The following is a 57,671-nucleotide window of genomic DNA, read 5'->3' as shown; positions in this document are numbered from 1 at the left end:
CCCGGGCCACCCTCGCGCTTCGTGCAGAGGGAGGGCTGGTGGATTTTGTGTGGCAGTTCCAGCCCGCTGCTACCCCCCGGCCGCTGGTCCACGCGGATATCCCCACGCAATCCGTCGAATCCATTGCACTGTCCAAGGCCCTGAGGAAGAAGGGTTTCTCCTTCGTTGGCCCCACCAGCATGTTTGCCCTGATGGAAGCCATAGGCATGGTGGACACCCATCTGTTGGGAAGCCACCGCAGGGGGTCCTCCGGCATCTGGCAAGACCCCGCCCAGTCATCATCGGATACGGGCCAGCCATGAGCTACTGCCCGGTAGGCCAATCCGCTTTTCCCCAGCTGTTGGGAAAGTTATCCACAGTGTGGATAAGCTGCGGATACCTGTTTGGGGCGCAGCACCAGCGCGGGGGCGCGGGCACTGGAGTCTGAATTTGCGCGCCGCATACAGTTATTAACAATGTGGAATACCTGTGGATAAGCATCCCGCCGGAGCTTCGATCTAACGTTGTTGGCGGACCGGGTGGTGGCTGGTTATCGAAATGCGGTTGAAGGCGTTCATGGTAACGACGAGCCAGCTGACCACTGAGAACTCTTCCTCGGACAGGTGTTGCCGTGCGTAAGCCTCCTCTTGCTCCTGGGACAGGTGGCCCGGCAATGCCGTGATGCTCTCCGCCATGGCCAGGGCAGCACGCTCTTTATCTGTGAACAGCGCAGTGTCACGCCACGCGGGCAGGACAGCCAGCCGTTGCTGGGTCTCTCCCTCCTGGAGGGCTTCCTTCATGTGCAGGTCCAGGCAGTAGGCGCAGCCGTTCAACTGGGAAATCCGTACGTTAAGGAGTTCCATCATCCTCCGGTCAATGCCCGCGTCCCTGGCCGCATCCTTGACCTTGAGCCCCAAGCCGTTGAGGGACCTCCACAGGGCTGGATGCTGCTTATCAAGGAAGATGTGCTTGGTAGTAGCTGTCATGGACTCTCCTGGGAAGGCGCGATTACAGGGTTCGGCACCTGAAGCTTATCCACTTACCAACATGGGGATACCCACAACTTATCCACAGGTGTGGAAAGCGGCCGGGTACAGGAAGGCGGGAACGGCGCGCACGCTGTGATGCAGGCTCCCGGCCCGCAGAAAACTACACACCTGTTCTTTATTAACAGTGTGCATAACCCTGTTGAAAGATCCTTAGGGTGCCGGGCGGAATGTGCTTTGCTGCCCCAGCAGCCCTCAGTTATCCACAACGGCACGTTTTATCCATGGTTTGTCCACTTAAGAACAGGACTATCCCCAAGACTTATCCACAGGTGTGGAGAAAAGCGGGCGGATCTGGGGAAACTTGCCGGGATCTGGCGGTTGTTGGACCCTGGGGAAAAGAACTACAGGCGTGTAAGTTACCAACACTGTGGATAAGAGCTGTGGAAAAAGAAAGACACCGCTGTCCCAAGGACAACGGTGTTTCCCTCTCCCTCTGCGGGCCCGGTCCGAAGCCCTCAAACTGGAGTTAGATCGAGACCCGTATCCAGCTCACTGCGATCAGCAGCGCAAGCACGGCCAGCAGGCCGGCGGCCTGCAGGAGCCCCTGGCGAGGGCCACGTGGGGTGTAGGCGAGGACTGCTGCGCACAGCCCGCCGGTGATGAGTCCGCCCAGGTGGGCCTGCCAGGCAATTTGGGGAATCAGGAAGCCGATGACCCCGTTGATCGCTATCAGGACCCATAGCTGCCGGGTTTCGCCGCCGCGTTGGCGCTGGACCAGCAGCATGGCACCAAAGAGCCCGAAGATCGCTCCGGAGGCACCCACCACTCCCACCAGTCCCTGGCCGGGCACCAGCACGGGGTTCAGCAGCAGGTAGCCCACAGAGCCGCCCATGGCGGACAGCAGGTACAGCGCCAAAAAGCGGACCCTGCCGAGGAGCGGCTCGAGGGCCTGGCCGAAAATCCACAGCGTGTACATGTTCAGCAGTATGTGCAGCAGGGAATCCGGCGAGTGCAGGAAGGCTGCGGTGAGCATGCGCCAGGGTTCGAAAACGCCGTACTGCGGGGTGGCAAAGATGTTGTTGTAAGCAAACTGTTCGTACACGGCCTGGCCTGGGATGAGCCATTGCAGCGCGTATACCACCAAACATGCGGCGATGATCCCAAACGTCACCACAGGTTTGCCGCTGGCTACGGCGCCGCCGTAGACCGTCCGGACTTCCGGCGTCGAACGTTTTGTTTCGTTGACGCAGTCAACGCATTGGAATCCGACGGCGGCCGCCCGCTGGCAGTCGGGGCACGCGGGACGTCCACAACGCTGGCAGCGCACATAGGAGGGCCGGTCCGGGTGCCGCGGGCAGACCGGAACCTGCGCGGACGGCTCAGCCGACGGAATTCCGTAACTCATGGACGGGCGTTACAGCTGTTCAATGTCGATGCTGTTGATGGTGACGTCCTCAACGGGGCGGTCACCCATGCCGGTGCGGACACCCTCGATGGCGTCGACAACCTTCTTGGAGTCCTCGTCAGCCACTTCACCGAAGATGGTGTGCTTGCCCTGGAGCCAGTCCGTGGGGATGGTGGTGATGAAGAACTGGGAGCCGTTGGTTCCCTTGCCCATCTGGATGCCGGCGTTGGCCATGGCCAGCTTGTAGGGCTGGTTGAAGCTCAGCTCCGGGTGGATTTCGTCGTCGAAGCGGTAGCCGGGTCCCCCCGTTCCGCGGCCCAGCGGATCGCCCGCCTGGATCATGAAGTCCTTGATGATGCGGTGGAAGATGGTCCCGTTGTACAGCGGGGTGCCGGTCTTGTCCTCGCCCGTTTCCGGGTGGGTCCACGCCTGCTCGCCCGTGGCAAGGCCAACAAAGTTTTTGACAGTCTTCGGCGCGTGGTTGCCAAAGAGGTTGACGACAATGTCGCCGAGGCTTGTGTGGATGGTTGCTTTTGCAGTTGCGATGGCAGTCATAACGCCATTCTTTCACGGCGCCCACAGGCAGAAAGGACTGCGGCGGGAGTTCCGCGCTCGGTGAAATCCCCCTAAAAACCGCAGAGAGAATAGCCGGTGAACAGCAAGCCACGTAGGCTAACCACAGAACCGTCACATTAATTGGGAGGTAGTTGTGAAGAAATCGGATCGTATTGCCCGTGACCTTGAGTTGTCTGTCATCGGCGCTGTAGAAAACGCCAAGGATTGGGCTGCCCCCCGTGTGGAAGCAGCCGTGGACCTCCTGCAGCACAGCTTGGACACGGCATCCCCCAGGATCCAGGAGGGCCTCAAGAGCGCCGCACACAACCTGGCTGACGGCGTTGCCACTGTGACTCCCCGCATCCAGGATGGACTGGCTCAGCTTGCCCCGAAGATCAACGACGCTGTGGAAGGTGCCTCCCCACGGCTCCACGAGGCGCTGGACAGGGCTACGCCCGTTGTCCTCAATGCCCGTGACCGTGTGGTGGTTGAGTACCTGCCCCGGCTTTCGGACCAGATCGGTCTCGCGTCGGATGCAGTCCACCGCACACTTGAAAGCACCCCGGCCCGGGTGGATGCCGTAGCCCAGAAGCTTGGCGATGTGGGCATCATCCATGCCATCCAGGAGCAGGCGCAGGCGCAGGCGCAGGCAACAGGCACGCAGCTGAAGGCGGCTGCCTCCGAAGCTGGACGCACAGTGGGCATCCAGCTCGCTCAGCCTGAACCGCCGAAGAAGCAGCGTGGATGGCTGATCTTCGGCGTCGTCGCCGCGGCTGTGGCTGCAGGTGTTGCCGCCTGGAAGGCCTCCAAGCCGGTTGAAGACCCGTGGAAGACGCCGTCACCGGTCACCCCTGCCCCTGTCCCGGCAACCACCGTGAACGAGGTGCAGGAAGCAACGGCCGAGGCTGTGGAAAAGGCAGGAGCGGCAGCGGCTTCTGTTGCCGATACCGCCGCCGGCAAGGTGGAGGAGTCCGGCGACAAGGCAAAGCACGTGGCTGAGGACGTTGCGGACAGCACGGCATCGGCCGGCGAGGAAGCAAAGACCGCCAGCGGGAACGTCGCTTCAAACATCGGCAACAGCGGCAAGGGTACTGCCCAGTCGTGATGCAGAGGTAAACCGTATTCGTATTGGTGTTGCCCGTCCTGCTGGGCGGGCAACACCGGCAGGAAATGGCTCCGTCCACGGACGGGGCCATTTCCTTTCCCGGCCTTCTCTGGCCCCTCCCCTACAGGCGGTCCCGCGTCCGGGGGCGAAAGCTGTTGGATGCTAGATTTGAACTGATGTCAGCCGAACGATCCTCTGGGGATGCCTTGAACGACGCAGCAAACCTGCCCCGCGTTTCCATTGTTATCCCGGCCTATAACGAGGAGAGCGTCATCCGGCAGTGCCTCATTGCTGCCATCTACCAGTCCGTGCCCGCCCACGAGATCGTGGTGGTGGACAATTTGTCCAAGGACCGGACCGCCCGGATCGTGCGCCAGATGCAGCTCGAATACCCGGAAAGTCCCCTGGTCCTGCTCAGCCAGGACAAGGAGCAGGGGCTTATCCCTACCCGTAACTTTGGCCTGGACCATGCCACGGGGGACATCCTGGGCAGGATCGATGCCGACTCCGTTGTGGAGCCGGACTGGGTGGAGCAGGTCCAGCGGGCTTTTCTCGACCAGTCCGTCCAGGCGGCCACGGGACCGGTGGTCTACTACGACATGCCGATGCGCCGTTTCGGCCTTAAAGCTGATGACAAGATGCGCCAGCTCATGCTGAAGCTTGCCAAGCACCAGTACCATTTCCTCTTCGGCTCCAACATGGCCCTGAGATCGTCCGCGTGGGACATTATCAGGGCCGAGACATGCCGGGACGAAAAGGACGAGATGCACGAGGACATCGACCTGTCCCTGCATCTGGCCGAGCATGACCTGAAGATCCAGTACTGCCCGCAGATGGTTTCGGGCATGTCGGCAAGGCGGCTTGAAGACTCACCCCGGGACTACCGCTATTACGTCACCCGGTTCGACCGTACGTACAAGGCGCACAACGTCAAGAAGATGGCCTTGAAGGCTCCGATGGTGGTCTTCTTCTCAGTGTATTTTCCCGCCAAGCTCCTCCGGGCCATCCATACCGTCAATACAGCCCAGCCGGTGCGCCGCGGCGGCCAGTAACAGCTAGTCCGTTCCCAGCTCCGCAAGCGGCCGGTCCGACGGCGGTTCATGCCCGTCATCCTTTCCCCGTCTCCCGGCCCTGCCTGCCCTTTGGCCGGTGACGACGACGGCGAGTCCCGCCAGGATCAGGGCCAGCCCGGCGTAGGTGCCGGCAGGGAGGGTCTCCTGCAGGAAGACTGCGGCAAGAATTGCCGCGCCAGGGATTTCCAGGAGGATAATCATGGAGACCAGGAGCGGGCTCATGGTGGCCAGCAGGTGATTGAACGCGGTGTGGCCCACCAGTTGCGCACAGACCGTAATGGCCAGGATGCCCAGCCACCCCGCCGCCTCGAATCCTGCCAGCGGTTGACCGCCCAGCACCGCCATGACGGCGACGGCCGCGGCGCACATCCCGTAGCAGAGCGCGGTGTACGTTCCCGTCGTCATGCTCTGCCGTGCCTTTCCTCCCGCCAGTGTGTAGAGGCCGGCCAGCAGTCCGCCAGCCAGTGCCAGCAGGTCGCCCAGCAGGGCCTGGGGTGAGGAACCCATGTCGAACCCGGTGATGGCAGCGACGCCGCCAAAAGCGATGCCAAGGCCCACCAGCACCTGCCAGCGGTGGCGTGTCCCCCGGAAAAGCTGGAACACCGCGATCCAGGCGGACTGCAGGCACACCAAGGCGGTCGCGGCTGCCACCGAGGTCAGCTGCAGCGACGTGATGAAGCAGGCGAAGTGCAGCGCCAGTGCGACGCCGGCCAGCAGGCACCAGCGGAACTCCCCTTGCGTGATCCTGCCGAACTGCCGCGGCTCCCGGACCAGGGTGGGAGAGGCCATGACAACAGCACCGATGGCGTTGCGCCAGAAGGCTATGGCGAGTGCGCTCACGGTTGTGGCGCCGAGGGTGGCAGCAATCAGTGGTCCGGAGGAGGCCACACCCAGGACACCGATCGCTGCAAGAAAGAAGTTCACTGGACAACCCTAATGGGCGTTCCGCCGGGTCGCCTGCCGGCACTTGGCCGACTCGTGGGTATGGAAGCTGGGGAAAGCAAAAGTCCCGGCCCGCGTTTCCGCTGACCGGGACTTTCCCATGGTGGAGGCACGGGGACTCGAACCCCGAACCCCCTGCTTGCAAAGCAGGTGCGCTACCAATTGCGCCATGCCCCCATAAGAAGCAACCCATCCATCATACCCTAGAACCCGGGAGCCTTTGACCAGCTCCGGTCCAGGGCGCCTGCGCTAGTCCACCGTGTCGGTTGACTTGCTCCAGACATCTTTCTGGGCCTCAGACTCCTGTGCTTTCCGGTAGACCAGGACGCCTGCGATCGCCGCTGCCAGTACAAGCAACTTCTTCACATGCTCCCCGTTCCGGTCCGGCTGCACATTGTGCGAACCAGACCTCCACTTGAACCTGCACAGGTTCCGTGGGCGTACCAGGACTTGAACCTGGGACCTCTTCGTTATCAGCGAAGCGCTCTAACCGCCTGAGCTATACGCCCCGATGCCTCATCGGGCCGAGACATGACTTTACAGCACATCCCGGCCCGATCTCAAATCGGGCAGTTTCCCCGGCATACGCCGGTGAAACCGGGACCTAGTCGTCCGTGAGGGTGACGCCGACGCCGCCCACCAGGGTGGCGGAGATGTTGTAAAGCACAGCGGAGAGCATGGACAGTGCGGTCAGCAGGACCACGTTGACCACAGCGATGATGGTGGCGAAGGATGCCACCTGTCCCAGGGAAGCCACCTTCTTCAGCTCAAAGCCGCCGCCTTCGGTGCCGGCCAGGGTACCCAGCAGGCTGTCCACCTGATCGAAGATCCCCGTGAGGTCCAGAACCGTCCACAGAACGATGGCAGCAACCACCGTGACAATGCCCAGGGCGACGGACAGCAGGAATGCCATCTTCAGGACGGACCACGGGTCCACCTTGCTGATCAGCAGGCGGGCACGGCGGACTTTGGCCTTGGGAGCAGGCTTGACCAGGCCGGGAGTGCCCTGTCCCGGCGCCCCGGCGGCAGGCCGTTGGCCGGGCTGGCCCGCGGGGCGCTGCCCTGGTTGAGCCGCGGCCGGACGCTGGCCCTGCTGTCCTTGTTGCCCCGGCTGGCCCGACTGGCCGCTGGGACGGTCACCCTGGAGGGGCCGCTGGCCGGGAACTGCAGGGCGCTGGCCCGGGGCAGCCGCGGGCGCGGACGGCCGCTGCTGCGGACGGACGGGGGCATTCACGCGTGGTGCGGCCGCGGGCCGGTTGCCGTCGGGAACAGTGCTGTTCGACTTGGGAAATGAGTCGGGATTACTCACTCGTTACCTCCGTGTAGTCTTCGTTCGGCTCAGCGTCGCCCGAGGCGTCCTCTGACTCAACGGCCGGTGATCCTTCTGCCAGTGCTGGGTTGGCAGATTCCCCGGGGGTTCCGCCATCTTCAGCCAACGTTACGTCATCCTCCGGCGATTCCTCGCCCACAAGACCGCGTTCACTGTTGCGTGCCACTTCGATGATGCGGTCGTTCTTATCCGGCTTGGCAAAGATCACGCCCATGGTGTCGCGCCCCTTTGCGGGTACGCCGGCAACGGAGGAGCGAACCACTTTGCCGCCCTCCATGACCACCAGAACCTCATCCTCCTCCTGGACGATGAGAGCTCCCACCAGGTCACCGCGTTCCTCCGCGAGCTTGGCCACCTTGATGCCCAGCCCGCCGCGCCCCTGGAGGCGGTACTCCTCAACGGCGGTGCGCTTGGCATAGCCGCCCTCGGTCACGATGAACACGTAGGAACCGTCAGTCACCACGTTTGCCGCGAGCAGTTCATCGTCCTCGCGGAACTTCATCCCGGTGACGCCGGAGGTGGCCCGGCCCATTGGACGCAGTGCGTCTTCGGTGGCGGTGAAGCGGATGGACTGTCCCTTCCGGGATACCAGGAGCAGGTCGTCGGTCTCGGAAACCAGCTGCGCTGACACCAGTTCATCGCCGTCACGCAGGTTGATGGCAATCACACCGGCCGACCGGTTGGTGTCGTAGTCCTCCAGCCGGGTCTTCTTGACCAACCCGCGCTTGGTGGCGAGCACCAGGTACGGCGCCTGCTGGTAATCCTTGAGGTCGAGTACCTGGGCGATGTGTTCGTCCGGCTGGAACGCCATGAGGTTGGCCACGTGCTGGCCCTTGGCGTCACGGCCCGCTTCCATCAGCTCGTACGCCTTGGCGCGGTAGACGCGGCCCAGGTTGGTGAAGAAGAGCAGCCAGTGGTGGGTGGTGGTGACGAAGAAGTGCTCCACCACATCGTCGCCCCTCAGCTGCGCGCCCTTGATTCCCTTTCCGCCGCGTTGCTGGGAGCGGTAGTGGTCGCTACGGGTCCGCTTCACGTAACCGCCACGGGTAATGGTGACCACCATCTCCTCTTCGGGGATGAGGTCCTCCATGGACATGTCGCCGTCGAAACCCATCAGGATCTTCGTACGGCGGTCATCGCCGTGCTTGTCCACGATCTCGCCGAGTTCAGTGCTGATGATCTCCCGCTGGCGCTGCTCAGAGGCAAGGATTTCGTTGTATTCGGCAATGAGTGCTTCGAGTTCCGCGTGCCTGTCCTGGATTTTTTGCCGTTCCAGGGCGGCAAGCCGGCGCAGCTGCATATCCAGGATGGCGCGCGCCTGCAGCTCATCGATGTCCAGCAGTTCCATTAGCCCATCGCGAGCGGCTTCAGTGGTGTTGGACGCACGAATGAGCGCGATTACTTCGTCCAGCATGTCCAGCGCCTTCAGGAGCGCCCGCAGGATGTGGGCTTCCTCCTCGGCCTTGCGCAGCCGGTACCGGGTGCGCCGGGCAATGACGTCCATCTGGTGGGTGACCCAGTGCCGGATGAAGGCGTCCAAACTCAGGGTCCGGGGAACGCCGTCCACGATGGCAAGCATGTTGGCGGAGAAGTTGCTCTGAAGTTCGGTGTGCTTGTAGAGGTTGTTCAGCACCACCTTGGGCACGGCATCGCGCTTGAGCACGATGACCAGGCGCTGGCCCGTGCGGCCCGAGGTTTCATCGCGCAGGTCGGCGATGCCCTGGATCTTTCCGTCCTTCACCAGTTCGGCGATCTTGATGGCCAGGTTGTCCGGGTTCGCCTGGTAGGGCAGCTCGGTCACCACCAGGCAGGTGCGTCCCTGGAGTTCCTCAACATTCACCACGGCCCGCATGGTGACGGAGCCGCGCCCTGTACGGTAGGCGTCCTCGATGCCCTTGTGGCCCAGGATGGTTGCGCCGGTGGGGAAATCCGGTCCCTTGACCCGCAGCAGGAGTTCCTCCAGCAGCTCCTCGCGGCTGGCCCCGGGATTGGCCAGGTACCACTGAACGCCATCGGCTACTTCACGCAGGTTGTGCGGCGGGATGTTGGTGGCCATGCCAACGGCAATGCCCGAGGATCCGTTGACCAGCAGGTTGGGGAACCGGGCCGGCAGAATAGTGGGTTCCTGGTTCTTGCCGTCGTAGTTGTCCTGGAAGTCGACAGTTTCCTCGTCGATGTCGCGGACCATCTCCATGGCCAGGGGCGCCATCTTGGTTTCGGTGTAACGGGGTGCGGCAGCGCCGTCGTTGCCCGGTGAACCGAAGTTGCCCTGGCCCAGGGCCAGCGGGTAGCGCATGGTCCAGTCCTGGATAAGGCGGACCAGCGCGTCGTAGATCGCGGTATCGCCATGCGGGTGGTACTGGCCCATAACCTCGCCCACCACGCGGGCGCACTTGTTGAAGGAGCGGTCCGGCCGATAGCCGCCGTCGAACATTGCGTAAAGGACCCTGCGGTGCACTGGCTTGAGGCCGTCACGCACGTCGGGGAGGGCGCGGCCCACAATCACAGCCATCGCGTAGTCCAGGTAGGACCGCTGCATTTCGGTCTGCAGGTCCACCTGTTCCACGCGGTCGATCAGTACATCGCCTTCAAGAACGGTGTCCGGAGTACCGGCATCGGGTGCCGGGGTCTCGGGTGTTTCGTCGCTCATTTAATTTTATTTCCGTTTCAGGTATATGTCAGTATCCGAATATCTGTGGAAGTGCTTCCTAGATATCGAGGAACCTGACGTCCTTGGCGTTCTGCTGGATGAAGTTACGGCGGGACTCGACGTCCTCGCCCATCAGGACCGAGAAGAGCTGGTCGGCAGCCAGGGCGTCGTCCATGGTCACCTGCAGCAGCGTGCGGTTGTCCGGATCCATGGTGGTGTCCCACAGTTCCGTGTAGTCCATTTCGCCGAGGCCCTTGTAGCGCTGGATGCCGTTGTCCTTGGGGATCCGGCGCCCGGCGGCCTGGCCGGCCACGAGCTTCGCATCGCGTTCGCGGTCGCTGTACACGTAATCGTGGGCGGCGTTGGACCACTTGATGCGGTAGAGCGGCGGCTGCGCCAAGTAGACGTAGCCGTGCTCGATGAGCGGACGCATGTAGCGGAACAGCAGTGTCATCAGCAGGGTGGTGATGTGCTGGCCGTCCACGTCGGCATCTGCCATCAGGACGATCTTGTGGTACCGCAGCTTTGAAAGATCGAAGTCTTCGCCGATGCCGGTACCGAAAGCAGTGATCATGGACTGGACTTCAGCATTGCCCAGGGCCTTGTCCAGGCGGGCCCGCTCCACGTTCAGGATCTTGCCGCGCAGGGGCAGGATGGCCTGGGTTTCGGGGTTGCGGCCGCGCTTCGCGGAGCCGCCTGCAGAGTCACCCTCCACGATGTAGACCTCACACTTCTCCGGATCCTTGGAGGAGCAGTCGGAGAGTTTGCCGGGCATGCCGAACGATTCCAGGGGGCTCTTGCGGCGGGCGTTATCGCGGGCCTTGCGGGCAGCCATGCGGGCCTGCGCTGCCGAGATCGCCTTCCGGATCACGTCGCGGGCAGGACCCGGGTTGCGTTCCAGCCAGTCACCGAGTCCGTCGGTGACCACACGCTGGACGAAGCCCTTAACCTCCGAGTTGCCGAGTTTGGTTTTGGTTTGGCCTTCAAACTGCGGTTCGGACAGCTTGACGGAAATGACGGCGGTGAGGCCTTCCCGGATGTCGTCACCGGTAAGGTTGTCCTCTTTTTCCTTGATAATGCCTTTTTCCCGCGCATAGCGGTTAATCAGGGAAGTCAGCGCGGCGCGGAAACCCTCTTCGTGGGTGCCGCCTTCATGCGTGTTGATGGTGTTCGCGTAGGTGTGGACGCTTTCAGAGTAGGCATTGGTCCACTGCATCGCCATTTCCAAGGCAACCCGGCGGTCCTTGTCCTCCGTTTCGAAGGCGATCACGTCCTCGTGGACCACTTCCACCTTCTTGCTTGAGTTCAGGTGCTTGACGTAGTCCAGCAGGCCTTCGTCGTACTGGTACACCACCGTGCGGTGCTCTGCCCTGACCTCACCTTCGGTGACGACGCCGTCCAAGTCGAGGTCGGCGTCGTCATCTTCGCTGGTGGACGTGCGCTCGTCGGTGAGCGTGATGCGCAAACCCTTGTTCAGGAAGGCCATCTGCTGGAAGCGGGCGCGAAGCGTCTCGAAGTCGAACTCGGTGGTTTCGAAGATCGCGGGATCGGGGTAGAAGGTCTGGCTGGTACCGGTGACGTCCGTTTCTTCGCCCTTGACCAGGCTGCCCTGGGGCTTGCCGCCATCAGCAAAGGACATCCGCCAGACATGGCCCTGGCGCCGTACCTCGGTATCTACCCGGCTGGACAGCGCGTTGACCACGGAGATGCCCACGCCGTGCAGGCCGCCGGACACCGCATAGCCGCCGCCGCCGAACTTGCCGCCCGCGTGCAGGATGGTCATGACCACTTCAACCGTGGGCTTGTGCTCGGTGGGGTGCATGTCGACGGGAATCCCTCGGCCGTCGTCAACAACCTTCACGCCGCCGTCGGCCTGCAGGACAACCTCGATGTGGGTGCAGTACCCCGCCAAGGCCTCATCCACAGAGTTATCCACAACCTCATAGACCAGGTGGTGGAGTCCGCGGGGGCCGGTGGAGCCGATATACATGCCCGGGCGCTTCCGCACCGCTTCCAGCCCTTCGAGGACAGTAATATCGCTGGCACCGTATTCCCGGGGGGTCGCCTCGGCGGCGGGGGTGTCAGGCTTAGGGGCATCCTCGACTGCGGGTTCAGCTGCCAGAATATCTGTATTGTCGTTAGCCACAGGCGCTGTCGACTCCTCTGTTCTCAATGGTGGCCGGCCGAGTCCTCTCCCTGGGTTTCCTTCAGGAAATTCATCCGCCAACAGGCACAAACGTGTAGCGCAGGTGACTTGTTGGCGGAGGGATCCGCACTCCGCGTGCTGGAAGCGCACGGAAAACGGACTCAGTCAACGTTTCACCGGCGCCCAGTTATCTACAACGATTCTACCGCGGATCGCGGCATTTCCCCGCATTCCGGGGCTGTCGGAAGGCAGTTATGTGGCTGTAAGAGGCCATTGACCGCACCTAGGGCGCGCTGGCAGTACGGCCTCCGGGTTCCTATACGCCCTCCCGGCCTTTGAAGCCTCTACACGCCGTCGGAGCGATTTTCAAGGCTCCGGTGGCGGCGCTACCCATAAGTGTCCCGCGGTCCGCGGCCATTCACGGAGCGGCCGCCCTTGCGCCAACTGGGTGCGGCAGGGCCAAGCACCTGCATACTGGTAACCACGCCATCGCCCAGTTCCACCCGAAACTTGTCCAGCAGGCTGCTGCTGAGGAGCCGCAACTGCGTGGCCCATGCGGTTGAATCACAGCGGACGTGAAGGGTGGTATCAGAAAAACTTTCCGGAGTGCAGTGCGCCGAAATCTCCGGCCCCACCAGCGTGGCCCATTCCGCCATCACCGACCCCACCGCCACCGGGGAAGTCCACCCCCGTTCGGCCACCAGGCGGCCAACCACCTTGCCCAGGCCCAGCGGGTCGCGGCCGGTTGAGTGGAACTGGCTGAAGCCGCGGGTATCCCGGATACCTTTTTTGGCTTTCGTCGTTCCGGGGCGTGGCACTGCGCGACGGATTTCCCCACGGGCCGCAGCGGCCTCGCGCATCCGGTTCAGGGCAACCTGCGGAGCATCGATGGCGTCGGGATCGCGGCCGGGCTGCAGTCGGCCGCCTTTTTCACTGTCCCTGTTCATCAATACCTCCCGGGATGACCTTCACCCGCCGTCCGGACAGCTCTTCCGGGATATCGGCGTCGACGGCGGCGGTCACCAGGACCTGTTCCGCGCCGGAGACTGTTGCGGCCAGTTTACGCCGCCGCTGGACGTCCAGCTCGGCAAAAACGTCATCGAGGATCAGGATGGGAGCCGAACCTCCGGTGCGGGTATCGTCCAGCATCACATAGTAGGAGGCAAGCCGCAGGGAGAGGCACATGGACCAGGTTTCGCCGTGCGAGGCATATCCCTTGGCGGGTGCCTGCCCCAGGACAAGTTCCAGTTCGTCGCGGTGCGGACCCACCAATGAGATGCCCCGTTCGAGTTCCTTGCGGCGCGATTCAGCGAAAGCCCGAACGTAACGCTCCGTGAGCTGCTCCACGCTGAACTGACGCAGGTCTTCCCCGTTTGGTGAAGCACCTCCAACTCCACTGCCGGTAGCGCCCCCCAGAGGCGCGCCGTCGTCGTCCATCTGGTTTTGGAGGCTTGAACGGTAGACCGCATCAGCGGGCTTTGACCCGTCAGTCACCTCGGCGTACGCCCTGGCGAGGTGCGGGCGGAGGCGCTCCACCAGCTCGAGGCGGGCATGCAACAGCTCGGCACCCGCCCTGGCCATATGCTGGTCCCAAACATCCAGGGTTGACTCATGGGCGGAAGAGAATTTGCCGGCCCTGGCGGACTTCAGCAGGGCATTGCGTTGTTTCAGGACTCGATCGTAATCGCCGCGCGTGGCGGCGTGATGCGGAACAAGGCTGGCCAGCAGTTCATCCAGGAAGCGCCTGCGGTTTGAGGGGTCCCCCTTCACCAGGGCCAGGTCCTCGGGTGCGAAAAGCACCGTCTGGCAGATGCCCAGCAGGTCACGCGCGCGCACCGGGTTGCTGCGGTTGATCCGGCCGCGGTTGGCCCGGCCGTTATTGATCTCAAGTTCCAGGACAGTGGTCTGACCGCCACGCACAAGCCGTGCCCGGACCAGGGCCCGGTCAGTCCCGAACCGCAGGAGTGGCGCATCGGAGCTGACCCGGTGGGAGCTGAGTGTGGCCAGGTAGCCGATGGCCTCCATCAGGTTGGTCTTACCGATGCCGTTGGATCCCACCAGGACGGTGACACCCGGGCCCAGGGCAAGGTCCACCTGGGCGTAGCTGCGGAAGTCAGTGAGCGAAAGGTGTTCCAGGTACACGCGGAATTCGACAATTCTGGGAACCTTCAGGGGCTCCCGGTGGATGCTGCTTGGGGGCTACTTGGCGGGACGGGTGGCATGCCCGCCAAACTGGTGGCGCAGTGCGGACACCATCTTCATGGCCGGTGAGCTGTCCTCCCGTGACTCGAAACGGGCGAACAGGGCGGCCGTGATGGCGGGCGCCGGGATGGCGTTGGCGATGGCCTCTTCCACGGTCCATCTGCCTTCACCGGAATCCTCGACGTAATCGTCGATGTTCTGCAGACCCGGATCCTCATCGAGCGCCTTGACCAGCAGGTCCAGCAGCCACGACCGGACCACAGTGCCTTTCTGCCAGGCCCGGAAGGTGCCCGGCAGATCGCTGATGATGTCCTTGGAGGCAAGGAGCTGGTAGCCCTCGGCATAGGCCTGCATGAGGCCGTACTCGATGCCGTTGTGCACCATTTTGGCGTAGTGGCCAGCGCCGATTCCGCCCACGTGGACGAAGCTGTCCTCACGTTCACCCTCAGGACGCAGCGCGTCAAAGACGGGGAGCGCGCGTTCGATATCCGCAGCATCCCCGCCGGCCATCAGGCCGTACCCGTTCTGCAGGCCCCAGACACCGCCGGAGACGCCGCAGTCGACGAAGCGGATCCCCTTGACGGCGAGAAGCTCGCCGTGTTTCTGGTCCTCCGTGAACCGCGAGTTGCCGCCGTCGATCACCAGGTCACCTTCATCGAGCTTCTCGCCCAGTTCGCTGATGACGGCGTCGGTGATCGCGCCGGCGGGAACCATGACCCAAATGAGCCGGGGTGCCGGAACTGAGGCCAGGAGTTCGTCGACGGAACCAACGTCAGAGACATCGGGGTTGCGGTCGTACCCGGTGACCTCAACACCGCCCTTGCGCATGCGCTCCCGCATGTTGAATCCCATTTTGCCAAGGCCGATCAGTCCGATGTGCATGGTGGAACTCTTTTCTGCGCTAGGGGCGGGCAACATGTCGTGGGGACCAGAACGGCAACAACTGTCTGGGCCCACGCCGCCAGGGTTCCCTGGCCGAGCTTGCGAGGCGAGGGTGGCGGTGGGGACTAGTTGGGAAGGCGGACGGGCATTACCAGGTAACGGTAGTCATCCTGGTCCTCGCCGTCAGCGTCCGCCTGCGCCGTGATCATGGCGGGCTTGGGGGCAGTGGTGAACGAGAAGCGCACGAACTTGGTCTCGATCACGCTAAGGCCTTCCACCAGGTAGTGCGGGTTGAAGGCCACGGTGATGTCATCACCGGAAAGCTGCGCCTCAAGTTCCTCAGAAGCCTGGGCGTCTTCGCCTGTGCCGGCATCCAGGTTCAGCTGGCCCTGAGTGAAGGCCAGCCGCACCGGGGTGTTGCGCTCGGCCACGAGCGAGACACGGCGCACGGCTTCCACCAGCTCCTGGGTCTGGACAGTGGCATGGATAGGTGTTGAGTCCGGGAACAGTGACCGGATTTTGGGGTAGTCCCCGTCGACCAACAGGGAGGTGGTTGTCCTCCCGCCACTTTCGAAGCCGATGAGGCGGCTGTCGTCGTCGGAGAGTGCCAGGCTGATGTCACCGCTGTTGCCGAGGGTTTTGGCTACCTCGTTGAGCGTCTTCGCTTTGACCAGGGCACTGGTGGAAATTCCGGGAGTGACAGGCTTCCACGGTACTTCGCGCATCGCGAGGCGGTAGCGGTCGGTGGCCAGGAGCGTAATGAGGTCGTCCTCAATCTCCATCCGCACGCCGGTGAGGATGGGCAGGGTGTCATCCTTGCTCGCCGCAATGATCACCTGGGACACAGCCTGCGCAAAGGAGTCACCGGGGACTGTTCCGCTGATGGCCGGGAGCGGGGGAAGTGGCGGGTATTCAGCCTCAGGCATCGTGGCGAGATGGAAGCTGCTTCGACGGCAGGTGAGGGTGACTTTGTTGCCGTCGGTTTCCACGTCCACAGGAGCTGACGGAAGGCTGCGGCAAATGTCGGCGAGAAGCCGGCCTGAAACCAGGATGGTGCCTTCATCGCGTATGTCCGCTGCGATCTCGAGCCGTGCGGAGGTCTCGTAGTCGAAGCTGGAAAGGCTGACTGTCCCCGCTTCAGCCTTCAAAAGGAGACCGGAAAGGACGGGCACGGGCGGCCGCGGAGACAACGACCGGGCAGTCCACGTGACGGCTTCTGCCAGGACGTCCCGATCGACTCTGAACTTCACGGAAGGGTGCCGCCTTTCATTGCTGTTGCCATGTGGACCGGGAATTACGCAGGGAAACTCCGGAAGATGTTGCCGGCGCCCCGGCCGGTGCATGGTCCGCACAGATGGAAACCACACGGAAACCCAGGGATGGGAGCGCTTGCTGACAGCTTAGCCGGAAGATCCGGGATTAACCCATCCCCCAGGTCCCCGCCCCGACTCTGCGGAGGGCCGGAGGGCCCCACGCTGCACGCAGGGATCGATCTTGTTGTTTGAGGGATTTCAATTTTTTGGGATTCGTAGTGTTAATAACTGCTGTGGATTCTGTGGATAACGCGGGTTTGCGGCTTGGATCCGCGGTTAAGCCCTGTTCACGGACTGTGCGTTACCTGGGTTTTAAACAGGGTGTGGATGGGGACAACGTAAAGGCCTGTTTTTAACGATCCACAGATGGCTTAAGGGTTTTAAGCCCATTAACCGTGCTTGTCCCCTTGACTGTCCACAGGCTTATCCACATACACCTGTTAATAAGGTATAGAGTGCGTGACGCGATGTGGATTCAGGAGTCCCGTTGTTGCTGTTTGATGCGGTTGGTCAGTTCTGTCACCTGGTTGTAGATCACACGCCGCTCCGCCATCAGTTCCCGGATCTTTCTATCCGCATGGATCACCGTGGTGTGGTCGCGGCCGCCAAGTTCCTGCCCGATCTTGGGCAGCGACATGTCCGTCAGTTCCCGGCAGAGGTACATGGCGATCTGCCGGGCGGTCACGAGGGTCCGGGTCCGGGACTTGCTGCAGAGCTCTTCCATGCTGAGCTTGAAGTAGTCCGCAGTCTGCTGCAGGATCTGCGCGGACGTGATCTCCTGGGCTCCGTCGTCGGTGATGAGGTCCTTGAGGACCATCTCGGCGAGGGCCACGTCAACGGGCTGGCGGTTCAGGCTCGCGAACGCGGTAACCCGGATGAGGGCGCCTTCGAGTTCGCGGATGTTGCTGGAGATTTTCGACGCTATGTACTCCAGGGCGTCGTCCGGCGCGGACAGTCCCTCGCTCAACGCTTTCTTGCGAAGGATGGCGATGCGGGTTTCGAGTTCCGGGGGCTGGATGTCCGTCAGCAGGCCCCACTCGAACCGGGACTTCATGCGGTCTTCGAATCCAGCCAGCAACTTGGGCGGCTGGTCGGAGGTGATGACCACCTGCTTGTTGTTGTTGTGCAGTGAATTGAAAGTGTGGAAGAACTCCTCCAGCGTACGGTCCTTGCCCGCCAGGAACTGGATGTCATCGATCAGCAGGACGTCCACGTTCCGGTAGGTGGTCTTGAAGCTGGCACCTTCGTCATCACGGATGGAGTTGATGAAGTCGTTGGTGAATTCTTCGGAGTTGACGTACCTGACGCGGATTCCGCTGTAGAGCCGCCGTGCGTAGTGGCCGATGGCGTGCAGCAGGTGTGTCTTGCCGAGGCCGGAGTCCCCGTAGATGAACAGCGGGTTGTAGGCCTTCGCAGGTGCTTCGGCCACTGCCACGGCAGCAGCGTGGGCAAAGCGGTTGGAGGAACCGATCACAAAGGTGTCGAACACGTACTTCGGGTTGAGCCGGCCGAATTCATGGGACGTGCTGGGCAGCATGGGCTGCGGCTTCTGTTCAACGAGCTGGTCCGGGGAGAAGGAGGGTTCGACGACGGCGGGTTCAGGTTCCTGGTGAATGGGAACCAGATCGGTGTCCACGTCAATGGCGCAGCGGATGTCCTCCGAGAAGACGTTGTGCAGGGCGTCGTCCAGGGCCTCCTTGACCTGGGTCTGCAGGACTTCACGGGTGAGCTCGTTGGGAACAGCCACCAGCAGGGTGGAGCCAATGAGGCCCTGGGCCTGGGCAAGGATCACAAAACCCCGCTGCCGCGGTGAAACACGGTGATCCTGCTCCAGCAGGCTGACCACCCGCCGCCAGGAACTTCCGACAGTATTGGCTTGGTTGGCTTCGTCTACTGTCATCAATGGGTTCCCTCAAAACTTGCTTTGCCTGCATTGCCTGCAGCCGCAAGCACGGAACCAGGATCTGGTTCAGCTTCATCCACAGGGTTATGCACAGCACGTGGATAATCGGCTACTGGGCCACTCTAGGGGATCAAAAGGCTAGAAGATAGCTGGCAAGTAGCTTGTGGATAATTACACTGGTGTTGTTCTGAAAAGTGGGCTGTGAGCCACTTCATCCACAGGTATTCGGGGCATGTTAGGCACAGCTGGGGATAGCTTCCGCAAGCCGCTCCGGTTTGACTCAGGGCTGCAAATTGCCCTAACGTTGTGAAGTCCTTTGTGTCCGCTTTTTGGCCCCATCTGAATGTTCCAGGCGCAGTGCGTCTGGGCAGCCGGGGGAAGCGTGCATATACAAAACTTAGCGTCGGCCAGTTCTTCCCCATACTGATCGGGTGGGCGCACCTTTGATCCACTGGAGTAACTAACGTGAGCAAGCGGACTTTTCAGCCGAATAACCGCCGTCGAGCCAAGAAGCACGGCTTCCGCCTTCGTATGCGTACCCGTGCCGGCCGTGCCATCCTGGCAGCCCGCCGTGGCAAGGGCCGCACCGAGCTGTCGGCGTAAATAACTGACTCGTCGGTAGACATTTCTTTGCGAGTTTAAGGTGCTGGCCACCCGTAACCGTTTGAGGACTGCAGCCGATTTTTCAACAACTGTACGTTCCGGTGTCCGCAATGGACGCCGGAACGTAGTGTTATATACGGCAGCCATTGCTGCTGACGAACCCAGCCGGATCGGGTTCATCGTTTCCAAGAGTGTAGGGAACGCTGTGGTCAGGAACCTCGTTAAGAGGAGACTGAGGGAAGCAGGTGCTGCCTCATTGCGTGAGTACGGCACGGGTTTTGCCATAGTGGTCCGCGCGCTTCCTGCGTCCGCTAGTGCCAGCTGGGACCAGCTGCTGTCGGATTACAACGCAGCCCTGGAATCGACGATCACCCGTCTGGCCGGCCGCCCTGCCAGGAATGCGGCCAACCGTTCGGCCGGTACAACACAGGAGGGGACATCGCGTGCGTAACGCCACCGCCGTCGTCGCTACCTGTCTCCAACGCGGTGCCGCCGCCACCGGACTGTTCCTCTGGAACCTCCCCCGGAACATCCTTATTTTGCTGCTGATGGCTTACCGCAAGGTGATTTCTCCCTTGTACGGGCAAGTGTGCCGCTTTTTTCCTTCATGCTCGGCCTACGCCCTTGAAGCGATCACAGTCCACGGTGCCGTCAAGGGAAGCTGGCTTGCCGCCCGGCGACTCGGCCGCTGCCATCCATGGAACGCCGGCGGTGTGGACCACGTCCCCGCCGGTCATCGGGAATGGCCTGAGCACCAGACCCCCACAATTGTTGTGCTGAACAACCCGGACAAGTACCTGGCTGCTCGGACTGATGGAGAAGGCCGCAGGGCGGCCTGACGAATAGGGATAAGTAATGGACTTCTTTGAAACAATCATGTTTCCGTTCAAATGGCTTGTGTCCATCATCATGGTGGGATTCCATGAGGGACTGACTGCCATTGGGCTGCCGGAAGCCTCGGGCTGGACGTGGACGCTGTCCATCATCGGCCTGGTGCTGGTGATCCGTGCGGCACTGATTCCCGTGTTCGTAAAGCAGATCAAGGCGCAGCGCGGCATGCAGTTGTTGCAGCCGGACCTGAAAAAGCTCCAGGACAAGTACAAGGGCAAGACCGACCAGCTGTCCCGCCAGGCCATGGCGCAGGAACAGATGGCGATGTACAAGAAGCACGGGACCAACCCGTTCTCCGCCTGCCTCCCCATGCTGATCCAGATGCCGTTCTTCTTCGCGCTGTTTACCGTTCTTTCGGGCATTTCGACGGCCAGCCGCGAGGGCGAGGGTATCGGGGCCATGAGCCACGAGCAGGTGGTGCAGTTCGACCAGTCCACCATCTTCGGAGCTCCGCTCTCCGCGACGCTGCTCCATGGCACGCCCCCAGGCGGCAATGTCGTCGCCGTCTGGATCCTCTCCATCCTCATGATTTTGGCCATGACGGCCTCGCAGTTCATCACGCAGAAGCAGATCATGGCCAAGAACATGTCTGAAGAAGCCATGGCCAGCCCGTTCATGCGCCAGCAGAAGATGATGCTCTACATCCTGCCGATCGTCTTTGGTGTGGGCGGCATCAACTTCCCCATCGGTGTCCTGATCTACTGGACCACCACCAACCTGTGGACCATGGGCCAGCAGTTCTTCGTCATCCGCCGTATGCCGACGCCGGGATCCCCCGCCGCCAAGGCCCTCGCGGAACGCCGTGCCGCCAAGGGTCTCCCGGCCCTGCCCATCCTGAGCGGCAAGAAGGACGATTCCGACGATGCTGCCGCGGCCGTGGCACAGGCCAAGGGCCAGCGCATCCAGCCACAACGCAAGAACAGGAAGAAGAAGTAATGTCTGCCGAGAGCACCGAGCACGCCCTGTCCGCGGAGATCATCGACGATCAGGACGCCGCCAACGAAGAGACCTCCTCGCCCAGGGTGTCCTCCGCCAGCCGCTTGGAGGAAGAAGGCGACGTCGCAGCAGACTACCTTGAGGAGCTGCTCGACATTGCTGACATTGATGGTGATATCGACATCGAGGTACGCAACGGACGCACCTACATTTCGATCGTTACAGACGAAGAGTCCGATGCGCTTGACAGCTTGGTAGGTGAGGACGGCGAGGTCCTCGAGGCGCTCCAGGAACTCACCAGGCTCTCCGTGCTGTCCGCAACGGACAGCCGCTCACGGCTGGTGCTTGATATCAACGGGTACCGGCAGGAGCGTACCGGCCACCTGCAGAAGATCGCTGAAGATGCGGCAGCTTCCGTGAAGGACAGCGGCAAGCCCGTCGCACTGGAACCGATGAGCGCCTATGAGCGCAAGATCGTCCATGATGCCGTGGCTGACCTCGGACTGGTCAGCGAGTCCGAGGGCGAGGGTGCCGGACGCCATATTGTTGTATCCGCAGACTAGAGAATTGCTGATCCGCTAATCATGGTTGACATCACGGCAACTGAGCTGGCGGCCGCTGAAAAGATTTTCGGCGACCGGCTGGACCTGGCAAAACGCTATGTGGAGCACCTGGCCACCTCCGGTACGGAACGTGGCCTCATCGGGCCGCGGGAGATACCGAGGCTTTGGAGCCGGCATGTCCTCAACTGCGCCGTCATTGAAAGCGAGATCCCGGAGGGGCGCCATGTGGCTGACGTGGGCAGTGGTGCGGGACTGCCCGGACTGTGCCTGGCCATTGCACGTCCGGACCTGGAACTGACTTTGATCGAACCCCTGGAGCGCCGGGTGATCTGGCTCCAGGAAGTGGTGGACGATCTGGGGCTGGACAACGTGACGGTGATGAGGACCCGGGCTGAGATGGCGGTTGGCCAGGTACAGGCAGATGTGGTGACTGCGCGGGCGGTGTCGGCCTTGACGAACCTCGCCGGGCTGACCATCCCCCTGCTTGCCGGCAAGGGAGAAGTGGTGGCCATCAAGGGGCGAAGTGCGGGCGAGGAGATCGAGAAAGCGGCAAAGACCATCCGCAAGCTGGGCGGCGTGGAAACCACCGTCGTCACGGTGGGCGAGAACCTGCTCGAGGAACCGACTACCGTAGTCCGCATCGTTGTAAACAAGTCCCAAAAGTAGGCCTGGTTCAGGCCCGGTGACCAAACTCTGCCGGGTCCAGCAGTTAGGCTAGAGAACGGCAGCAAATTTGGCTGAACGAGAGTGAGTGTGCCCCAGTGACCAGTAGCGAAGCCTCCACGCAACGGATACCGCCGTTCGTGTCTTTGGGGTCCGCACGTTCCGTCGCTGGTCTCGGTGGAGCTCCCGGAAGAGGCGGAACGCACCCTGAAAAGGTTGCCCAGCGCTCCAACGCTGTAGCTGTTTCACGTGAAACGACCGCTGCTGGTAGAAATAACATCATCGATGCCATTGATGACTCAAGTCCAATAGCCCGCGAGTTGGCGCACGAAACAAAACGCCGGGAACGGTTGGTGGGACGCAAGCTGCCCCGGCCGGAAAATACCCGGGTGTTCACCGTCTCGAACCAAAAGGGCGGGGTGGGAAAAACCACCACGACAGTAAACATCGCTGCGGCTCTTGCCGCTGCTGGCCTCAACGTCCTGGTGATCGACATCGACCCGCAGGGCAACGCCTCGACGGCCCTGGGAATTGAACACCATGCCGACGTCGACAGCATCTACGACGTCCTGATCAATGATGTTCCGCTCGCCGATGTTGTTGCCCAATGCCCGGACATCAACAATCTGATCTGCGCGCCTGCCACTATCCATTTGGCCGGCGCGGAAATCGAACTCGTTTCCCTCGTTGCACGCGAGCAGCGCCTGCGGCGGGCGATCGACGTTTATGCCAAGACGCGGGAAAAGAACGGCGAGCAGCGGCTCGACTACATTTTCATCGACTGCCCGCCCAGCCTGGGTTTGTTGACCGTCAACGCATTCTGCGCGGCCAATGAGGTGCTTATCCCCATCCAGTGCGAGTACTACGCGCTCGAGGGCCTGAGCCAGCTCCTGAAGAACATCGAGATGATCCAAAAGCATCTCAATGCGGACCTGGTGGTTTCGACGATTCTCCTCACTATGTACGACGGCCGAACCAATCTTGCGGCCCAGGTTGCCGCCGAAGTGCGGCAACACTTCCCCGACCAGGTCTTGTCTGCTGTTGTTCCGCGTTCGGTGCGTATCTCCGAGGCCCCCAGCTACCAGCAGACGGTCATGACTTACGACCCTTCCTCCAGTGGAGCCCTGTCTTACCTGGAAGCGGCTGCTGAAATAGCAGAACGCTAAGATCTTCAAACTGCAACGACCGGAGCACGGCTAGGCCTGGCTCTACCACTGGAGGGATTACCAATGAGCGAGAAGCGACGCGGCCTGGGCCGTGGTCTTGGCGCGCTGATTCCGAGTTCCGCCGCCGCTAACGGGTCGGGCAATGCGACAGCGGTGTCACGTCCAGTTGATCTATTTTTCCCCGAGGGCCGAAAGAAGACGGACTCTGTGGCGGAAAGCAGTGAAGCCAGGCAGCCAACGGGGACTGCAGCAAACAAGCGTCCTTCCTCTCCCGCCGCTAAGCCAGCTACTGACCAACGCGCGGCCGGCAGTGCTGATGCTTCGAAGGGCACCTCGTCGGAGCCCCACACTCCAAGCAAGCCAGCGCCTGGCGACGACACAGAAAAGGATATTCCCGCCCAGTTGGCGGAAGCTGCACAGGTTGAGGAATCTCGTGCTGATGTGGCGGACCCAATCGACCCCGGTACCTCAGCTGAACCAGTAAATATACCATCGGCAGGATCCAACGCCGGTGTGGAGCTGGTGGAGGTTCCGGGTGTTCACTATGCTGAAATCTCCGTGGCGAACATTCACCCCAACCGTAAGCAGCCACGATCAGTCTTCGATGAAGATGACATGGCGGAGCTCGTGCACTCCGTCCGCGAAATTGGCGTGCTCCAGCCAATTGTGGTTCGGAGGTCAACCGAGGAAGGTAGCGAACCCTTTGAGCTGGTTATGGGTGAGCGCCGATGGCGTGCAGTACAGGCTGCCGGGCTGGACACTATTCCTGCAATCGTCAGGGACACTACAGACGATGACCTGCTGCGGGACGCCCTGCTGGAGAACCTGCACCGCAGCCAGCTGAATCCGCTTGAAGAAGCAGCGGCCTACCAGCAGCTCCTGGAAGATTTCGGAACCACTCACGAGCAACTCGCTGACCGTATCGGCCGTTCCCGTCCGCAAGTATCGAACACCCTACGCCTCCTCAAACTGCCCCCGCTGGTCCAACGACGAGTGGCAGCAGGCGTACTCTCCGCGGGCCATGCACGGGCCCTCCTGGCCCTTCCTGACGCTGCTGCCATGGAGCGTCTGGCACAAAGGATTGTTGCCGAGGGTATGTCGGTCCGCGCAACTGAGGAAGCGGTGGCCCTTTACCAGGACCCCGCGAAGCCGGCAAAGAACAACATTCCCCGTCCCGGTGCCCGCCATGAGCGCTTGGATTACCTCGCATCCTCGCTCTCTGACCGGCTGGATACGAATGTCAAGATATCCCTTGGTGTTCGTAAGGGTAAAGTGAGCATCGAGTTCGCCAGTGTTGAAGATTTGAACCGCATCATGGAGGTTCTTGCTCCCGGGGCTGACAGCTAAAGCTCCTTTTTTGATGGGCCGATCCAACCGGATCGGGCCCATCTCTTTTTGCCCGCAGATTTCGTCTTACAACCTGCAACGTCCCGACTTTGTGCTTCTTAGGTACAGCCAGCGTCGTGAAATGCTGTCATGCTATACCGCTCGCGCATCACATTCTGACCGATGCTTGTGCCGTATCCGCTATCGGTGTGTCCTATGCGTTCGCGACGTAGCTCCGACGCCAAGGTTTCCTGCAGTTCTTCCATGAATGGCGTAAGGCAGGTGAAGCATAAGTGAGCCTCGGGCGGTGCGGCGTTTCACGTGAAACACAGGATGCGGATTCCTGTCCGGGGCGGACCTCATCTGATACCTGGCAGGAGCGCTTCGATACCCACGGTCTCTAGACGCGTCGTCTGGTCAGGGGTCCGTGGCACGTCCAGCTTCGCGGGGTCTAGCAGTTGTGGCGCGGAGCAGAGGGCTCAACATGCAGGACCTCTTCTAGCGCGTGTAGCGGCAAGCATCTACGATACAACGGTCGCTGGCATGCTGATGAGGATCGCTACTACTAGCCGCCGAAATCGCAGCGGCCCTAGAGTACGGTCGAAATATTGGCTCGTGTCGTCCCGCGGTTGCTCGTCGTCGGTGGCTTGAAAGAGTAGTTCATGGTGTTGGGTAGCCGCACGGGATGTTTCACGTGGAACGTATGTCTAGTAACTGCCGCACCCCGGCTAGGCGCGGAGGACTGCAGCACGGATGTTGGCAATGAGGGCCGCGGTCCTTTGCCGAGAGAATGACACCGCCCTGCGTATCGTGCCAGAGGCTCAGTCACGTTTTCCTTGGCCCGAAAAATAACCGCTGCAGGGCAAACGCCGTTGGAGCGGGAGACCTTGGGGGGTCGTGTTTCTGACGTGACATACATAAAGGGCGTCAACGTCCGTCCGGCACGACGAGGGATGGGAATCCCACCGGAGTCCGCGGTTCCAAGCTGATATGGCCCTAGCGCCAGTCGAGTTCGCCCTTCTGCGGGCGTGCGTGGTGTAAGTTATGCGTTTGCTCGCCTACGACCAAGAGCATTCCACTTACGCACGCACGCAGTCATAAAAATAACAGCCCACAGAAGCCGCCAGCGCCTCTGCTAGAGAGTTCGATCACGGTGCTCATCGAACTCGCCGCAGAGTTACCGGCAGCCCGGGACTTGACTGTTTCACGTGAAACGGTCCCCCTTTAGCGATGTGAGTTGCTAGAAACAGACACCGTATTGGGGTCGGAACACCGCATACTGAAGCAATGCTCCGCCGGGCGACATCAAATGAGTGAACTGTGACACCTGCAGGTTAACTAGGAGTCCAACGGACAAACGACGAGGCCCTACCGGTGCATGCGCGTTGCGATCAGCTGATCATCCGAAACCGACGAGGAGGGCGCGTGCACCGACAAACCAGATCGTCGGTTAGCGTGGGGTAGGCATATCAACCTTTGGGCGAGAACTAGACAAATTGCCTTCGCCGGGAAAGGACAGCGCGAACTGTTGGCGCCCTGTGGCCGCCTGCGCAGTAGAGGATTGTTGCCGCGGCTCGGGCATGTCAGTTTGGGCGACCGCGCCCGGGGGGGTGCGACTGCTACGTGCGCTCCGCCAAGGTACTGTTCTGGGGATAACGCCATCAATTTGGCGGGCAGTTGACTGGCGGGCGATGGCGTCTCGCGCAAGGAGAGATCAACCAGGAACGAGATGCCAAAGTGGGTGAGCGGCGGAAGTACGTTATGGGATCGCGCAAGCTAAGTTCATGCGGCCTGCATGGACCGCAAGCATTAACAGCAGGTCCAGGGCCACGGCCCCATACGCTCTTGCAACTGATGCCTTGACGAGGGTGGTCTGATCGCGATGACTACATTATTGGCTGTCACATCGACGACGACAAGCAGCGGGGCCGCGGCCCAGCGGTCGTTGTGGGATCGACAAAACCATTGATCGATTCTCCGAACAGCAGCGACATTGTCGGTGCATAACACTGTGGATAACACTGTGGACAGTAAGCAACGCCAGCCGGTCGGTGCCGGATATAGCGGTATCCCGCAGTTGGCAGAAACGAATCGCATAGCTCGGTACTCATTCCTCAGGCTGAGCACCAGACCCGTGTTTCACGTGAAACGCCTGCCAGCGACTAATCCGTCGACCAGTCGCGGACCTTTTTCATCCCAAAAAGGGTGCTCCCAGAGACCAGATGAGGGCCGGTGCCAGACTCGCGGGTCGCACTGTTCCTACCGACCTCTCAATGTACTACTTGCGAAGGGTCAGTAGTGTGGTGCCACGACTCCAGGTCCCACCTTGAACCCCGCGGTTCTGTGGAAAACTATGTGGACAAACCTGCGGGCCGGCTGTGGAAAACCTTGTGGAAAGAAGGCAAGGAGAAACCCACCGATGCCGATCCTCCGGCGCGGTCATCCACCCTCTGTCCGCAACGATCAGTACATTGCCCCGATCCTATGTGCGGAGACAGAAGGTATCGAGATGAAAGGCGCCTCTATGTGCAGGCTAGGTGAGAAACGTATTGTGCGGGGCCAAGCCCCTTGAGTCTGTCGATGAGGAGGGCATGTGGAGCCTCGACAGCTCAAGGCCCAACAGCTTGGTAGGTAGCCAGCCGAGATCCTGGACTGTCGTCGAGCGAGACTGAGAAGTGAGTTCGGCGCTGTATGGGGTGAGACTGGCTGCATGACCTGCACCTTTTACTTTGCTTGCACTTGATGTGCTCGGTAGGCATGGATACTGGCAGCCGACCAGAGGCCTCTAGGAACAACGCGGCTTGGATGCCCGTTGTTCTCCGGGCATACACTCCTATGCCGCGCATAGCGTGGCCGACTAGATGTCGGCCAAGGCCACGAGAGCGCTTAAAGGGACTACTTATCCTGCCATCGAAAAGCAACGCTGCCGCCTTGCCAACAGCGGGCACCTAGGAACAGTGTGTCGGCAGTCTCGATTGGGGTTCGAAGCGCCCATCGTTTCACGTGAAACAAGGGCGGGAGGTGCAACCGGACTGCGGTCGTGCTTTTTCCCCGCCACCTGGTTCCGCAGCATTTGCCGGGCTGACTGATACCTCCTCGTCGGGAACGTCGCTGACACCACCCGAGTTGTAAAGGCTTTCACAGTATTCAAACTCTTGTGCCGCGATACGTCTGCATGCCTTCGAATGATGGTTCATCTGTCGTGCTTTCTGAGGCGTTCCTCCTGAGACGCTGCCCGCACGAGTCCACCAGCAGACCTGGCTCCTGGATAGTACGTCCTGGGGACCAAATAAGGTGGGCAGACGGGTACGGGGAGCAACACACCTGCGTACACGTCGGGATGTAGTTTGCGGCATGAATAAGCGCAACTTCCGCCGTCGGCGGCCGGCTTGACCCGTGAGTCCGAACCGGATGTCACTGGGAGCATATGGTTGCGTTGGGTGAGTTGAGGGATGGCTGCCGTGTAGGCGTGGATGCGATGACATCGCAAGTGACCGCTTTCGCGACACAAGTGGTGAGCGCATAGCCCCCACGGGTGCCCGGCTAGGTGATTCAGGTGAACAGGGTTCGCTAATGCTTCCTTTCCCTCCTTGGAACACACCTAAGGCAAAAGGTCGTCCTAAGAGCGGGGTAGTCTGTGCTCGCGGGTATCAGCAGTCATTGCTTGCATGTGCGGCTGTCATCGCACCGGCCGCTTCTGCAGGAGCGCTCGGGCCGGTGTGCAGTGCCTGTTGACAGCCTATGGGAGTGGGACCCCTCCCCTCCGTTTCACGTGAAACACGAGGGGAGGAGCGGACCCTGATGCGACACCCGTCAGCACGCCCGATGAATTACCAGCACGTCGCCCAATGGCGAGTTCAGGTGCTGCACGCCACGGATAGATGGACATAGCGGCGCGTTTTCTTAGCCGCCGAGGGGGGTGAAGGCTTGACCGGCCTTGGATCTAAGTCGTACCACAAGTATGACCGAGCATCTATCATTTTCCTCCCGGCCATTTGCGTTCAGCCCATCGGGATCGGAATTGTCCATAGCCAGTTCCAAGTCGGAAACCCTACAGGAGCATGTCGGTGCTGTAGGCCACCAGGCGTACCCGACAATAATCCTAAGCAGTGGTAGCCGTGAACCGTCGCACTCCCTTGTCCGCATTACAGCAACCAAGGGAGAACGGTAGAGCGGTGAACAAATAACTACGAACGCGGGAAACGGACTACGAACTGTTTCACGTGAAACAGCAAGCTGTCCGTCCGCGTTTACTTCCGCGCTCAGGAAGTAAACCAGGAGATAAAACCCGGACACCGCGCCACGCCTTTGCAGGTTGCAGCCTGACTACGAAAGGGCCACCGCAGTGTGCGCGGTGGCCCTTTCGTAGTGACGCGGATTTCTCTTTTTGCGGTAGCGCCTAGAGACTAGGAAAGAACGTCTGAGAATTCCTTTTCGAAGAACTGCTTCGGCTTGGCACCAATGACAGTGTTCTTCACTTCGCCACCCTGGAAAAGGTAAACAGCGGGAATCGAGGTGATGCCGTATTCGGCAGCGATAGCGGGGTTGTCATCAACGTTAACCTTCACGACGTCAACTTTCTCGCTGTACTCGACGGAGATCTCATCCAGGATCGGGCCAAGCTTGCGGCAGGGCCCGCACCACTCTGCCCAGAAATCAACAATTACCGGCTTGTCGGAGGACAGAACGTCCGCGCCGAAACTTGCATCCGTTACATTTTTGGCGTTGCTCATAACCTTTTTCTCTCTCTTTCAGATAGCGGATCGGTAATTACGCGGGAAGGTCTGCGAGGTAGTGCTCTACATCAATGGCGGCCACGCATCCGGAGCCGGATGCAGTAATAGCCTGTCGGTAGGTGGGGTCAACCACATCGCCGGCAGCGAATACACCGGGGAGGCTGGTCCTGGAGCTGCGCCCCTCGACAGCAATCGTTCCCTCAGGCGTCAGGTCGAGGACGTCCTTGACCAAATCGGTCCTGGGGTCATTGCCAATCGCGACGAAGACGCCCGTAACCGGCAGTTCCGAAATCGTGCCATCGAGAACGTCCCTCAACCTCAGGCCGGTGACCTTGTCGTTCCCCAAAACATCTTCAACAGTGCTGTTCCAGAGGAAGCTGATCTTCTCGTGTGCCAAGGCACGCTCGGCCATGATCTTGGACGCCTTGAGTGAGTCGCGTCGGTGAACCACCGTGACCGACTTTGCGAACTTGGTCAGGAACAGCGCTTCTTCCATCGCAGAGTCACCGCCACCGATGACAGCAATGTCCTGATCCTTGAAAAAGAAACCGTCACAAGTTGCACACCAGCTCACGCCGTGGCCAGACAGGCGTTTCTCGTTCGGCAACCCGAGCTCCCGGTAAGCAGAACCTGTTGAGAGGATAACGGCTTTCGCCTGGAAGCTCTCGCCGGTGGCGATGGTCAGGGTTTTCACAGGACCGGCCAGGTCCAGCGCCGTCACATCCTCGAACTGAATCTCGGTGCCGAACCGCGCCGCCTGCTTTTCGAAGTTCTCCATCAGATCCGGACCCATGATTCCTTCGGGGAATCCCGGATAGTTCTCGACCTCCGTGGTGTTCATCAGCTCACCTCCGGCAGTGACGGAACCAGCCAGCAAGAGCGGCCTGAGGTTTGCGCGGGCAGTGTAGACAGCTGCCGTGTAACCAGCCGGGCCGGAGCCGACAATGATGACATCACGTACTTCTGACGCCGTATTTTCTGCGGTGGTCACTGAACGGTGAACCTCTTCCTTTTTGACGCGCCTCCCGGTGGAGGCCGGCCACATGGCACAACTGTTACTTGACGCCGATTATTCCGGCGCAAGAATTGGGGGAACAGCGCCGGAGATACAGCCCGCGCCTGTGTAGGCGCCCTGACAAGGTTACAGTCCGGACGGCCGCACTTAGACATCAGTTAGTCACCGTGCAGCTGTTGGAGTCCTCGCCCGCTCCCCCGACGCAGCCGGTACCAACGCAAGGACTGATTGGTCGACGCTGTGCGCCCGTGCCTTGTTGGCTGGTCTTACTTGACCGTGACCTCAGCGAGCCGGATGCCGTAACCGTAACGTGTCTTGGGGGCGGCAAGCCGTGGTAGCGAATTGATGGCAACAATTACGTACTGCGCCTCCACCGGCTCGGCCAAGGGCATGGTCAGCTCTGTGGATGTGAAACTGTTGCTCCCAACAGACTTGGCACCATCCAGAACAGGCCTGTCGTTGGTGTATACCGTGATGTTGCCGCCCGAACCGCCCAGCTGTGAAAGGGTGACGGAGGAGATCTTGGCGGGGTTTTCAAGCTTGACCACCAGTGGGACGCCCTCGGGTGCCAGGCCGCCCCAGTTTTCCGTCGCGAACTCCATATCGGACCAGTAACTGGCGGCGTTGCCGTCATATGCCCTGACCAAGTCACGGTCGAAGTTGGCGGCGAAGTCGAAGGTCCCCTGCCTGGAAATGCTTTCAATAGCCGGTGGCACGGCGGGAGGAGCAGCAGACGTAGGAGCCTGGGTTGCAGCCGCAGTGTTTTCCGGGGCACTGCTGTTGGTGGCAGGTGCGGTGGGCGCAGCCTCCGGGCCGGGGGAAGTGAGGCTGCCGAGGTTCGTCACGGCGATGACCAGCCCCACGATGAGGACCACCGCAAGCAGTCCGCCCACCAGCCACCGCATGGACCGTGGTTCGCGGCGGCCTGGTTCATCGTCGTCACCGTCGTAGCGGTCCTGGTCGGCGGGCGAAGCCCCGGAAGTACCCGTTGCACCCGTAGCGGCGGCAGCAGCCGGAGCAGCGGACCGTGCCAACAGTGACGATTTCTTGTTCGCCGTCTGCGGTTCATTGTCCGCAGGCGTTGTGCTCGAAGGCTGCTCGTCTCTGTAGTTGTAGTCGTCGTCCGACCATAGGGACACCTTGGGCTTTGCCTGCGGGGTGCCCTCCGGCGCTCCGGAAACCGAAGCGCCGTTGCGCCCTGCCTGCCCCTCACCCCGCAGCGGGGAACGGTCAGCCGCGGCAGTCCCGCTTCCGGACCCGCTGCCAGCGGCAGCTGCTCCCCCAAACGCTCCGCCAACAGCCGCTGCCCCGCCAACAGCGGAAGCCCCGGCCGGCTTGCGGCCGGAGGAAGGCGCAGCCGCCGGACGGACCGGCGGCTTGGGCGGCACGACGGGTGCAGAACGGTAAGCATCAACCTGGTTGGGATGCCTGTCCCCGTAATTGATGTATCCGGCCTCGACGTGGTCTTCCTCGTCGTAGGGTTCCGGCTCGTGGGACCTCGGCTGCCCGAAGATCTCGCTTCCCAGGGTGTCAGTGAAGAACGGCTCCACATATGGAGGGTTCGAAGCCACCACAAGGTCCAGCAGGTCCGCGGCCGATGTGTGGTTGGTGATGAGGTAGGTTGCTGCCTCGGTCATGCCTAGGTCAAGGACCTGGACAGTGCCTGGGCGTTCGCCTGTGGCAACTTCACGGGCGCTCTGCGCCACCTGTTCAGTATTTCCCGGCCCGGCCACCAGGATGCTGACGGGACGGTTCAGGACCTGGTCCACGCCGTCCAGCACCAGATCGTGGTCGTGCGAGGCCAATACAGTGGCTGTGACCTTGTAGCGGCCGCCCAGTACTGATCCGACATCGATCGGGTTGGACACGTGTTCCTCCTAGACTGTCCGGGATTGCCGGCTTGGACGATGCAACCGCCGTTCAGCAGCCCGCCTCGGCGGCTGACCCTGAATGCAACTACCCCTGTACCTTCACGATCCTAGCCGATTGCGCCCCTTCCCCCCGGAACAAAGGCGTCCGGACGCCGCGGGAGAGTCACTTCTTTCGCGGACGCCGCGGCTTGAAATAGGGGTTCTCTCCGGCCTTTCCTTGGAAGGTGCGGCGGCCAGGCAACGGAATTTGCTCGCGCAGGAAACCTCCCCTGGCAGTGCTGGGCTGGTCCTCCCCCGGAAGGTAAACGTCGTCGGACGAATCCTGTCCGTCGTCGTCGGCCCGCTGGATCCACCGCGTCCCGTGGTGGTGGCCTTCCTGCTCCGGAGCAGGCCCGGCGCGGAAGGATACGGCGTCGAATTCGCCCGAGATCCGCGGAATGAGCCCCGTGTCCACTGACGTGGTGGCGCGCTCCGGAGCCGGACGCCGATGCTCACCGGACAGGTCACCAGGGGGAACGTCCGACGGCGGGGTCCCGCCTTCCGCAGCAACGGCAGGTGGGCCGCCATTGCCGCGGCCCAGCCGGCCAAGGAGGGGGCGGAGCAGGTCGCGGAGTTCGGCCACGCGGAACAGTTTGAGCAGGAAGAAGTAGGCCACCAGCATGACCGGGCCCACCACGATGACCGTGATGAGGGCACTCAGCCGATCGCGCCAGGCGAAGCCGTCGGGGTTGTAGCTGCCCATCAGCCACAGTGCCCCGGCACCTGCGATGGCGGATCCCAGCGCCGCCCAGCCCATGCGGATATAGGAGTTGGCGATCCGTGCCCCGTCCAGATGGCCCAGGAGGCGCCGCAGGAAGAACGCGCTGATAACAACGGAGAGGATATTGCCCACCATGTAAAGGACGGCGATGGCGTAGATGATCTGGGTGACCGGGAGGAACTGGATAGCGAACGCACCGGCCACGTAGACAACCGCCAGCTGGAGCTGGATGTAGAAGGGGGTGCGCGCATCCTCATTCGCATAGAACACCCGGGACATCATGAAATTGGCGCTCATGAACGGCGTGCTCAGCGCCAGGATGGTGAGCGTCTGGGCCAGCATGACGCCGTCCTGCCGGAGGCCGCCCGAGAAAAACATGCCCAGCGGACCCGCAAGGGCAAAGAGGGCCAGCGCACCAAACACCGTGGCCACGGCCATGGTCCGCAGACCGTGCGAGAGAGCCTCCCGGAGCTCGTCGCGGTTGCCGTCCTGGGAGGCGCGGGTCATCCGGTTGAACAGCACCGTGGCAAGGGACAGCGCGATGATGGAGTGCGGCAGGAGATAGAGCTGGCTGGCCACCTCGAGGACGGCGTTTCCCGGCAGCATGTACGCCGCGGGGTCCCCCGCCTGCTGCAGCCGGAGGCGTTCGGCGCCGGGGATGGTGGCGATGCGCATGACGTACAGGAAGGCGAGTTGCCCGACGGCGGCAGTCAGCAGGGTCCACACGCTCAGCTTGGCTGCCTGACCCAGTCCCACCCCGCGCCAGCCGAACCGCGGCCGGAGCCCCAGCTTCAGCTTCAGCACGGGAATCATCAGGATGGCGGTTTGCGACACCACCCCAATGGTGGAGAATCCGGCAACCAGCAAAGTCTGGGTGCTGCCCCAGTTGTCCAGGGTGTGGGGATTGAATTCGTTGGCGCCGAAGATCCAGATAAACATCCCCAGCCCGGCAATGGCTACCAGGTTATTAAGGATGGGCGCCCACATGGCGGGGCCGAACGCGCCGTTGGCGTTCAGGACCTGGGTGAGGAGGGCATACAGGCCGTAGAAGAAGATTTGCGGCAGGCACCAGAAGGCAAAGGTCACGGCCAGCGCCTTTTGGGGCGGCGAGTATCCCTGCGTGGTCAGCTCAATGACCCATGGTGCCGCAAGCGTTACCAGCGCCGTCAGTCCCAGCAGCAGCAGGACAGCCAGCGTCAGCAGCCGGCTGATGTAGTCTGCCCCCTTGTCCGGAGCCTTGCTGGCCTTGATGATCTGGGGCACCAAAACTGCATTGAACACCCCGCCTGCCACCAGGAGGAAGATCAGGTTTGGCAGGTTGTTGGCGTTGATGAACGTGTCATTGACCGTTGAGCCCAGGCCCAGGGCGGTACCAAGCATCCAGGTCTTGCCGAAGCCCAGAAACCGCGACACCAAGGTTCCGGCCGCCATGATGGCACTGGACCGGGTTTCGCTGGCTTGGACGGCACCGGCTTCTGCGCCGTCCACTGCTGCATTGGCGGCAGCCGCACCGGGCTGGGCTGCGCCCTCCATTGCGGGACCGTCCAGGGGAACACCATCGCCGGGCACGCCGTCTGGGGTGCCGCCGGGCCGGCCGGCTTGATCGGAAGGAAAATTGGAAGCTGACATCGAGTTCATCGTCTCACCCGCAGGCGGCTAACACCGCAATGCCGGGGGCATTGGCCGCGCTAAAGGTGCTCGGGCAGGACTTCGCGGGCGAGATCGGCGATCCGGCGTTCATTGGGGAAGGACAGCTTCCGGGCCAGCTCCTGGATGGGAACCCATGCCACGTCCACGGCCTCCTGGTCCGGATCATTTTCGATGGTCAATTCACCGCCGGTGGCCCGCAGGAGGTAGTGGTGGACGGTCTTGTGGACCCGGTGGCCGCTAACGGTGAACCAATAGTCGATGCTTCCCAGCGGCGCCAGGATGTCGCCCTCAATACCGGTTTCCTCGGCAATCTCCCGGACAGCGGCCTGCTCGTTGTTTTCCTTGCCCTCCGGATGGCCCTTGGGAAGGCACCACTCCAAACGTCCGCCGCGGTTAAGGCGGGCGATGATGGCAACCCTTAACTCGGCGTCGGACGTGTCCACCACAACGCCGCCCGCGGATACTTCCTCAACCGTGGGCAGCGAGGCCGGTGCCGAATGCTGGGCAGGGGCAACGTGCGCACCGATCGCCGACGGCAATGGTGCGTTTGTCCTCCTGCCTGGAGCGCTCGGTACTGGATGGGCCATGCAGTCCACTCTAACGACTGTTGCCCGTTCGTGATGACCGGAACATGACACCAACATGGACGGCATGTGACGCAGTTTGCGGCGGGCGGAGGGATTCAGCCTGATCTTGACCCTATTTTGGCCTGCCACGGCGCTGGTTTCTGACAAGCTTAAGTAACTATGGCGCACGCACATCACAAGACTGACTCCCAGACCGTCGATTTCCAGGTGGACCCGGTGGTCCTGGAGCTCGGCCAGCGCTTCGTGGACGCCGGCCATGAGCTGTCGCTGGTGGGTGGCCCGGTGCGGGACCTGTTTTTGGGCAGGACTTCCCCTGACCTGGATTTCACCACGGACGCAACGCCGGACCAGACCGTGGGTCTTATTAAAAAGTGGGCGGACAACTACTGGGAGATCGGCCGGGCCTTCGGCACCATCGGCATGCGCAAAGCGGGCTTCCAGATCGAGATCACCACTTACCGGGCCGAGGCCTACGACCCCGACTCGCGCAAGCCTGTGGTGGCGTTCGGCTCCTCGCTGACCGATGACCTGCTAAGGCGGGACTTCACCATCAACGCCATGGCGCTGAAGCTGCCGTCCCTGGAGCTGGTGGATCCCTTTGGCGGCGTCCGCGACCTCCACGCCTCGGTCCTGGCCACACCCGGTGCGCCCGAGCTTTCCTTCTCCGATGACCCGCTGCGGATGATGCGCGCGGCGCGGTTCGCTGCCCAGCTGGGAGTCTCCGTCCGCGACGACGTCCGGCACGCCATGACCCGGATGGCTGACCGGATCAGCATTATTTCCGCGGAACGGGTGCGGGACGAGCTGGTTAAGCTCATCTGCGGAGCACGCCCGCGCGTGGGGGTGGACCTGCTGGTGGACACCGGGCTGGCCGAGCATGTGCTGCCCGAGGTTTCCGCATTGCGGCTTGAGTCGGACGAGCACCACCGGCACAAGGACGTGTATCAGCACTCCCTGCAGGTTTTGGAGCAGGCAGCGGAGCTGGAGACGGACGCCGAAGGTACCGTGCCCGGGCCGGACTTTGTGCTGCGCTTCGCAGCATTGATGCACGACGTCGGCAAGCCGGCTACGCGCCGTTTTGAACCGGGCGGAGCGGTGAGCTTCCGCCATCACGACATGGTGGGGGCCAAGCTCACCTCCAAACGCATGAAGACTTTGCGTTTCGACAATGACACCACCAAAGCGGTGGCCCGCCTGGTGGAGCTGCACATGCGCTTCTATGGCTACGGGGATGCCGGCTGGAGCGATTCGGCGGTGCGCCGCTACGTCACTGATGCCGGACCGCTGCTGGAACGGCTGCACCGGCTGACCCGTTCGGACGTCACCACCCGCAACCAGCGGAAAGCCGAACGGCTGTCCTTCGCCTACGACGACCTGGAAGCCCGCATCGCCGCGCTGCGTGAGCAGGAGTCCCTGGACGCGGTGCGGCCGGACCTCGACGGGGCCCAGATCATGGCACTCCTAAACCTCAAGCCCGGACCTGTGGTGGGACGCGCTTACAAGTTCCTGCTTAACGAGCGCATGGAAAACGGGCCCCTTCCCATGGAGGAAGCGGAGGCGCGGCTGCTCCGCTGGTGGGCGGAACAGCCTGAATCAACGCCTGCCGTTCCCGTGGCCGGAAAGTCTCCGGCCGGCGTCGAGCCTTCCCCTTCTGAGGAGTCCAAGTGACCGTACCTGCCCTTGCCCCCCGCCCCCAGCTCTGGATCCTCCGCCACGGCGAGACGGAATGGTCCAAGAGCGGCCAGTACACCGGGCTCACCGACCTCCCGCTCACGGTCGAGGGGGAACAGCAGGCAGTGGAGGCCAGGAAGGTCCTGGACCCGGTGGAATTCGACCTGGTCCTGACCTCCCCGCTAAGGCGTGCACGGCGCACCGCGGAGCTTGCCGGTTTCCCGGACGCCCAGCATGAACCCCTGGCCGTTGAATGGAACTACGGGGACTATGAGGGCATCAGCTCCGACCTGATCCGCAAGGACAATCCCGATTACCTGATCTGGACCCACGGCGTGCCCAACGGCGAAACACTCGATGAAGTTGCTGCCCGGGCGGACAAGATCATCGGACGGGTGCTGGAATCGGGAATGGATAACGTGTTGATCGTGGCGCATGGCCACTTCTCGCGGATTCTCACCGCCCGCTGGCTGGAACTGCCGCCCGTTGAGGGCCGGCACTTTATCCTGGGAACCGCCAAAGTCTGCACCCTTGGCTGGGACAAAAGGACTCCCGCTATTGTCCGGTGGGGGCTTTAGGGGGTAACTCCTGAAATCTGCCGGTCCTGCCAGGCCAGCGGTAAGCTCAAACCCATGCAGGAGACCCAACCGCCGGAGCGCCGAGGACGGTCGAGGCTGGTGGTTCCCTCCAGGAGCGACGTGTTGCTCAGGAACTTCACGGAGCTGGTGGGCGGACCTCTTGGGTCGAAGGCAGCTCCCGGGGTGGTGTCGCCCGGGGCCTTCACGGTGGAGCGGGTACTGGTTATCCTCACCATCGTGGCTGCACTGGCCGGCATCCTCGTGAAGGGGTACTGCCGTGCCAACGGCTGGGAGTCCCCCACCCAGTTCTACGCCACCTGCTATTCCGACTTTCCCGAGCTTTTCCGTAACCGGGGGCTGGCGGAGGGTCAGTTTCCCGTTCTGGGCGGCCCCATCCAGTTTGAGTATCCGGTCCTGATCGTCCTGATCGCCGGAGTAACGGCCTGGCTCGTCCCCGGTGCGGGGCTTACGGATGCGCGGGTACTGGCATATTTCGATATCAACGCCGTGCTTCTGGCGGCAGCCACTGTGGTGGCTGTGCTGGCCACCGCGAGGACGACAGGCCGGCGGCCGTGGGATGCAGCCATGGTGGCACTGGCTCCGGGCATCGTGCTTGCCGGGACCATCAACTGGGACCTTTGGGCGGTAGCCCTGGTTGCCGTGGGCATGTATCTTTTCTCCCGCGAACGGCTGGTACTGGCCGGCGTCTTCATGGGTATCGCAACCGCCGCACAGGTGTATCCACCGCTGATCCTGGTCGCCATCCTCCTGCTTTCCCTGCGCACCGGGCGCTTCCAGCCCCTGTTGAAGTCAGCAGGTTCGGCAGCGGTGACCTGGGTCGCCGTGAACCTGCCGTTCGCCGTCGCGAATCCTGCAGGCTGGGCCTACTACTTCCAGTACTCTGCCGACCGGGACGCCGGCTACAGCTCCCCGTGGTTCGCCGTCAATCTGCTGCTGCAAAGGACCAGGGGACAGGAGCTGAGCGCTGCGACCGTGGACGTGCTGTCGTCCGGCTTTTTTGTTCTTGCCTGCGTCCTCATCGCGCTGGTTGCACTTACGGCGCCCACCCGCCCGCGCCTGGCCCAACTGGCTTTCCTGATTGTGGCGGCCTTCATCCTGACGAACAAGGTCTACTCCCCCCAGTTCGTGGTTTGGCTGATTCCACTGTTGGCGCTGGCGAGGCCCCGGTGGCGGGACTTCCTGGTCTGGCAGGGAATCGAAGGCCTGCACTGGGCCGCTGTCTGGATGTACCTTGGACAGGTGACCAGCGCAGGCTCCTCCCAGCACAACCTGGACATGCCCTACTACGTGCTGGCAGTGGCGGCGCACATGATCGCAGTGGCATACCTGATGGCGCGCGTGACGTGGGACATCTACGACCCCAACTATGACCCCATCCGGCGGCATCACCTGGACGACCCCCACGGCGGGCCCTTTGCCGGTGCCCCTGACCGCTTTCGGCTGGACCTCCTCCATCCGAAGAACTCCCTACTCTTCCGGAAGGCCCCACCCCATGCCTGATGCAGTAGTTGTCGGAGCAGGACCCAACGGGCTGGCAGCAGCGGCGATAATCGCCCGGGCCGGGCTGTCGGTGGAAGTGTTCGAAGCTTCCTCGTCCCTGGGCGGCGGAACGCGGACCTCGGAACTGATGCAGCCAGGGCACTTTCACGACATTTGCTCCGCCGTGCATCCCATGGCACTGGCCTCGCCCTTCTTCCGGGCGTTCGAACTGGCGAGCAGGGTGGAACTGGTCAGCCCTGACATCTCATATGCGTCGCCCCTGGACGGCGGACGGGCCGCCGTCGCATACCGGTCATTGGACCGGACCGCCGCGGAACTGGGCAGGGACGGTGCTGCATACCGGCGCCTGATGGCACCCCTGGTCAGAAACATCGACGACGTCATGGACTTCACGCAGAACCAGCTGTTACGGATTCCCCGCAATCCGCTGGTAGCCGGAATCTTCGGGCTGCGGACAGTGGAGCAGGGTTCGTCCGCGTGGAACGCAAGGTTCCGTGAGGACTTGGCCCCCGCACTTCTGGCAGGCGTCGCCTCGCATGCCATATCCCATCAGCCTTCGCTTGCCGCGTCCGGGGCTGGGCTCATGCTTGGCGCACTCGGGCACGCGCAGGGCTGGCCCATCCCCATCGGTGGCTCTGCTGCCATCTCCGCAGCACTCGCTGACGACATCCGTGCCCATGGGGGCCAGATCCACACCGCTGCACCCATTGAGCGGCTCAAGGATCTTCCCGCCGCGCGCGCCACCCTGCTAAACGTTTCGCCCCGTGGCCTGGTCCGCATGGCCGGGGACGCCCTGCCCGCCCGCTACCGCTCTGCACTGGAGGCTTTCAGGTATGGCAACGGCTCCTGCAAGGTGGACTTCATCCTGTCAGGACCCGTTCCATGGCAGGCCCCGGGGCTGGCTGACGCCGGAACGGTGCACCTGGGCGGCACGCGGAAGGAACTGGCCCACTCGGAAAACGAGGTGAGTGCAGGCCGGCACCCGGAGCGCCCCTACGTCCTGGTGGCACAGCCGTCCCGCTTTGATCCCGGCCGCGCACCCGCGGGGCGGCACACGTTGTGGACCTACTGCCACGTCCCTGCCAATTCAACCCAGGACATGACGGAAGCGGTTACCGCGCAGGTGGAACGCTTCGCACCGGGTTTCCGGGACCTCGTGGTGCAGTCCCACGCCGTCACCGCTGCCGGGTTGGCGGAGTACAACCGCAACTACATCGGCGGAGACTTCAGCGTTGGAACCATGGATCTGCGCGGCCTGTTGCAGCGGCCGGTGGTGTCGCCGGTTCCCTGGCGGACTCCCCTGCCGGGCGTCTACCTCTGTTCCTCCTCCACCCCGCCTGGGCCTGGGGTTACGGGCATGCCGGGCTTCCACGCGGCGAGATATGCTTTGAAAGACATATTCCAATTGCCCGTTCCCGCACTGGGTATCACCGCCCCCCGGTAAACTGGCGCACCCCATGGTTACGGGAATGGCAAAAGCTGGGCAAAAGCCGGGGATAATGGCCCCCATGGGGAAAAACACAAAAATTTCGGTTGCCGTAGCTGTGCTTGTTCTGGGGTCGTCGGTGGTGGCCTGCGACGACGGCAGGAGCGGTGCCGAAACCGCGGCGCAGCAGTACGCTGCGGGTGTGGCCGCGCTGGACCTGAAACCGGTGGCCTTCGACGGCAAAGACGCTGCAGCCGCCACTGACCAGCTGCGGAACGTCTTCGCTGCACTGGAACCACAGAAGCCGGAGGTCCAGGCAGGTGAGGTAGCCCTTGACGGGGACAACGCTTCCGCACCCCTGAACTACACCTGGAAATTCGGCGACGCGGAGTGGAAGTACACGGTCCCGGCGAACTTCAGGAAGTCCGGAGACAAGTGGCTGGCCGTGTGGGATCCCGCCACTCTGGCCCCCGGCCTGGCGGACAGCGAGATCCTCACTAAAGGCTCCCAGTCCCCGCCGCGGGGGGATATCCTCGGGGCGGGCGATGTCCCCCTTGTCACTTACCGGCCCGTGGTGAACGTCGGTATTGACAAGCCTCAGCTGCGCGGGGCCGATCCAGCCGATTCCGCCACCAAACTCGCCGCTCTAGTCGGCGTTGACCCGGCCGGTTACGTCCAGCGGGTGCAGGCCTCGGGAGCCGAAGCTTTCGTTTCCGCGATCACCCTGCGGGAAGAGGGGCGGACCGTCACCAATGAACAGATAGCAGCCATTCCGGGCGCCGTCGCCATTCCCGGCTCCATTCCGCTGGCGCCCAGCCGGACGTTCGCCCGCGCCGTGCTGGGCACCGTGGGGGAGGCCACTGCAGAGCAGATTGAAGCATCCGAAGGCGCCCTGACCGCCGGCGACGTCACCGGCATCGGCGGCCTGCAGCAGCAGTATGACAAACAGCTCAGGGGGACTGACGCCGTCGTCATTCGCGCGCAGCGCGCCGACCTCACCCGGGAACAGACTCAGTCTGCGGCCACGGACCCCAGGCGGGTGCTGTTCGAAGTGGCTCCCACGCCGGGAACCCCGCTGAAAACAACCATCGATCCCCGGCTCCAGTCACTGGCGGAATCCACCCTGGAGGACGTTGGCCCGGCGTCTGCAATCGTTGCTTTGCGTCCGTCGAGCGGAGCCGTCCTCGCCGTCGCATCCGGTCCGGGCAGCAATGGCTACAACACAGCCATGCTGGGCCAGTACGCGCCGGGGTCCATCTTCAAAATGGTGGACTCACTGGCCATGTTCCGCAACGGGCTGACCCCTGACTCGAAGGTTGAATGCACGCCCACCCTGACGGTGGATGGGCGGACCTTCAAGAATGCCGAAGGGTACCCAGGCACCTCCCTCGGCTCGGTGAGCCTGCGCGATGCCTTCGCCCATTCCTGCAATACGGCATTCATCGCGGCCCGTGACGCGGTATCTCAGGGACAGCTTGAGGCTGCGGCACTGGCCATGGGAATCGCCGTCGAAGCGCCCTCACTGGGCGCCGAAGCGTTCCTTGGCTCCGTTCCCGGCGAGGCAACCGGAACGGAGCATGCCGCTTCCATGATTGGCCAGGGCAAGGTGCTGCTCTCGCCGCTGGCTGCAGCGATGATGGCCGGATCAGTGGCAAAGGGCGGTCCTGTTTCGCCCCAGCTGGTCATAAATCCCGACGGCGGCGCTGCAGCTGCCGGTACCACGAGCGGTTCCACGGCGCCCGCCGCCCAGCCGTCCGCCACCGCTACGGCAGAAGCGCCGGCCACTGCTTCGGACGAGCCGATCACTGCGGCCGAGGCTGCTTCCCTGGCCGACATGATGCGGGCCGTGGTCACCTCGGGCCACGCCGGTTTCCTGTCCAGCGTGCCCGGTGCGCCTGTGGGAGCCAAGACAGGAACGGCGGAATTCGGCAAGGAAAACCCCCCGAAGACCCACGCTTGGATCGTGGCCGTCCAGGGGGACCTGGCCGTTGCCGTCTTCGTAGAGGATGGCGGCCTGGGGGCCACTACTTCCGGTCCGCTGCTGAAGGAGTTCCTCACCGGCGCTGGCTAGAGTTCTTGCCCAGCTATGCAGACTCGTGGGCGGCAACCCGGCATATCTGGACAATGACTCCAAGGGTGGCCGTGGGAAGATGGAACGTGTGGCCCATATTGACGTTTCCGGCATCGACTACTTCCTCTCCGACGGCACCCAACTGCTCAATGGAGTGACCTTCAAGGTCCCGGACGGCAGCAAAACCGCCTTGATTGGACCCAACGGCACAGGCAAAACCACGTTGTTCCGGATCATCGCGGGAGACTTGTTTCCCGACGAAGGGGTCATCGGGCGCTCCGGGAACATGGGCATTATGCGCCAGTTCGTGGGCCAGGTCCGCGACGGTTCAACGGTCCGTGACCTGCTGGTGTCCGCTGCGCCGCCAGCGCTGGCCGCCGCGGCCCGCGAAGTGGACGAGGCCGAGCTGGCGATGGTGGAGCACGACGACGAACCCAGCCAGATGCGCTACGCTCAGGCGATAGTGGACTGGGGGGATGCAGGCGGGTACGACGTCGAGACCGTCTGGGACGAGGTGTGCATGGCCGCGCTGGGACTTTCTTTTGACCGCGCGCAGCACCGCCCGGCGTCGAGCCTTTCCGGAGGTGAGCAGAAACGGCTGGTGCTCGAGGCGCTGTTTGCCGGGCCCGACGACCTGCTGCTGCTGGATGAACCGGATAACTACCTGGACGTCCCGGGCAAGCGCTGGCTTGAGGACAAGCTGAACGAATCCAGGAAGACGGTCTTTTTTATCAGCCACGACCGGGAGCTGCTCAACAATGCGGCTGGACGCATCGTGACGCTCGAACCGGGAATAAACGGCGCAGCGGCCTGGGTCCACGGCGGCGGATTCGGTTCCTACGTCGAGGCGCGGGCGGACCGCAACGCGCGTTTTGAGGAGCTGCGCAAGCGGTGGGACGAGGAGCACGTGAAGCTCAAGGAACTCGTCAATATGTACAAGAACAAGGCCGCCTTCCGTTCGGACATGGCCAACCGCTACCACGCTGCCCAGACGCGCCTTGCCAAGTTCCTGGAAATTGGTCCGCCCGAGGCGCTGCCGATCGAGCAGAACGTGCAGATGCGGCTCCGCGGCGGGCGCACCGCCAAGCGGGCCATCGTTGCGGAGAATTTGGAACTTATCGGGCTCATGAAGCCCTTTTCCACCGAAGTGTGGTTCGGCGACAGGGTGGGCGTGCTGGGGTCTAACGGGTCCGGGAAATCGCACTTCCTACGGCTGTTGGCCACCGGTGGAACCGATCCTGAGCGGGAGCACCTCCCCGTGTCCGACGTCGAGATTGCCGAAGTCCCGCACGAGGGGACGGTGAAACTGGGCGCCAGGATCCGGCCCGGATTCTTTGCCCAGACGCACGTTAGGCCTGACCTGCTGGGCAAGACGTTGCTGGAAATCCTGCACCGCGGCGATGAACACCGGTCCGGCCTGGGCCGCGAGGCAGCAGCCGGAGCGCTGGATGGCTACGGGCTGGCAGGCCAGTCGGAACAGAAGTATGAGTCACTTTCCGGCGGCCAGCAGGCACGGTTCCAGATCCTGCTCCTGCAGCTCAGCGGGGCCACGCTGCTGCTGCTCGATGAGCCCACGGACAACCTGGACCTGCACTCCGCGGAGGCGCTGGAGCGGGCCATTGACCACTTCGAGGGAACTGTCCTCGCCGTGACGCACGACCGCTGGTTTGCCCGGACGTTCGACCGCTTCCTGGTGTTCGGAGCAGACGGCAAGGTGTACGAGTCCAGCGAGCCGGTGTGGGATGAAAAGCGCGTGGAGCGCGCCCGCTGACCCAACGCTCTCTCATTTGATGCGCGTTTTCGGCCAACCCTCTCTCATCAGTGCAGGAGCGTTCGCGTAACAGGCACATTAAGTGAGAGAGCGTCTGATTGCCTTATGATCAGTTGATCAGAAGTTGCTATCATTTGATCATGCGGACGGAAGAACGCCATCGGACTATTGCGGAGATTCTCCGCGAACGGTCCCAGGTGACCGTGGACGAGCTGACCGAGGCGTGCCAAGCCTCCGGCGCCACCATTCGCCGCGACCTTGAAATTCTCGCAGGCCGCGGCGTCCTGCGACGCATCCACGGCGGGGCGCAGAGCCTGATCGGGCGGGGAGAGAATCCAGGGTACGGCCAGCGCGAGCTGGAGGACCAGGACGTCAAGAAGCGGATCGCCGCCGCGGTGGCTGAGTTGCTCAGGCCCCGCGAACATGTCTGGCTGGACAGCGGCAGCACCGCCACCGAGGTGGCCCGGAGGCTGACAGGGCGGGAACTGACGCTGATGCCCATGTCCCTGCAGGCCCTCAACGCAGCGGTGGTCGGGGAAAAAGCGGGGATCAGGCCAGCGCTCCTGCTGCCCGGAGGCGGCCTCATCCCGGGCGAGCTCAGTTTTCGCGGCCCCCTCACCGAAACGAACATCCGATCCCTCCGCTTCGACACTGCGGTGGTAACCCCCTGCGCCGTGGATTTCACCGACGGGCTGCTGGCCCACGACCTCGAAGATGCCGCGGTGAAAAAGGCGGGACTGGCGTCTGCCGGGCGGGTGGTGGTCGCCGCTGCCGCCTCCAAATGGCATGCGCAGGCCCGCGTACTGGTCTCCGGCCTTGAACGGGTGGATGTCCTGGTGACGGACAAGGTTTTCAGCGCGGAAGAGCGTGCGCGTCTCGACGAATACTCGATGGAAGTAGTGACTGTATGAGCATCAAAACCGGTACGGAACAGCAGGTGGGGCTGAAAGCGGCCGCAGCAGCCACGTTTGTGGTCTTCGGAATCAACGGACTGGTGTTTGCCAGCTGGGCGGCAAGGATCCCCGCGGTCACCGAGACCCTCCAGATCACGTCGGGGCAGATGGGTACCCTGTTGCTGTGCACGGCCATCGGTTCGCTGCTGGCACTGCCCACGGCAGGACTGGTGGTAGGGAGGATCGGAACCGCCAACACCGTCCGCTGCGGCGGGCTCCTGGCCTCCCTGGCGGGGGTTGGCATCGCACTGTCGCTCTCGGCCACGTCAATTGTGGGCACAGCAGTTGCCCTGTTCTTTTTTGGCATAGCCATTGGCCTGTGGGACGTGTCCCAGAACATCGAGGGGGCCGACGTGGAACATAAACTGCGGCGCACCATCATGCCGCAGTTCCATGCTGCCTTCAGTGGCGGCGCCTTCATCGGGGCGCTGGTGGGCGCCGGGCTTTCAACCCTGGGGGTCGGCCTGCCGCTGCACCTGCTGGTCATCGTGGGGATAGTGCTGCTGGTGACCATGGTTGCTCCCCGCTACTTCCTTCCACACGTTGGGGCACCTGTTCGCGCTGACGGTGAACCCAAGCCGGCCAAGGGCCCCTCCGCTTGGCGTGACAGCAGGACCCTGCTCATCGGCGTTGTGGTCCTGGGTGCCACCCTGACCGAGGGCGCAGGCAACGACTGGATCGCGAAAGCCTCCGTGGACGGGCTCGGGACCTCCGAGTCCACTGGTGCGTTGATGTTTGCCCTCTTTGTCCTGGCCATGACCGCCATGCGGTTCCTCGGCGGCCGGGTGATCGACAAGTACGGGCGGGTTGCCGTTCTGCGGGCGAGCATGGCGGCCGCGGCTGCTGGCCTGTGCCTCTTCGTGCTTGCCGGAAATGTGTCGCTTGCTGCCGCGGGGGCAGCCCTCTGGGGCATTGGAGCGGCGCTTGCCTTCCCCATGGGCATGTCCGCCGCCGCAGACGATCCGAAGCACGCTGCCGCGAGGGTTTCGGTGGTATCTACCCTGGGCTATATCTCCTTCCTGGCCGGACCTCCCCTGCTGGGATACCTCGGGGACCTCACCGGCATTCACCTGGCGCTCCTGGCCATTCTTGCGCCAATCCTCCTTGCCCTGCTCCTGGCTGGTGCCGCCAAGCCTCTTCCAACGGAGTAGCGGCGCGTCCAGGAGTCTCCCCAGGTCAGCAGCATTCCTGCCCTGCTCCAGCGGTAGGGTGAGGGAATGCAGAGCAAATGGCGGGGAAGCCATCGTTGGATCGGCCGGGCAGATCGATACCTGGTCCGGCATGTATCGGATCTGCCGGGCGGCAACCATGACGCTTTCTTCCGCCGGCTTTCCGCCTCCGCCAACCGCGGGAAACTCTGGATGGCGGCTGCTGCGGCCATGGCTGCGTTCCCGGGGCGGCCGCGCCGCGCGGCCCTGCACGGACTCATAGCCCAAGCGTTCGCGTCAGCGGTCACCAATGGCATCTTCAAGACGCTGCTCCCCCGGACCCGACCGCTTCCGGAGCACCTCCCCGTGTTCCGGTTTGTCCATCCCCAGCCCACCAGCTCCTCCATGCCATCCGGTCATTCTGCGTCTGCCGTAGCCTTCGCTACCGGAGTGGGGCTGGTGCAGCCGGCCCTCGGTGCGGTGCTGGCCCCGGCGGCTCTGGGGGTGGCGTATTCACGCGTCCACACCGGTGCCCACTGGCCCTCCGATGTCCTCTTCGGTTCAGCCCTGGGCGCCGGCGCCGCCTTGCTGACGCGCCACTGGTGGCCTGTGCGCCCGCCTTTTCCACAGGTAGCGCGTACTTGGACGCCGGCGCCGGAACTGCCGGGTGGAGACGGCCTGAGTATCGTGGTTAACACCTTGGGCGGATCCTTCACGGAAGAAACCGCAGCCGCCCTCCAGAAGGTATTCCCCAAGGCGTATATCAATACGGTCCACCCTGAGGAGGACCTGCCCCAGGAGATCAGCAAGACAGCGGACTACCTTGGAACCCGTGCCCTCGGCGTCTACGGCGGGGACGGGACCGTCGGGGCTGCGGCCGCTGCCGCCGTCGAACGGTCCCTTCCGCTGTTGGTCCTGCCGGGCGGCACACTCAACCATTTTGCCCGCGACGCCGGGACCGGAAGCCTCAAGGATGCCGTGGCCGCGGCATCGAAGGGGGAAGCGGCACTGGCGGACATCGGCATCGTCACCGTGGAGCGGGGGCTGGCAGGCAACCCGGAAAGGGCCCAGTTGACCATGTTGAACACCTCCAGCGTGGGCCTCTACCCCAACTTCGTCCGTCGGCGGGAACAGCTGAAGCCAGCCTTGGGAAAGCCACTGGCCGGTGTGGTGGCGATGCTCCGCACCTTCGCTGCGGGTACCCCCACCACTCTGACCGTGGACGGCAGGCGGCACAAAGTATGGATCGCCTACGTCGGCCGCGGCCGCTACTACCCACGCGACCATGCCCCCTTGCTGCGCCCGGTTATGGACGACGGCGTCCTGGACGTCCGCATGATCACAGCCGATGAATCCTTTGCGCGGGTCCGGCTGCTGTGGTCGGTGCTGACCGGGACGGTGGCAACTTCCCGCATTACCCACCTGTCAGAGGCAACAACGGTGCGCATCGATGCCGGCGGATCACCAATGGCATTGGCGGTTGACGGTGAAGCACTGGCTGGCGTGCGCAGCGTCGAGTACACCCTGCGGCCCCGCGCCCTCACCTATTACTCTCCCCATTCCTGATGATTCACAGCGCCGGTTGTCGCCGGGCCGGTCATCCAAGGGGAGTACCCTGACCCTCCCCTGAATCATCCCTGAGACCGGCGCAAATCCGGACGTGCCGTGGGTAGCGTGGTGCTTACCAATCTTCGAAAAAGCGCATCCCGCAGTGCATAGCTGCCGTCAGAAGGAACAATCCATGATTGAGGCAACAGGGCTGACCAAGGTCTATGGCGATAAAACCGCCGTGGACGGGGTCAGCTTCACCGTCCAGGCAGGGCACGTCACGGGCTTCCTGGGACCGAACGGAGCCGGCAAGTCCACCACGATGAGAATGATTATGGGGCTGGACCGGCCCACCTCCGGTTCGGTGACGGTCAACGGCGTGCCCTTCGCCCAGCACTCCGCCCCGCTGCGTGAGATCGGTTCTCTCCTTGACGCCAAGGCCGTCCACACCGGCCGGACTGCTTACAACCACCTCCTGGCCATGGCTGCAACACACAGCATTTCCAGGAAGCGGGTCCAGGAGGTTATCGACATGACCGGCCTGGGCGAGGTGTCCAAGAAAAAGGTGAAGGGGTTCTCGCTGGGCATGGGACAGCGGCTGGGCATTGCAGCAGCGCTGCTGGGCGATCCGCAGACCATCATCCTGGACGAACCCGTCAACGGCCTTGACCCCGAGGGTGTGGTGTGGGTCCGGAACCTGGTCAAGTACCTTGCATCAGAAGGGCGGACGGTCTTCCTGTCCAGCCACCTGATGAGCGAGATGGCGTTGACGGCGGACCACCTGATTGTCATTGGCCGCGGCAGGATCATCGCTGATGCCCCTATCGGTGAGATCATCACGGGCAAGGGCCAGTCGCGGGCGCGGGTACGGACGGACCAGCCGCAGCAGTTGATGCGCCTGCTGGCGGCTGACGGCGTCTCGGTGGAGGTCCAGGACCACGAACTTCTTGAGGTCACCGGACTGCCGCCGCGGGAGATCGCCCGGACAGCACTGGACAACCGGATCATGGTGTACGAACTCACACCCCTGCAGGCCAGCCTCGAGGAGGCGTACATGGAACTGACAAAGGATGAGGTGGAGTACCACTCCCTCATCACCACGGGTGTTGCGGCGCCCGCCCAAACTGGAGGAAACCGATGAGCACGGCAGCCCTGCAATCCCGCCGCCCGGAGGGGAAGATCGGTCCCGGCCCCAGCTTCCCCCGCGTACTCCACTCCGAATTCATCAAGTTCAGGACCCTTCTCTCCACCCTGATCCTGGTGGCATCAACGGTGCTGGTGATGGTTGGCTTCGCAGCCCTCAACGCGTGGGGCGTCGGACAGTTCTCCGAGGCTTCGAAGAGCGACCCGCAGGCTGCCGCCGCCTTTGCGGCGCAGGGGGCAGACCTGACTTCCGGTATTCCAACGTCGGGCATCGCCTTTGCCCAGCTCATCATGGGCTCCCTGGCGGTTCTGCTCATGAGTTCGGAGTTCACCACGGGCATGGCCAGGTCAACCTTTACGGCCGTTCCGAAACGCACGCCCGCCTTTGTTGCCAAGCTGCTGGTGGTAACGGTTTGCGCCTTTGTGGTGTCCATGGTGTCCTCCTTCCTCGCCTATCTGGCAGCCAGTCCGATCCTGGAGAACTACGGCTTTGACATCGACCTTGGCACCGAGCACTCCCGGCGCCTGCTGCTGGTCAGCGGAATCTATGTGGCGGCGGTAGCGGCGATCGGCATGTCACTGGGAACGCTGCTCCGTAATTCCGCAGGCGGAATCATGTCCCTGGTGGGGCTCTTCTTCGTGGTCCCCATCGCCTTCCAGCTCATTCCGGGCGACTTCTTCGAGGAGGCGCGGAAGTACCTGCCGGACAACCTCTTCGAGAGGATCGTCGCGGCCGCTCCTGCCGAAGGTGCGCTGGAAGTCTGGCAGGCCTCAACCTGGCTTGGAATTTGGGTGGCAGTGCCGTTGGTGGCGGCGATGGTTGCGCTGAAGCAGCGGGACGTCTAGCAAGGCCGGCATGACGGGCGACGCGAACGTATGAACCAAGCCGCATTCCTGAAGGACGCGCCGGCCGGGCAGGCCGACGCGTCTTTTGCCGAACTCACGGCACGCCGCAAGGGGCGGCTCCGCCGCTACCTGCACCGGCACCCGGTGGTCATGGACAGCGTTGTGGCTGGAAGCTACAGCCTGCTGGTGGCGCCGACCGTGGTGGACACCACGGTCTCCGGCAACTGGCTCGCTGCTGCCCTGCTGGTGCTGGTGGCTGGATCAATGTTCCTGCGGCGCTTCAACCCGGTGGGCCTGGTGGCCTTCGTGGCCGTGGTGGAAGTGGCAGTCACCCTGCTGCACCCTTGGGGGTCCAATGCTTCGGCCGGCCTATGGTTTTCGCTGTATGCGGTTGCTGTGGCACACACCCGACGGTTTGCGCTCATCACCATGTCTGTGGCCACTGCCCCGCTGGCGCTCCTTTACCTACTGGCGGCTGTGGGGCCAATGGAAAACTCCTTCGTCCACGACAGCGGAGTCAACCCCGGCGACTTTCATCTCCTGACGAGCATCGCCACCGGTGCCACCATCACCCTCTCCAATGTCCTCGCCACGGGCATCGGCATTGGAGTCAGGCAGCGGCGGGAGCATGAACAGGAAGTGGCCGCCTGGGCAGCCCGCGCGGCCCGCCTGGCTTCCGTCAACGAACGGAACCGCATCGCCCGGGAAATGCACGACGTCGTTGCCCATTCACTGACAGTAATGATCAGCCTGTCCGACGGCGCCGCCGTCGTGGTCAGGAAAAGTCCCGAGCGCGCGGGTGAGGTACTGGGCGAACTGTCCCGGACGGGCCGGACTGCCCTTGCCGACATGCGGCGGGTGCTGGGCGTCCTGAGGGATGATGCCGGAGCTGGCGCGCCGCGGCTGCCGCTTACCGCCGCCGACAGCCTCGCCACGCTGCTGGAGGGTTTCCGCACGGCCGGGCTGCCCATCCACTATTCGCACACCGGCCCCCCGCTGCCCGACGACGCTGCCTTCCAGCTCACTGTCTACCGGATCGTGCAGGAATCGTTGACCAATGTGCTCCGTTACGGCCGCTCGGCAGGCAGGGTGGATGTCAGCATTCAGCGGTCCGGAGCGGCCGTGACTATTGACGTGACCGACGACGGCGCAGGGGTTCCCGCCAGTCCTGAAGGCAGTGCCGCCCAGCTTGACGGCCCATTCAGCTCCGGCCCTTCCCTTCCGGATCTTTACGGCGCCGGCTCCTCCGGGACCGGCTCCTCCGGGACCGGCTCCTTCAGGACCGGCTCCTTCGGGACCGGCCAGGGCCTTGCCGGGATGGCCGAACGCGCCCGGATCTACACCGGCACCGTAGATGCGGGCAGGACACGGCAGGGCTGGCGCGTCCACGCCGTGCTGAACTGGCCCGCCGATGACATCCACCAGCAGGTTCCACATCCGCACCAACTCCAAGGCAAGGCATGACCGAAAACCCGCGCACCACTGTTCTGCTGGTGGATGACCAGCCCCTGCTGCGGATGGGATTCCGCCTGATCCTTGAAGGAGAAGATGACCTGGAGATTGTGGGTGAGGCCTCGGACGGTGCTGAGGCGGTGCGGCAGGTCCGCGAGCTCAACCCGGATGTAGTGCTGATGGACGTCCGCATGCCGGTCCTCGACGGCATCGAGGCAACGCGCGCCATCACGGCCGCCGGTTCCTGCGCACGGATCATCATTCTCACTACCTTCGACTTGGACGAGTACGCCTTTGCCGGCCTCCAGGCAGGTGCATCCGCCTTCCTGCTGAAGGACGTGGCGCCGTCGGAGCTGATAAATGCCGTCCGTGTCGTAGCCAGCGGGGATGCCGTCGTGGCGCCCCGGGTGACCCAGCGGCTGCTGGAGACCTACGTCCGCGGCGCCGCCCGGCGCACTCCCAGCACCCCCGCCCCTGATCCGCTGCTGGCAGAGCTGACGCCACGGGAAACAGAAATGCTCGAAGCGATGGCCGAAGGGCTGTCCAACGCGGAAATAGCGCACCGCTACTTCCTCTCCGAAGCCACCGTGAAAACCCATGTGCGGCGCATCCTCACCAAGCTCCACCTCCGTGACCGGGTCCAGGCAGTGGTTTATGCCTACGAAACCGGCCTGGTGGTGCCAAGCAACCCGGACTACTGAAGCCCCGGAATCTCCAGTGCCGCACCACTACCCGGTCTAGACTCGGGACCATGCCTTTCCCAGCCTCCGCCGCAGACCACATCCAGGACCTTGGCGCATTTGTCAGCGCATCGCCGTCGAGCTTTCACGCCGTCCATGAGGCGGGGCGGCGGCTGGAGGAAGCGGGGTTCACCCGCCTGGACGAGATGGAGCCGTGGGAGGACGGGCCCGGGCTGTTCTTCATCATCCGGGACGGTGCGTTGATTGCCTGGGCGGTTCCGGAAGGTTCCGGGCCCACAACCGGCTTCAACATCCTGGGTGCCCACACCGACTCGCCCGGCTTCAAGTTGAAGCCCAAGCCGACCACGGGCGTGCACGGCTGGCTCCAGGCCGGCGTGGAGGTGTATGGCGGGCCCTTGCTGAATTCCTGGCTGGACCGGGAACTGCAGCTCGCGGGCCGGCTGGTGATGAAGGACGGCAGGGAGAACCTCACCGCCACCGGCCCCCTGCTCCGTTTCCCTCAGCTGGCCATCCACCTGGACCGCGCGGTCAACGACGGGCTCACCCTGGACAAGCAGCGCCACATGAATCCCGTGTGGGGGCTGGGCAGCCCCTCGGACTTTGATCTGCTGGAGCTTTTGGCGTCCCGCGTGCCTGATGGCGGCGTTGATCCTTCTGCGGTGGGCGGGTACGACGTCGTCATTGCAGACACGCAGCCGCCCGCGGTTTTCGGGGGCAAGGGGGAGTTCTTCGCAGCAGGGCGGCTGGATAACCTTTCGTCCACGCATGCAGGGTTGGTGGCGCTGGTTGCGCACGCTGAAGCGCTGTCCTCCTCCAGTGCCCCGCAGGCCGGTCCGGGTGGGCCCATCGCTGTCCTGGCCGCCTTCGACCATGAGGAAATTGGCTCCAACTCCCGCTCGGGGGCCTGCGGCCCAATCCTTGAGGATGTCCTGGTGCGCATCTCGGACGGACTTGGCGCCTCGGTGGGCCAGCGGCGGCAGGCCCTGGCGGCGTCGTTCTGTGTATCCGCGGATGCCGGCCACGCCGTTCACCCCAACTACGCCGAGCGGCACGACCCCGCCAACCATCCTGTACTTAACGGTGGTCCATTGCTGAAGATCAATGCAAACCAGCGCTACGCCACGGACGCCACCGGTGCGGCGTTCTGGGCGCGGCTCTGCGGCGAGGCCGGAGTGCCGTACCAGGAATTCGTCTCCAACAACGCAATCCCGTGCGGCTCCACGATCGGTCCCCTGACGGCAACCCGTTTGGGCATCCGCACGGTGGACGTCGGCGTTCCGCTGCTTTCCATGCACTCGGCCAGGGAGCTGTGCGGGGTAGAGGACCCGCGACGGCTCGCCGCCGTGACGGAGGTGTTTTTCCGTACGGGTTCCTAAGGCTGCGCAGCAGGTTCGCGCCCGGCATCCGGCTCTGCTGCCGACTCCCGACGCGGGCGCCATAGGGCGACGGCTTTGATGGTACTGAGGGACCGGCAGGTGGAGCCGGCGGTTGCTTGCCCGGGTTCAGGCAATCCGTTCCCCGGCATCCCCCGAAACAACCACGGCCAAGCCGCGCTAGGCGAGTAAACAAGCCAAAAACGCTTAACGCCCGGCAAAACCCCTATACCTAACTTCAGGGAAAGCAGCGATTCCCCTACGCCCGGGTATCAGCTTGATCCATAACCCTATCCCTAGGTAAGTGGACTGCACTCTAACCCCGCTACTTACGTACAGCGAGTGGATTGCGCGGAGAAAAGGGAGTACAGGCTACTCGTGACTCCCCCTGGGGCCGATCATAGGCTCTTACGACACGGGCAAAGTCAGTGGCTAAGAGAGAGCTGGGGCCTCCGACCAGACCGAGACCGACAAGAGCTAGTGTCGCGCAGTAATGCAACGCGACGACGTCAATAGTCCGCAATTGTCATGAAGTGGTGATGAATTTGTCTATTTCCACCCAGCTTCCAAGGTCCTTCTCCGAGTCGACCATCTCGTCACCAATAGCGTCGGTAAGTGTGGTTATTCCCACCCTGAACGAAGCAATGAATCTCCCATGGGTTATCCGCCGCATGCCCTCGTACGTTGACGAGGTTGTCATCGTTGATGGGCGCTCCCACGATCACACCGTCGACGTTGCCAGGGCGCTGCGCGACGACGTCGTTGTGGTGGACGAGCAGCGCAAGGGCAAGGGCGCTGCACTCCGGGCGGGGTTCGCTGCAGCCTCGGGAGACATCATTGTGATGCTCGACGCCGATGGAAGTATGGATCCCCAGGAGATCGGCTGGTTTGTGTCCCCGCTCCAGCATGACTACGACTTCGTAAAAGGGTCCCGTTACGTCACAGGCGGCGGATCCGAAGACCTGACATGGTTGCGAAGTGCCGGCAATCGCGCATTTACGTGGATGGCTAATGCGGTGCTCCGCAGCAACTACTCGGACCTCTGCTACGGATATATAGCCTTCCGAAGGGAATGCCTGGAGGTCTTGCAGCTGGAATCAGACGGGTTCGAGATCGAGACCGAATTGATTGTTCGCGCAGCCAAGGCGGGCCTTCGTATTGCGGAGGTGCCCAGCATTGAGCTCGACCGCATCTCCGGAGCGTCGCATTTGCAGACGTTCCGGGACGGATGGCGGGTCCTGGGGACGCTCGCACGTGAATGCACGCTCTGGGAAGCGCCGACTGCCGGAGCCCGCCCCGAGGCACTCCGACGGGTGAAATATACATACGCAAACGTCAGGTTTCCGCGCACGCCCACGGACCCGCAGAGCGTTCTTTCCGTAGTGCAAGGAGCCTAAGATGCGCACCCCTATTGAACCTCCTACAGTTTCCGTAGTCATTTGCTGCTACACAATGGCGCGCTGGGACAGATTGCTTGGCGTCATTGGTTCAGTCCGCGCCCAGACGCTCGTCCCACGCGAGGTCTTTGTGGTTGTTGACCACAATGAGGACCTCTATAAGCGCCTTATCGCCACTGTCGACGACGTGACGCTCGTAGAGAACAGCGGCCCCCAGGGGCTCTCCGGAGCCCGGAATACCGGCGTAAGCCTCTGCACCTCCGACGTCGTGGCCTTTCTCGATGACGACGCCGAAGCGGCTCCCGATTGGCTCGAACGTTTGGTCACCTACTATGACGACCCCGATGTACTGGCTGTCGGCGGGCGGGTTGAACCGGTTTGGGAATCCGGCCGTCCCCCGTACTTCGGCGAGGAGCTGGACTGGATCGTCGGCTGCAGCTACAGAGGGATGCCCAGGATCGCCTCCGAGGTCAGGAACGTCATTGGGGCAAACATGTCCTTCCGTCTTGAAGTGCTGCATCAGGTAGGCGGCTTCAACCTTGACCTTGGACGCCAGGGGTCCAAGCCCCTTGGCTGTGAAGAGACGGAGATTTGCATACGTTCCAGGATGGGCACCCCAGGGTCACGCATCGTCTACGAACCCGCAGCCCTGGTACGCCACCACGTGCCGGCCCAGAGGGGAACGTTCCGCTACATGCTGGCCAGGTCCTGGTCCGAAGGGATCTCCAAGGCCCAGGTCAGCCAGGTGGTGGGTCACAAACGCGCGCTGGGCCCTGAGCGCCGCTATGTCCGAAGCGTCCTGCCACGGGCCGTTGCCCACGGAATCTATGACTGGAGCAGGAACGGAAACTGGGGCGGCCTCGAGCGGGCTGGGGCCGTGGTCTCGGTCTTGGCCTGCACAGCTGCCGGGTATCTGCGTGGCCGGCGGTTTGCCCACAGCTCGCCGCTCCCGGGAAGCACGGCGCCCGTGGATGCAGCCTGGAGGGAAGTTCAGTGAGTGAACACGGGAATGAACTGACCCCAGCGGGTGTGCGGTGGACCGCCGCCGTCGAAATTTGAAGCTGAAATAAGCGGGGAGGATGTAGACATGGGCAACCGCGATGCCTATCCGGGATGGTCTGGGGCCACGTCTTTTGTGGTTGCAGCCCGGCACAGGAACCGTAGTGGCTGGATTGGTCTTCGTTCAGGCCGGTTGCGCATTCTGCGGCTCCACACACTGCTGGCATCACTGCTGATACCGCTGCTGCTCGCATCCGGTGTCGTGGTGGTGCCTGCGGCGTCGGCCGCTACGGGAGATGTTGGAGTTGAGGGCCTCTCGCATTCGGGGACCGGAACGCCGACGGGGACCAAGCGGCAAACGAGCGGGCTGTGGTTCAATGACGGAATTTGGTGGGGGAACCTGTGGGATACGGCCAGTTCGGATTTCGAGATTTTCCGGTTCAATGCCTCGACGAGCGCGTGGGCCAGTACGGGTGTGGCCACGGATACGCGGGCGAGTACCCACCATGACGTGCTGTGGGACGGGACCACGCTCCACGTGGCGAGCTACCGGTTCGTCAACGATGGTCTGCCGGCCGAGCCGAACTACCCGACAACGATGCGGCGTTACAGCTACGACTCCGTTAAGAAGACGTACTCGCTGCTGAGTTCTACAAACATCAACAACCAGCGCGTTGAGGCCCTGACCATCGACAAGGATTCGACCGGCCGGGTCTGGGCCACCTGGCAGCAGGCGAACCGGATCTATCTGAACGTCACTGGCGCGGACGGCAAGACCTGGGGGACACCCTTCCCGCATCCTGCATCCTTGAGCAATGTGTCCGTTGACGACACCTCGGCTGTGATCGCGTTCGACGGGAAGATGGGTTTGATGTGGAGCCGGCAGGTCGGTGACTCCACGGACGGCATGTACTGGAGCTACCACGTCGATGGAGCGTCCAACACGTCCTGGTCCACTCCGGTCGCGGCGGTGTCGGGGCAACGCAGCGGTGACGACCATATGAACCTGAAGTGGCTGGATTCCTCTGGCGGCCAGGTTTTCGCCGCCATTAAAACCTCGTTCACGTCAGCCTCCCAGCCGCTGATCCAGCTGTTGGCACTGGATAACGCGACCGCGAAGTGGTCTGCGCACACGATCGCGACTGTGGCGGAGTGCCCGAACCGGGTAATCGTCCTGATCGATGAAAGCACCCAGAGGCTGCGGACCTTCGCCACCTATCCGAAACCAAGCGGCACAACGAACGCCGGCGTCTGCACCACCTCGGGCGGGGCGATCTACGAAAAGTCGACTCCGCTGGACAGCATCAGCTTCACGACTACGAAGACTGCCAGGATCGTGGATGCCGACCAGTACGTCCACAACGTCACCTCGACCAAGCAGAACCTCAACAGCACGGCACGTGGTACGGGCAACAGCGGCCTGCTGCTGCTCGCTGACGTAAACGCCACCAGCCGCTACTGGCACCACTACGAGGGCGGAACCGGCGGCGGGCCTGCTGATACGACTGCTCCGACCGTGACCGGTACGTCTCCGACCGCTGGTGCCACTGGTGTGGCGGTGGGATCGGATGTGACCGGAACGTTCTCCGAGGCGATGAACGCGACGACAATCACGCCAAGCACCTTCACCTTGACGACGGGGACCACCACGGTGACGGCAGCCGTGACGTACAACGGCACGGATAAGGTGGCGACGCTGAACCCGGGCGCTGACCTGGCGGCGGGTACGACTTACACCGCGACGATCAAGGGCGGCACCGGCGGGGTCAAGGATGCTGCCGGCAACCCGCTGGCCGCTGACAAGACCTGGACCTTCACCACCGCCGCCGCCA

General features: G+C 62.9%; 46 protein-coding genes and 2 tRNA genes (1 of these 48 running past the window's edge). 28 read left to right on the top strand and 20 right to left on the bottom strand.

The window, feature by feature from the left end; genetic code table 11:
* Positions 1 to 302 carry the final stretch of a DNA-3-methyladenine glycosylase I gene (locus tag FDW84_RS16850; RefSeq protein ID WP_138610655.1) on the top strand. 337 nt of this gene lie to the left of the window's left edge, so 302 of the gene's 639 nt are visible here — the last part of the coding sequence; its start codon lies off the left edge, out of view; the stop codon is at positions 300 to 302.
* 195 nt (positions 303 to 497) lie between these two features.
* Here FDW84_RS16850 and FDW84_RS16845 read toward each other — a convergent pair whose 3' ends face one another.
* From FDW84_RS16845 to FDW84_RS16835, 3 genes are all read right to left on the bottom strand, one after another.
* Positions 498 to 965 carry a carboxymuconolactone decarboxylase family protein gene (locus FDW84_RS16845; protein ID WP_138610654.1) on the bottom strand — a complete coding sequence of 156 codons (468 nt, stop codon included), beginning with the start codon at positions 963 to 965 and terminating at the stop codon, positions 498 to 500.
* Between the two features lie 529 nt (positions 966 to 1,494).
* Positions 1,495 to 2,373: a rhomboid family intramembrane serine protease gene (locus FDW84_RS16840; protein ID WP_138610653.1), complete on the bottom strand. Its 879-nt coding sequence runs from the start codon at positions 2,371 to 2,373 to the stop codon at positions 1,495 to 1,497.
* A gap of 9 nt (positions 2,374 to 2,382) precedes the next feature.
* Positions 2,383 to 2,928, bottom strand: coding sequence for a peptidylprolyl isomerase (locus FDW84_RS16835; protein WP_138133524.1), 546 nt, complete (start codon positions 2,926 to 2,928; stop codon positions 2,383 to 2,385).
* A 154-nt stretch (positions 2,929 to 3,082) separates the two neighbouring features.
* Between FDW84_RS16835 and FDW84_RS16830 the strand changes: the two genes are divergently transcribed.
* Together FDW84_RS16830 and FDW84_RS16825 are read left to right on the top strand one after the other, a co-directional pair.
* Entirely contained in the window at positions 3,083 to 4,033 is a 951-nt protein-coding gene (locus FDW84_RS16830; protein WP_138610652.1) for a hypothetical protein, read from the top strand.
* 176 nt (positions 4,034 to 4,209) lie between these two features.
* Positions 4,210 to 5,085 (top strand): glycosyltransferase family 2 protein, encoded by an 876-nt coding sequence (locus tag FDW84_RS16825; RefSeq protein ID WP_138610651.1) that lies wholly within the window; start codon positions 4,210 to 4,212, stop codon positions 5,083 to 5,085.
* A gap of 3 nt (positions 5,086 to 5,088) precedes the next feature.
* On the opposite strand, the gene FDW84_RS16820 is transcribed toward FDW84_RS16825, so the two are convergent.
* The 12 genes from FDW84_RS16820 to dnaA all read right to left on the bottom strand — a co-directional run bounded on the left by FDW84_RS16820 (position 5,089) and on the right by dnaA (position 18,471).
* On the bottom strand, positions 5,089 to 6,030 hold the full coding sequence (locus tag FDW84_RS16820; protein WP_138610650.1) for a DMT family transporter: 942 nt from the start codon (positions 6,028 to 6,030) through the stop codon (positions 5,089 to 5,091).
* A 119-nt stretch (positions 6,031 to 6,149) separates the two neighbouring features.
* Positions 6,150 to 6,225, bottom strand: a tRNA-Ala gene (locus tag FDW84_RS16815).
* Positions 6,226 to 6,297: 72 nt separating this feature from the next.
* Positions 6,298 to 6,414: a DLW-39 family protein gene (locus FDW84_RS19810; RefSeq protein ID WP_240720043.1), complete on the bottom strand. Its 117-nt coding sequence runs from the start codon at positions 6,412 to 6,414 to the stop codon at positions 6,298 to 6,300.
* Positions 6,415 to 6,483: 69 nt separating this feature from the next.
* Positions 6,484 to 6,557, bottom strand: a tRNA-Ile gene (locus FDW84_RS16810).
* Positions 6,558 to 6,652: 95 nt separating this feature from the next.
* The gene (locus FDW84_RS16805; protein WP_138610649.1) at positions 6,653 to 7,357 is read right to left on the bottom strand and encodes a DUF3566 domain-containing protein; all 705 of its coding nucleotides are present in this window, start codon (positions 7,355 to 7,357) and stop codon (positions 6,653 to 6,655) included.
* On the bottom strand, positions 7,350 to 10,028 hold the full coding sequence (gyrA, locus tag FDW84_RS16800) for a DNA gyrase subunit A (RefSeq protein WP_138610648.1): 2,679 nt from the start codon (positions 10,026 to 10,028) through the stop codon (positions 7,350 to 7,352). The genes FDW84_RS16805 and gyrA overlap by 8 nt, the downstream gene beginning before the upstream one ends.
* A gap of 58 nt (positions 10,029 to 10,086) precedes the next feature.
* A complete protein-coding gene (gene gyrB / locus FDW84_RS16795) occupies positions 10,087 to 12,174 on the bottom strand; it encodes a DNA topoisomerase (ATP-hydrolyzing) subunit B (RefSeq protein WP_138610647.1) in 2,088 nt (695 codons plus the stop codon).
* A gap of 386 nt (positions 12,175 to 12,560) precedes the next feature.
* Complete coding sequence (locus FDW84_RS16790; RefSeq protein ID WP_138610646.1) at positions 12,561 to 13,121, bottom strand: DciA family protein; 561 nt, start codon at positions 13,119 to 13,121, stop codon at positions 12,561 to 12,563.
* The gene (recF, locus tag FDW84_RS16785; protein WP_138610645.1) at positions 13,105 to 14,316 is read right to left on the bottom strand and encodes a DNA replication/repair protein RecF; all 1,212 of its coding nucleotides are present in this window, start codon (positions 14,314 to 14,316) and stop codon (positions 13,105 to 13,107) included. Before recF ends, FDW84_RS16790 begins: the two co-directional genes overlap by 17 nt.
* A 57-nt stretch (positions 14,317 to 14,373) precedes the next feature.
* Positions 14,374 to 15,258, bottom strand: coding sequence for a phosphogluconate dehydrogenase (NAD(+)-dependent, decarboxylating) (gnd, locus tag FDW84_RS16780; RefSeq protein WP_138610644.1), 885 nt, complete (start codon positions 15,256 to 15,258; stop codon positions 14,374 to 14,376).
* Positions 15,259 to 15,383: 125 nt separating this feature from the next.
* A complete protein-coding gene (gene dnaN, locus FDW84_RS16775; RefSeq protein ID WP_138610643.1) occupies positions 15,384 to 16,508 on the bottom strand; it encodes a DNA polymerase III subunit beta in 1,125 nt (374 codons plus the stop codon).
* A gap of 538 nt (positions 16,509 to 17,046) precedes the next feature.
* A complete protein-coding gene (gene dnaA, locus FDW84_RS16770; protein WP_138610642.1) occupies positions 17,047 to 18,471 on the bottom strand; it encodes a chromosomal replication initiator protein DnaA in 1,425 nt (474 codons plus the stop codon).
* Positions 18,472 to 18,939: 468 nt separating this feature from the next.
* Here dnaA and rpmH point away from each other — a divergent pair, with 468 nt between their 5' ends.
* From rpmH to FDW84_RS16730, 8 genes are all read left to right on the top strand, one after another.
* The gene (gene rpmH / locus FDW84_RS16765) at positions 18,940 to 19,077 is read left to right on the top strand and encodes a 50S ribosomal protein L34 (protein WP_003800212.1); all 138 of its coding nucleotides are present in this window, start codon (positions 18,940 to 18,942) and stop codon (positions 19,075 to 19,077) included.
* Positions 19,078 to 19,117: 40 nt separating this feature from the next.
* The gene (gene rnpA / locus FDW84_RS16760) at positions 19,118 to 19,528 is read left to right on the top strand and encodes a ribonuclease P protein component (protein ID WP_138610641.1); all 411 of its coding nucleotides are present in this window, start codon (positions 19,118 to 19,120) and stop codon (positions 19,526 to 19,528) included.
* Entirely contained in the window at positions 19,521 to 19,916 is a 396-nt protein-coding gene (yidD, locus tag FDW84_RS16755) for a membrane protein insertion efficiency factor YidD (RefSeq protein ID WP_171046821.1), read from the top strand. The genes rnpA and yidD overlap by 8 nt, the downstream gene beginning before the upstream one ends.
* Positions 19,917 to 19,932: 16 nt before the next feature.
* Positions 19,933 to 20,904 (top strand): membrane protein insertase YidC, encoded by a 972-nt coding sequence (yidC, locus tag FDW84_RS16750; protein ID WP_138610639.1) that lies wholly within the window; start codon positions 19,933 to 19,935, stop codon positions 20,902 to 20,904.
* A complete protein-coding gene (locus tag FDW84_RS16745) occupies positions 20,904 to 21,467 on the top strand; it encodes a Jag family protein (protein WP_138610638.1) in 564 nt (187 codons plus the stop codon). The genes yidC and FDW84_RS16745 overlap by 1 nt, the downstream gene beginning before the upstream one ends.
* Before the next feature lie 21 nt (positions 21,468 to 21,488).
* The gene (gene rsmG, locus FDW84_RS16740) at positions 21,489 to 22,133 is read left to right on the top strand and encodes a 16S rRNA (guanine(527)-N(7))-methyltransferase RsmG (RefSeq protein WP_138610637.1); all 645 of its coding nucleotides are present in this window, start codon (positions 21,489 to 21,491) and stop codon (positions 22,131 to 22,133) included.
* A gap of 95 nt (positions 22,134 to 22,228) precedes the next feature.
* On the top strand, positions 22,229 to 23,296 hold the full coding sequence (locus tag FDW84_RS16735) for a ParA family protein (RefSeq protein ID WP_305775693.1): 1,068 nt from the start codon (positions 22,229 to 22,231) through the stop codon (positions 23,294 to 23,296).
* A gap of 63 nt (positions 23,297 to 23,359) precedes the next feature.
* Positions 23,360 to 24,643: a ParB/RepB/Spo0J family partition protein gene (locus tag FDW84_RS16730; RefSeq protein WP_138610635.1), complete on the top strand. Its 1,284-nt coding sequence runs from the start codon at positions 23,360 to 23,362 to the stop codon at positions 24,641 to 24,643.
* Between the two features lie 4,385 nt (positions 24,644 to 29,028).
* On the opposite strand, the gene trxA is transcribed toward FDW84_RS16730, so the two are convergent.
* The 5 genes from trxA to FDW84_RS16705 form a co-directional block, all read right to left on the bottom strand.
* The gene (gene trxA, locus FDW84_RS16725; RefSeq protein ID WP_138610634.1) at positions 29,029 to 29,355 is read right to left on the bottom strand and encodes a thioredoxin; all 327 of its coding nucleotides are present in this window, start codon (positions 29,353 to 29,355) and stop codon (positions 29,029 to 29,031) included.
* A 37-nt stretch (positions 29,356 to 29,392) separates the two neighbouring features.
* Positions 29,393 to 30,349, bottom strand: coding sequence for a thioredoxin-disulfide reductase (trxB, locus tag FDW84_RS16720; protein ID WP_138610633.1), 957 nt, complete (start codon positions 30,347 to 30,349; stop codon positions 29,393 to 29,395).
* Positions 30,350 to 30,639: 290 nt separating this feature from the next.
* A complete protein-coding gene (locus FDW84_RS16715; RefSeq protein ID WP_138610632.1) occupies positions 30,640 to 32,241 on the bottom strand; it encodes a protein kinase family protein in 1,602 nt (533 codons plus the stop codon).
* A gap of 166 nt (positions 32,242 to 32,407) precedes the next feature.
* Positions 32,408 to 34,633, bottom strand: coding sequence for a murein biosynthesis integral membrane protein MurJ (murJ, locus tag FDW84_RS16710; protein ID WP_138610631.1), 2,226 nt, complete (start codon positions 34,631 to 34,633; stop codon positions 32,408 to 32,410).
* Between the two features lie 59 nt (positions 34,634 to 34,692).
* Positions 34,693 to 35,193 carry an NUDIX hydrolase gene (locus FDW84_RS16705; protein ID WP_050057127.1) on the bottom strand — a complete coding sequence of 167 codons (501 nt, stop codon included), beginning with the start codon at positions 35,191 to 35,193 and terminating at the stop codon, positions 34,693 to 34,695.
* 207 nt (positions 35,194 to 35,400) lie between these two features.
* Here FDW84_RS16705 and FDW84_RS16700 point away from each other — a divergent pair, with 207 nt between their 5' ends.
* From FDW84_RS16700 to FDW84_RS16620, 17 genes are all read left to right on the top strand, one after another.
* Positions 35,401 to 36,909 (top strand): CCA tRNA nucleotidyltransferase, encoded by a 1,509-nt coding sequence (locus tag FDW84_RS16700; protein WP_138610630.1) that lies wholly within the window; start codon positions 35,401 to 35,403, stop codon positions 36,907 to 36,909.
* The gene (locus tag FDW84_RS16695; RefSeq protein WP_138610629.1) at positions 36,906 to 37,490 is read left to right on the top strand and encodes a histidine phosphatase family protein; all 585 of its coding nucleotides are present in this window, start codon (positions 36,906 to 36,908) and stop codon (positions 37,488 to 37,490) included. The genes FDW84_RS16700 and FDW84_RS16695 overlap by 4 nt, the downstream gene beginning before the upstream one ends.
* A gap of 54 nt (positions 37,491 to 37,544) precedes the next feature.
* The gene (locus FDW84_RS16690) at positions 37,545 to 39,011 is read left to right on the top strand and encodes a glycosyltransferase family 87 protein (RefSeq protein ID WP_138610628.1); all 1,467 of its coding nucleotides are present in this window, start codon (positions 37,545 to 37,547) and stop codon (positions 39,009 to 39,011) included.
* Positions 39,004 to 40,455, top strand: a complete 1,452-nt coding sequence (locus FDW84_RS16685) for a phytoene desaturase family protein (protein ID WP_138610627.1) — start codon at positions 39,004 to 39,006, stop codon at positions 40,453 to 40,455. The genes FDW84_RS16690 and FDW84_RS16685 overlap by 8 nt, the downstream gene beginning before the upstream one ends.
* A gap of 64 nt (positions 40,456 to 40,519) precedes the next feature.
* Entirely contained in the window at positions 40,520 to 42,508 is a 1,989-nt protein-coding gene (locus tag FDW84_RS16680) for a penicillin-binding transpeptidase domain-containing protein (protein WP_138610626.1), read from the top strand.
* A gap of 88 nt (positions 42,509 to 42,596) precedes the next feature.
* Positions 42,597 to 44,279 (top strand): ABC-F family ATP-binding cassette domain-containing protein, encoded by a 1,683-nt coding sequence (locus FDW84_RS16675; RefSeq protein WP_138610625.1) that lies wholly within the window; start codon positions 42,597 to 42,599, stop codon positions 44,277 to 44,279.
* A gap of 140 nt (positions 44,280 to 44,419) precedes the next feature.
* Entirely contained in the window at positions 44,420 to 45,190 is a 771-nt protein-coding gene (locus FDW84_RS16670) for a DeoR/GlpR family DNA-binding transcription regulator (protein WP_138610624.1), read from the top strand.
* Positions 45,187 to 46,383: an MFS transporter gene (locus tag FDW84_RS16665; RefSeq protein WP_138610623.1), complete on the top strand. Its 1,197-nt coding sequence runs from the start codon at positions 45,187 to 45,189 to the stop codon at positions 46,381 to 46,383. Before FDW84_RS16670 ends, FDW84_RS16665 begins: the two co-directional genes overlap by 4 nt.
* Positions 46,384 to 46,449: 66 nt before the next feature.
* A complete protein-coding gene (locus tag FDW84_RS16660; RefSeq protein WP_138610622.1) occupies positions 46,450 to 47,946 on the top strand; it encodes a bifunctional phosphatase PAP2/diacylglycerol kinase family protein in 1,497 nt (498 codons plus the stop codon).
* 175 nt (positions 47,947 to 48,121) lie between these two features.
* Positions 48,122 to 49,069: an ABC transporter ATP-binding protein gene (locus FDW84_RS16655; RefSeq protein WP_138610621.1), complete on the top strand. Its 948-nt coding sequence runs from the start codon at positions 48,122 to 48,124 to the stop codon at positions 49,067 to 49,069.
* Positions 49,066 to 49,917 carry an ABC transporter permease gene (locus tag FDW84_RS16650; protein WP_138610620.1) on the top strand — a complete coding sequence of 284 codons (852 nt, stop codon included), beginning with the start codon at positions 49,066 to 49,068 and terminating at the stop codon, positions 49,915 to 49,917. Before FDW84_RS16655 ends, FDW84_RS16650 begins: the two co-directional genes overlap by 4 nt.
* A 30-nt stretch (positions 49,918 to 49,947) precedes the next feature.
* Positions 49,948 to 51,381, top strand: a complete 1,434-nt coding sequence (locus FDW84_RS16645; RefSeq protein WP_171046820.1) for a sensor histidine kinase — start codon at positions 49,948 to 49,950, stop codon at positions 51,379 to 51,381.
* Positions 51,378 to 52,070, top strand: coding sequence for a response regulator (locus tag FDW84_RS16640; RefSeq protein WP_138610619.1), 693 nt, complete (start codon positions 51,378 to 51,380; stop codon positions 52,068 to 52,070). Before FDW84_RS16645 ends, FDW84_RS16640 begins: the two co-directional genes overlap by 4 nt.
* 50 nt (positions 52,071 to 52,120) lie before the next feature.
* Entirely contained in the window at positions 52,121 to 53,446 is a 1,326-nt protein-coding gene (locus FDW84_RS16635; RefSeq protein ID WP_138610618.1) for a M18 family aminopeptidase, read from the top strand.
* 536 nt (positions 53,447 to 53,982) lie between these two features.
* Positions 53,983 to 54,840 carry a glycosyltransferase family 2 protein gene (locus FDW84_RS16630; RefSeq protein ID WP_138610617.1) on the top strand — a complete coding sequence of 286 codons (858 nt, stop codon included), beginning with the start codon at positions 53,983 to 53,985 and terminating at the stop codon, positions 54,838 to 54,840.
* A 1-nt stretch (position 54,841) separates the two neighbouring features.
* The gene (locus tag FDW84_RS16625) at positions 54,842 to 55,837 is read left to right on the top strand and encodes a glycosyltransferase family 2 protein (protein ID WP_138610616.1); all 996 of its coding nucleotides are present in this window, start codon (positions 54,842 to 54,844) and stop codon (positions 55,835 to 55,837) included.
* 90 nt (positions 55,838 to 55,927) lie between these two features.
* On the top strand, positions 55,928 to 57,671 hold a 1,744-nt coding region (locus tag FDW84_RS16620), incomplete at its 3' end, for an Ig-like domain-containing domain (RefSeq protein WP_240721565.1).

The organism is Pseudarthrobacter sp. NamE5, assembly GCF_005796225.1.
Taxonomy (GTDB): domain Bacteria; phylum Actinomycetota; class Actinomycetes; order Actinomycetales; family Micrococcaceae; genus Arthrobacter.
The sequence above is the reverse complement of the archived record's forward strand: the minus strand, read 5'-3'. Positions and strand labels throughout refer to the sequence as shown.

Excerpts from the sequence above, each read along its gene's own strand:
- FDW84_RS16655 (WP_138610621.1), top strand. The coding sequence starts at position 48,122 with ATGATTGAGGCAACAGGGCTGACCAAGGTCTATGGCGATAAAACCGCC.
- FDW84_RS16745 (WP_138610638.1), top strand. The coding sequence starts at position 20,904 with ATGTCTGCCGAGAGCACCGAGCACGCCCTGTCCGCGGAGATCATCGAC.
- FDW84_RS16635 (WP_138610618.1), top strand. The coding sequence starts at position 52,121 with ATGCCTTTCCCAGCCTCCGCCGCAGACCACATCCAGGACCTTGGCGCA.
- FDW84_RS16790 (WP_138610646.1), bottom strand. The coding sequence starts at position 13,121 with ATGAACAGGGACAGTGAAAAAGGCGGCCGACTGCAGCCCGGCCGCGAT.
- gyrA (WP_138610648.1), bottom strand. The coding sequence starts at position 10,028 with ATGAGCGACGAAACACCCGAGACCCCGGCACCCGATGCCGGTACTCCG.
- FDW84_RS16630 (WP_138610617.1), top strand. The coding sequence starts at position 53,983 with ATGAATTTGTCTATTTCCACCCAGCTTCCAAGGTCCTTCTCCGAGTCG.
- FDW84_RS16625 (WP_138610616.1), top strand. The coding sequence starts at position 54,842 with ATGCGCACCCCTATTGAACCTCCTACAGTTTCCGTAGTCATTTGCTGC.
- FDW84_RS16690 (WP_138610628.1), top strand. The coding sequence starts at position 37,545 with ATGCAGGAGACCCAACCGCCGGAGCGCCGAGGACGGTCGAGGCTGGTG.
- FDW84_RS16680 (WP_138610626.1), top strand. The coding sequence starts at position 40,520 with ATGGGGAAAAACACAAAAATTTCGGTTGCCGTAGCTGTGCTTGTTCTG.
- dnaA (WP_138610642.1), bottom strand. The coding sequence starts at position 18,471 with ATGACAGTAGACGAAGCCAACCAAGCCAATACTGTCGGAAGTTCCTGG.
- FDW84_RS16645 (WP_171046820.1), top strand. The coding sequence starts at position 49,948 with ATGAACCAAGCCGCATTCCTGAAGGACGCGCCGGCCGGGCAGGCCGAC.
- FDW84_RS16825 (WP_138610651.1), top strand. The coding sequence starts at position 4,210 with ATGTCAGCCGAACGATCCTCTGGGGATGCCTTGAACGACGCAGCAAAC.
- FDW84_RS16665 (WP_138610623.1), top strand. The coding sequence starts at position 45,187 with ATGAGCATCAAAACCGGTACGGAACAGCAGGTGGGGCTGAAAGCGGCC.
- FDW84_RS16640 (WP_138610619.1), top strand. The coding sequence starts at position 51,378 with ATGACCGAAAACCCGCGCACCACTGTTCTGCTGGTGGATGACCAGCCC.
- FDW84_RS16685 (WP_138610627.1), top strand. The coding sequence starts at position 39,004 with ATGCCTGATGCAGTAGTTGTCGGAGCAGGACCCAACGGGCTGGCAGCA.
- FDW84_RS16650 (WP_138610620.1), top strand. The coding sequence starts at position 49,066 with ATGAGCACGGCAGCCCTGCAATCCCGCCGCCCGGAGGGGAAGATCGGT.
- FDW84_RS16700 (WP_138610630.1), top strand. The coding sequence starts at position 35,401 with ATGGCGCACGCACATCACAAGACTGACTCCCAGACCGTCGATTTCCAG.
- FDW84_RS16845 (WP_138610654.1), bottom strand. The coding sequence starts at position 965 with ATGACAGCTACTACCAAGCACATCTTCCTTGATAAGCAGCATCCAGCC.
- FDW84_RS16835 (WP_138133524.1), bottom strand. The coding sequence starts at position 2,928 with ATGACTGCCATCGCAACTGCAAAAGCAACCATCCACACAAGCCTCGGC.
- gnd (WP_138610644.1), bottom strand. The coding sequence starts at position 15,258 with ATGCACATCGGACTGATCGGCCTTGGCAAAATGGGATTCAACATGCGG.
- FDW84_RS16670 (WP_138610624.1), top strand. The coding sequence starts at position 44,420 with ATGCGGACGGAAGAACGCCATCGGACTATTGCGGAGATTCTCCGCGAA.
- FDW84_RS16660 (WP_138610622.1), top strand. The coding sequence starts at position 46,450 with ATGCAGAGCAAATGGCGGGGAAGCCATCGTTGGATCGGCCGGGCAGAT.
- rsmG (WP_138610637.1), top strand. The coding sequence starts at position 21,489 with ATGGTTGACATCACGGCAACTGAGCTGGCGGCCGCTGAAAAGATTTTC.
- yidC (WP_138610639.1), top strand. The coding sequence starts at position 19,933 with ATGGACTTCTTTGAAACAATCATGTTTCCGTTCAAATGGCTTGTGTCC.
- FDW84_RS16840 (WP_138610653.1), bottom strand. The coding sequence starts at position 2,373 with ATGAGTTACGGAATTCCGTCGGCTGAGCCGTCCGCGCAGGTTCCGGTC.
- trxA (WP_138610634.1), bottom strand. The coding sequence starts at position 29,355 with ATGAGCAACGCCAAAAATGTAACGGATGCAAGTTTCGGCGCGGACGTT.
- FDW84_RS16730 (WP_138610635.1), top strand. The coding sequence starts at position 23,360 with ATGAGCGAGAAGCGACGCGGCCTGGGCCGTGGTCTTGGCGCGCTGATT.
- murJ (WP_138610631.1), bottom strand. The coding sequence starts at position 34,633 with ATGTCAGCTTCCAATTTTCCTTCCGATCAAGCCGGCCGGCCCGGCGGC.